Raw genomic sequence first — 57671 nt, forward strand, 5'->3', positions numbered from 1 at the left:
TGCTCCAGCGTGATCATGAAGCGCGTCATGCGCTCATCGGTGATGGGAAATTTTTTCCCGCTCTCCGCCAGCGCCATGAAATGAGGAATCACCGAACCGCGCGACCCCATGACGTTACCGTAACGCACCACCGCAAAGCGGGTCTCGTTGCCGCCCGAATACGAATTGCCGGCCACGAAGAGCTTGTCCGAGGCCAGCTTGGTGGCACCATAGAGATTGGCGGGACTGCTGGCCTTGTCGGTAGAAAGCGCCACCACGCGCTTGACGCCGTGATCGATGCAGGCGTCGATGAGATTCATGGCGCCGATGACATTGGTCTTGACGCATTCGAAGGGATTGTATTCCGCCGTCGGCACGATCTTGGTGGCGGCGGCGTGGACAACGTAATCGATGCCGGAGAGGGCGCGTCCCAGACGATCCTTGTCGCGCACATCACCGATGAAGAAGCGCACGCGGCTATCGTCGGCATACAGCTTGGCCATTTCCCACTGCTTCATTTCATCGCGAGAGAAGATCACGAGTCGGCGCGGGTTGTATTTGGCCAGGGTCATCGGAACAAAGGTATGGCCGAATGACCCGGTACCACCGGTAACGAGAATGGACTGGTTGGTAAGCATGATGTGCCGTTGCGGTAAGTGAGATGACTGCGATGCCGGGCGCGTGGATCAGGGATCCGTCTTCAGTCCAGTTTGACCGGGACGACGCTGTCCTCCCCGCGGAACTGTCGGACATACAGCAAGGCGGAAGAATCGTTGACCACGATGAACTTCGTGAAGTTGTACAAGGCCGGTTCATAGCCGACCGGGAAATCGTTCATGTCGAAGAAATCACGGTAGCCGGTCCCCATCGCATAGAAATTGTTCTTGAACCCTTCGTTGAAATACGCGTCATCGGCCGGGTGGAACTTGATGACCAGCGCACCCCCGACGTTTTTCACCAGGGCCGCCTGCATGCGCACCATCATCAGCAGGCCATACAGGAACTTGTCCAGCAGGGGCTTGTTCTTCTCGTGCTCGGCAACGAAGTTGATCAGGCACGGCAGCAGACACAGCCAGACGGTCTCATTGGCCGGAATGATCTCGCGCGTGCTCATCGGCAGCACCGTGACCTCGGAGAGCGTTGGGAAGGCCTTGTCCGAGACGCAGAAGGCGCCTGCAAAACCGGGCAGGCGCGGATTGAAGAACCAGGAATCCATCGCATTGAGACCGGCCAGACGCTGGCGGTCGATCTGGAGCACATCCAGGATGCCTCGGCGCTCGAGCTCATCGGTGAGCAGACCGACATCGATCTCCGGGCTGGTCCAGGGCGTGAGAACGTTGGAGGGATCGTAGGCGGCCGTCCCTTCCTCGATGTAGTGCACCTTGCGCACCACCCCGGCCATGCTGAAGAGCTTGCCCACCAGAAAACCACTGTGCGGCACGTAGAGGTTCAGGCCGATCGCGGCATAGCCCTTCAGGACTGCGCAGATCTTTTCCAGATAATCGCAGGTGCGCGAGATCGACCACACACCATCGTTTTCCACGCTGATGAAGGGCCCGTCCCATTGCGTGTTGCGCCCGCAGACCACGAGCAGCTCGTTTTCCAGATAGCCATTCTCGACAAGATGACGCCCGATCGAATAGGTGATCGGACTGTGCATGTAGAGCAGATCAAAAGTTTTTTCAGTTGCCATGGAGTCGCCTGGGCGCCAAAGGTGGGCGCAACCGTAAGAAGGAAACATTGAAGACGCAATGCCTCACGGGTAGACGCATCAACATTGTTTTTAGTCATTTAATCATGGTCGTCTGCAACTACATCAGGAGATTAATATGACTTTTGAGGTTTATTCCTGATTTATGAAATTGCCACCAATGCAACATCCAGACCGGGATACCGGGCGCTCAATCCCCTGGGGAATGGATGGTGCGCATGGTAGACTCCGCGCTCCAGTTTCGGTCCTTTTTTCTTTTGCCTCCTTGGCTTCACACTGCCATGAACATCGTCATTCTCGCCGCCGGCATGGGCAAACGCATGCAATCCTCCCTGCCCAAGGTCCTGCATCCGCTGGCCGGCAAGCCCCTGCTGGGCCATGTCATCGATACCGCGCGCCAGCTTGCGCCCACGCAGCTGTGCGTGATCTACGGCCATGGTGGCGATGCCGTACCGCAGGCTTTCGCCGGCCAGGGCCTGGCCTTTGCCCTGCAGCAACCGCAGCTGGGTACCGGGCATGCAGTCATGCAGGCCGCGCCGCATCTTGACGATGACGTACCTACCCTGGTGCTGTATGGCGATGTGCCGCTGACCACCGCGGCTTCCCTGCGGCGCCTGCTGGAGGCCGCCGGCCACGACAAGCTGGGCGTGCTGACCGTGACCCTGGACGACCCCACCGGCTATGGCCGCATCGTGCGCGAGGACGGCCGGATCAAGCGCATCGTCGAGCAGAAGGATGCCAGCGCGGCCGAGCGCGCCATCCGCGAAGTCAATACCGGCATCATCGTTGCGCCCACGGCGCGGCTGCGCCAGTGGCTCGCCAATCTCTCCAACAACAATGCCCAGGGCGAGTACTACCTGACCGACGTGATCGCGGCCGCCGTGGCCGATGGCGTGGAAGTGGTCTCGGCCCAACCCGACGACGTAACCGAGACCCTGGGCGTGAACAGCAAGGTGCAACTGGCCGAGCTGGAGCGCGTCCACCAGCGCAACATCGCCCATGGCCTGCTGGAAACCGGCGTGACCCTGGCCGACCCGGCCCGCATCGATGTGCGCGGCGTGCTGGAATGTGCGCGCGATGTGAGCATCGACGTCAACTGCGTCTTCGAAGGCCAGGTCAGCATCGGCGAAGGCAGCAGCATCGGTGCCCACTGCGTGATCCGCAATGCGCGCATCGGTGCGGGCGTGACCATCAAGCCCTTCACCCATATCGAAGATGCGGTGGTCGGCGCCGGCGCACAGATCGGCCCCTACGCGCGCCTGCGCCCCGGCACCGAACTGGCGCAGGACGTGCACATCGGCAACTTCGTCGAAGTCAAGAACAGCATCGTGGGCGTGGGCAGCAAAGCCAATCACCTGGCCTACGTGGGCGATGCAGACGTGGGCAGCGGCGTCAATGTCGGCGCCGGGGTGATTACCTGCAACTACGACGGCGCCAACAAATTCCGCACCATCATCGAAGACGACGCCTTCATCGGCAGCGACAGCCAGTTGGTTGCTCCGGTGCGCGTGGGCAGGGGTGCCACCATCGGCGCGGGCACCACGCTGACCAAGGACGCCCCGGCCGGGCAACTGACCTTGTCGCGCGCCAAACAGCTGTCGCTGGCGGGCTGGCAACGACCGGTCAAGATCAAGAAATAGGCGCGGCGAAAGTGAGCCTGCCCTGTGGATAACGCCAACTGAGGGGTGGTTTTAGGGCGATATGAAGGAAAAATCCCGGAAATACGCTGCTTCCTGACTTGTCCACAAGCCCGTACGGCCGATACCTGAAGGTATCGGCCGTTTTTCATGGGGCGGCGCCGAGCTCGAGGGGGATGGCGGTCTCGAACTTGCTGCGGTGGATGGAGAAGTAGCTGCGCACGTTGCGCACATTGCGCTGCGAAGCGAAGAGCCGATGCGCCAGGGCGTGATAGGCGGGCATGTCGCGCACCAGCACCACCAGCACGAAATCCGGCCCCGGCGACACCCGGTAACACTGCTGCACCGCCGCCTCCCCGGCCACCAGCGCTTCGAAGGCCTGCTGTTCTTCCTCGCCCTGACGGTCCAGCGTGATTTCCACCAGCGCCGTGAGCGTGGCAGAAACCTGGGCCGGATCCAGCAAGGCCACCTGGCGCGCGATCACCCCCGCCTCCACCAAGCGCTTGACCCGGCGCAGGCAGGTCGGCGGCGAGGCATGCACCTGCGCGGCCAACTCCTGGTTGGTCTGGCTGGCATCGCTCTGCAAGGCTTGCAGAATACGGCGGTCGAGATCGTCCAGATCGAGGGGTGCTTTCATGGGCGCAAAGGAAAACTTGTGAATTTGCCTGGCATTGCCTGACTACAAGCCAGCACACATGACATATAAATTCAACAAACTTACATGAATTTAATAATATTTCATCACCAAGCAATGAAGCAATAATAATTCAAAACTCTGATTTTTTAGAAATCTTATTTCACATCGCCTCGCCTAATATGCAGGCACATCTTTTCCAGCGAGGTATTCCATGTGCGGCATCGTCGGCGCGGTAGCGCAGCAAAACGTCACTCCCATTCTGCTCGAGGGCCTCAAGCGCCTTGAATATCGGGGTTATGACTCCTGCGGCGTGGCGCTGCACGTGGATGGCAAGCTGCAGCGTTCGCGCAGCACGTCGCGGGTAGCCGAGTTGCAGCAGCAGGTGGCGCAGAGCGGGCTGTCCGGCTTCACCGGCATCGCTCATACCCGCTGGGCCACCCATGGTGCTCCGGCCACGCACAATGCGCACCCGCACTTCTCGCGCGACCGCATTGCGCTGGTGCACAACGGCATCATCGAGAACCATGACGAGCTGCGTGCCGAACTGCAGGCTGCCGGTTACGTCTTCGAGAGCCAGACCGATACCGAGGTGATCGCCCATCTGGTCGACCACATGTATGACGGCGATCTTTTCCAGACCGTGCAGCAGGCCGTGCGTCGCCTGACCGGTGCTTACGCCATTGCGGTTTTCTGCGCGGATGAGCCGCATCGTGTGGTAGCGGCGCGCCAGGGTTCGCCGCTGATCGTGGGCGTGGGTGAAGGACAGAACTTCGTGGCCTCGGACGCGATGGCGCTGGCCGGCACGACCGACCAGATCATCTATCTTGAGGAAGGCGACGTAGTGGACCTGCAGTTGCAGAGGGTGTGGATCGTCGATGCGGCTGGCCGTTCGGCCGAGCGTGAGGTGCGCACCGTACAGGCCTACACCAGCGCGGTCGAACTGGGACCGTATCAGCACTACATGCAGAAGGAAATCTTCGAGCAGCCGCGCGCCATCGCCGACACGCTGGAGGGGGTGGTGGGCATCATGCCTGAGCTGTTTGGCGACAAGGCCTACAAGGTCTTCAAGGAAGTGGATTCGATCCTGATTCTGGCCTGTGGCACCAGCTATTACGCCGGGCTGACCGCCAAGTACTGGCTGGAATCGATCGCGAAGATCCCGGTCAACGTCGAGATTGCCAGCGAATATCGTTACCGGGACAGCGTACCCAATCCGAAGTCGCTGGTGGTGACCATCTCGCAGAGCGGCGAGACGGCCGACACGCTGGCGGCCTTGAAGCATGCGCGCGGCCTGGGCATGCAGCATACGCTGACCATTTGCAATGTGGCCACCAGTGCCATGGTGCGCGAATGCGAACTGGCCTACATCACCCGTGCCGGTGTGGAAGTGGGCGTGGCCTCGACCAAGGCGTTCACCACGCAGCTGGCGGCGCTGTTCCTGCTGACGCTGGCGCTGGCGCAGACGCGCGGCCTGCTCAGTGAAGCGCAGGAGGCCGAGCACCTCAAGGCCATGCGCCACCTTCCGGCGGCGCTGCAGAGCGTCCTGGCGCTGGAGCCCTCCATCGTCGCCTGGGCCGAAGCCTTTGCGCGCCGCGAGAATGCGTTGTTCCTGGGACGTGGCCTGCATTACCCGATCGCCCTGGAAGGTGCGCTCAAGCTCAAGGAGATCACTTACATCCACGCTGAAGCTTATGCCGCGGGCGAACTCAAGCATGGTCCGCTGGCGCTGGTGACGGACCAGATGCCGGTGGTGACCATTGCCCCCAATGATGCGCTGGTGGAGAAGCTCAAGTCCAACATGCAGGAAGTACGGGCGCGTGGCGGTCAGCTGTATGTGTTTGCCGATGGCGATTCGCGCATCACCTCGGCAGAAGGTCTGCACGTGATCCGCATGCCGGAGCACTATGGCGTGCTCTCGCCGATTCTGCACGTGGTGCCGTTGCAGTTGCTGTCGTATCACACGGCACTGGCCAGGGGGACGGATGTGGACAAGCCGCGCAATTTGGCTAAGTCGGTGACGGTGGAGTGAGGGTGTTTTGCGATTCCTGACTACAATGAATAAAGTTGGTCGGGATTTAATGCCGCTGCGCCCCAAAATTAAAAGCCACCTAATACAGGTGGCTTTTCTTTTTCCCACCGCCACAACGGAGATCTCAGAAAGTTTGCCGTCTCCTAAAGAGTTGAAAGAAGTCCTCCCTGAGTATTGAATGGACTTGTACAACGGCGAGATCGTGTCGTATCAGTCAAGCCGTTCACCTCAGTTCCAGACGGTCGACAGCATGCTCAGGAAGGCCATCTCGACCTTGAAGGGGACTGCGCCCCATGCTGCACTCGGATCAGGGATGGCAATATCAGATGCACACTTACCGCCGCACCTTGGCCGACAACGGCATTACGCAGAGCATGTCGCGTAGAGGAAACTGCCTGGATAATGCGGCCATGTAACGCTTCGTCGGCACGCTTAAGTCAGAGTGTTTTTACCTGGTTCGCTTCTCCAGCATCGAGCAGTTACAGATCGAGTCACCGTACATCGCTCACTCATCATGGAACGAATTTGCGGATTTGCATTGAAAACTGACTCATTGAGAGTGCCATCGGAGCGATCACCGCGAAGAATAGTGCGGTGAAACGTTATCAGCAGAGCTGGGATGAGGACTAAAAGACTGCAAGGAACCCGCGAGATTGCGCAATTCGTCCAGCAAGCGGGTCGCTGGTGTGGGCAGTATCCCTTGGCGGCGTCGAAATGCCATCAAGGTCCGAGCGGCTTTCAGTCCCTCCACCGGCAACGCATCAATCAGGCCGGCCTTGCGTTCCGTATCGAACATGGGGCCGGACATCCAGCCCACGAATCCGCAGCGTGCTACCAGGCTCTTGAGTACCGTGACGGAACGCGATTCCACTGCGATCTCAGGCATCGGCAATCCAGCCTTCGCAAACGTTTCCTTCAAATGCAGATAAGGTCCTGTGCCAGCAGGAGTCAATGCCCATCGCAGCTCAAGGGTTTCGGCCAGGGTGATCTTGTCTTTGCCCCGCAAGGGATGATCGTTTCCTGCCACCACGTAGCTCAGGTCTGTCCAGCAGCAGTCCGCGATCGCTGCCACGCCATCGGTTTCCATGCCCGACGTGCCTAGTGCCAGGTCGATCTCGTGGGTCAGCAAGCCCTCTGCCAGACGATCCCAAACGCCTTCGATGATTTCCACGCGCAGGTTGGGCCATTTTTCCAGTACACCGGCCACAGCCAGTGGCAGTACCAGACTGGCAATGCTCCCCACCGCGCCGACCTTGATGACGCCCTTGCTCAAACCACGCAGGGCATCCAGTTCGTCGCGCGCCTGCTTGGCTTCCCGTTGCAAGGAAAGTGCGTGCGGCAGCAGCGCCTGTCCAAGCTGTGTCAGGTGCATGCCGGTGGTGTGACGTTCAAACAGGATGCCGCCAACGGATTCCTCGAGACGCTTGATGGCGCGACTCAAGGCCGGTTGGGTCAGGCCAAGCACGTGCGCCGCTCGCCCCAGGCTACCGGCACCGACGATGGCACAGAACATTTCCAGTTGCTGCAGATTGAAGCTCAATGATTTCTCCCGATGATGGTGCTGGCTGAGCATTTCGGCGCTTGCGTGAGATGAGTCAGCACATTACCAAAGGTTATGACTTTTATCCAATTTGGCAATTTTCAAAGAGATGATTGCGTCACATACTCCACCCGAATCACTTTCCACCCAAGTCACAAGATCTTCCATAGGACTTCACATGCAGGCGCCCCAATCACCTGGAATCACAGTTCGCGACGCCGTCCTCGATCTGATGCGTCGCCTGGACATGACCTCCGTCTTTGCCAATCCGGGCTCAACTGAACTGCCCATGTTCCGGGACTTCCCGGCCGATTTCCGATACGTGCTGGGCTTGCAGGAAGCAGTGGTGGTCGGCATGGCCGATGGGTATGCCCAAGCCAGCGGCAAGGCCGCTCTGGTCAATTTGCATTCGGCGGCGGGCGTCGGCAATGCGATGGGCAACATCTTCACCGCCTTCCGCAATCGCACACCGCTGATCATCACTGCCGGCCAGCAGGCGCGCTCCATCCTGCCATTCGATCCGTTCCTGGCAGCCTCGCACGCCACCGAACTTCCCAAGCCCTACGTCAAGTGGAGTATCGAGCCCGCGCGCGCCGCCGACGTTCCGCGTGCACTTGCCCGGGCCTACCACATTGCCATGCAGGAACCGCGTGGTCCGGTGTTCGTTTCCATCCCCGTGGATGACTGGGATCAGCCTGGGGAGTTGCTCGAGGCCACCGAAGTCACCACGCGCAGCCGCCCGGAGCCTGAGGCCATCGCTGCCCTCGCCACCGCCCTGCACCGCAGTGAGCGTCCGGCCATCGTCGTCGGTTCGGAGCTGGACCGTGCCGGGGCTTGGGATGAGGTGCTTCGTCTGGCCGAGACCTCCAACGCACGCGTGTTTGTTGCGCCCATGTCCTCGCGTTGCAGCTTCCCTGAAGACCACCACCTGTTCGCTGGATTCCTGCCGGCCATGCGCGAGAAGATCGTGCAATTGCTCAACGGCCATGACCTGATTTTCGTAGCCGGCGCTCCGGCCTTCACCTATCACGTCGAAGGCAGTGGGCCGCATCTGCCACCCGGTGCGCAGCTGTACCAATTGATTGATGATCCGGTGACGGCTTCCTGGACGCCGTCCGGGACCGCCATCGTCGGCAATATCCAGCTGGGATTGCAAGACCTGTTGGCGCAGCTGCTGAAGCATCCGCCCGCCGCTCGTCCGCTGCCACCTGCGCGTGCTGCGCGTCCCCGCGCCGAGCCGGAGACACCGATGTCAGCGGCCTTTGCAATGCAGACCCTCGCTGACGTGCGCGCAGCAGAGGATATCGTCGTGGAGGAAGCGCCAGGATCTCGTCCGACCATGCAGGCCTATCTGCCCTTTACACGCCCGGGAACCTTCTACACCATGGCCAGCGGCGGTCTTGGCTATGGTATGCCGGCGGCGGTGGGGGTTGCCCTGGCCAGGCCGCAGCAACGCGTCATCGGGCTGATCGGGGATGGTTCTGCCATGTACTCGCCGCAAGCCATCTACAGCGCAGTGCAGCTGCGTCTTCCCCTCACCTTCGTGATCATCAACAACAGGCGCTACGCCGCCCTGCAGGACTTCGCGCCGGTTTTCGGCTTCGGTGCCGATGACGTGGTCCAAGGGACTGATCTTCCCGGCCTCGACTTCGTTGCACTGGCGCAGTCGATGGGATGCAAAGGGGTGCGTGTGAGTGAGCCCGGCGAGCTGGCCGCTGCAATGCAGATGGCGATATCTTCGAATGAACCCCGTCTGGTGGAAGTCGTGGTGCGCTGATTGTTTTCGTTGGGATTCTGCTTGGTTGCAAATCGATACTAATACCCTGGCAGCAAGATGGAAGCTAGAAACAACAGGAGGAGACTATGAAAGAAGTTGACATGCTGATCAACGGCCAGCGCCGTCCAGCCACTGGCGGTGCTTGCTTTGAGCGTCGCAACCCGCTCGATGAGAGCGTTGCCTCGCGAGCACCGGCGGCGACCGTCGCGGATGCACAATCGGCCGTTCGCGCTGCTGCTGAGGCTTTCCCTGCCTGGGCTGCGATGGGCCCCGGAGAACGCCGCGGCCTGCTCGCCCGTGCAGCTGACGCGCTGCAAGCCCGAGCAGATGCGTTTGCGGAGGCCATGGCCTCCGAGACCGGTGCGTCTCATCACTGGGCGGCTTTCAACGTGCATCTGGCCGCCGACGGCCTGCGCGAAGCCGCAGCGATGACGACCCAGATCGCGGGGCAGCTCATTCCCTCCGATGTCCCTGGCAACCTCGCCATGGGTGTTCGCCAGGCGGCCGGCGTCGTATTGGGTATCGCCCCCTGGAATGCCCCCGTCATCCTGGGCGTGCGTGCGGTCGCACTTCCGCTGGCCTGCGGCAATACCGTGATCTTCAAGGGATCTGAAATCTGCCCGGCCACGCATGGCCTCATCATTGACGCATTCCAGGATGCCGGATTGCCGCCTGGCGTGGTGAACTTCATCACCAACGCGCCCGAAGATGCCGGAAAAATTGTTGAAGCCATCATTGCCGATCCGGCAGTGCGACGTGTCAATTTTACGGGCTCCACGCGCGTGGGCCGCATCATCGCCGGCCAATGCGCCAAGTACCTCAAGCCATCCGTGCTGGAGCTGGGGGGCAAGGCACCTTTCATCGTGCTGCACGATGCGGACATCGAGGCTGCGGTGCAGGCAGCGGCCTTCGGTGCCTTCGCCAATTCCGGACAGATCTGCATGTCCACCGAGCGCATCATCGTCGACGAACGTGTGGCCGATGACTTTGTCGCCCGCCTGGTAGCCAAGGCGCGCAGCCTTCCGCTGGGTGATCCCCGCCAAGGGCCGGTCGTGCTGGGTTCGGTCGTCGACCTGGCAACCGTGCAGCGCTGCAACGCGCTGATCGATGATGCCCTTGCCAAGGGGGCACGCCTGGTGTGCGGCGGCAAGGCCGAGAGCACGCTCATGCCGGCCACGCTGCTGGACCATGTCACAGCGCAGATGGACATCTATCACGAGGAGTCCTTCGGTCCGGTCAAGCCCATCGTGCGGGTCAAGGATGACGATGCCGCCATTGCATGTGCCAACGACAATGAATATGGCCTCTCGGCCGCACTGTTCAGCCGTGATATCGCCCGCGCACTGAACCTGGTACGCCGTATCGAGTCCGGGATCTGCCACATCAACGGAGCGACCGTGCATGACGAGGCGCATATGCCCTTCGGCGGCGTGAAGTCCAGTGGCTTCGGTCATTTTGGCGGTAGCGCCGGGGTGGCCGAATTCACTGATCTGCGTTGGATCACGGTTCAAACCTCGCAGCGCCAGTACCCGTTCTGAGAGAGTTCGCTGCACGCGGGGCGGTACGCCGTCCGGCGTTGCCTTGCCAATCATTATAAAAACAATCGCCAATGCGGGCCGACAATGACCGGACCCGTGCGATACAACCAAGGAGACAGCCATGAAAATGACATCCTGGCACCAGCATCACAGGCACGATCCAATCCGCATCAATGCGTTCGCCGCGGTCACCATCGAAGACACTATCCGGGAGCGCACATGAGCACCTACGGGATCGATCAAGCAAAGGTCGTCGACATCGGGCGCGTGCTGGATGAAGGGACGTTTACCGGCTTCCAGAAGATGGTGGTCATCCTGGCCGCGCTGTCGATCGTCATGGACGGATTCGACGGGCAGCTGATTGGCTTCGCCATTCCCAGCCTGATCAAGGAGTGGGGCGTCACGCGCAATGCGTTTGCTCCGGCTGTGGCCGCGGGCCTGGTCGGCATGGGCTTGGGAAGCGCCTTTGCCGGCTTGTTCGCTGATCGCTTCGGTCGCCGCCTGGCCATCATTGGCAGTGTCTTCGTGTTCGGGATCGCTACCAGCCTGATCTCGCTTTCTCCGGATATCACCACGATTGCAATCCTGCGCTTTTTCGCCGGCCTCGGAATCGGCGGTGCCCTGCCTGTCTCCACCACGATTACGGCAGAATTCAGCCCGGCCCGGATACGTACCTTTGCCGTCACCGCGACCATCGTCTGCGTTCCCCTGGGAGGAATGTTGGCCGGGCTCTTCGCCAACCTGGTGCTGCCCCACTATGGCTGGCGTGGTCTCTTCTTGCTGGGTGGCATGCTGCCGTTGGCATTTTCTGTACTGCTATGGTTCAGCATTCCGGAGTCGCCACGATATCTGGCACGCCAGCCCGACCGTTGGGATGAGCTGCGGTCCCTGCTCACGCGTATGTCCCGCACGATCGCTGCGGGGATGCGCTTCACCGATGCGCGTGAACAGAATTCTCAGCCAAAAGCAGGATTCCGTGCGCTATTCACTGATGGAAGGGCACGCGACACCATTGCAATCTGGGTCGCCTTCTTCATGAACCTGCTGGCCGTCTATAGTGCATTCAGTTGGCTCCCCACGATGCTGGCAGGAGAAGGCCTTAGCCCATCGTTAGCCGCCAACGGCCTCACGGCCTACAACATCGGCGGCGTCTTTGGCGCACTGTTGTGCGCGGTAGTGATCGGCCGCTTCGGCTCACGTGTTCCCATGCTGCTCTGCTGCCTGGCCGCCGCAGGGACTGCATTTGCGTTGCGCAGCCTGGACGTGAGCAGCCAGACGACCTTGTTGGTCGCGGGGATCGGCTTGCACGGACTGTTCGTCAACGCCGTCCAATGCACCATGTACGCGCTTTGCGCTTATATCTATCCGACCCAGGTACGCGCGACTGGTACGGCGGGCGCGCTGGCATTCGGTCGCCTGGGGGCAATCCTCAGTGCATTTGCGGGTGCCATCGTGATCACCCAAGGTGGTGCTTCCGGCTATCTCGCCATGCTGGGAGGGGCGATGCTGTTCGTCTTCGTGACCCTGCTGATGGTGAGCAAGCATATTCCCCGCGCAGCGGCGACCGTCAAACATCAAGAGAAGGAGCAGCAAGCATGAACATTGCCATTGTTGGCGCTGGTGCCATGGGCGGACTATTTGGTGCGCGTCTTGCGTTGAACGGACATAAGGTCAGTTTCATCGAAGTCGCGCCCGCTACGATAGCGGCGATCAGCGATAACGGCCTGGCCTTTTCCGATGACAGTGGCACCCATACGGTAAGAGTCCCGGTAGGCAGGGCTGACTCCTTTGCCGAGCCGTTTGACCTCATCGTTTTCTTTACCAAGAGCCTGCATACCCAAAGCGCAGTACGTAGCATCTCCCATCTTGTGGGCCAGGATACCTGGGCCTTATCCGTGCAGAATGGATTGGGTAATGCGGAAATCATTTCCGAGGTCGTTCCGAGCGAGCGCATCATTGTCGGGATGACCAATCTCCCTGCAGATCTCAAGTCTGCGGGGGTGGTGCATAGTCATGGGGAGGGTTATGTCAGGATCTGGACGATGTCGGGCAAGGAGCGGCCGGAAGTCAGCCGAGTGGCGGAAATCTTCAGTGCAGCCGGACTCAATTGCAGTGCTGATCCTCAGGTACGAGCTGCCATCTGGGAAAAGGTCGCTTTCAATGCGGCACTCAACTCGGTGTGCGCGGTTATCGGCTGTACAGTCGGTACAGCTGGATCGACCGAGCAAGGGCGAGCATTGGCGATGCGCATTGCCGCTGAAACGGTGTCGGTAGCTCAGGCGCTCCAGATTCCCGCCCGCATGGCGAAGGTGGAGGAGGCCCTCCTGGATGCCTTCAGGATGCACGTCAACCACAAGCCGTCGATGCTGCAGGATATCGAGGCAGGCCGACAGACGGAAATCGATTTCATCAATGGCGCCGTCGCCGAACAGGCGTGCGGCTGTGGGGTTTCCGTTCCTACCGTCACGGCGCTTTACGAGCTGGTCAAGATGAAGCAGGAGGCTGTGCTCAATCGGAAGTAAGCACATCAGGTGGGGAGCAGGAAGAGAAAAGGGGGGAAGCTCAATCTTCCCCCCTTTCTTCATGTGCGCGAAGCTATTGCGGGATTGCTGGCAATGATCACTTCAAGCTTCGCGCTCTCTCGGTGTGCTCTCATCGTCTGTGCTCTTCAGAGACGGCAGGGCTTCCATAGCCTCTTGCACTGACGTGCCTGTCGCAGAAAAAAATTCGACAGGGCGGTGGCGCTTGGAATTGAGCAACAGCCGGGTCACGTCCGGACGCGCATAGTGACCTGCCGGATCGGCTGCGCTCTTTGCGATGCTGATGACGCCAAGATCAAGCTCGGCAAAGAGCAATCCCTCTTCCGTCTCCGGAATTTTCGGGGTCAAGGAGCTTCCGTCAGGCCCGTAAATGACGGAGTGTCCGCCGCCTGCATGGATCAGGTCTTTCTTGTCGGCGGTATTGCAGAGTTCATCAACCGCTTCCTGGCTAATCACGCAACTGGGTGCCAGCACGAAGCAGGATCCTTCAACAGCATACACGGCTTACCGCATTGTTGACCTCCCATCCGAGGGCGGGAGCAAACGGCTCATACAGCGAGAAGCAGGGCCGGGCTGCCAGAGTACATGTTTTGTTAGCGTCAAATGAAAGCACTACTTTCTTAGCCTGAAAACTTGGATTTTTGAGGACGCCCAACTCCCCCAGAAACCCAGTGCACAGCTGATAACTGCATCAATCATTTGCAGCTGATCTTCAGGCTTCACGCATGACCGGAATTACGTCATCGCTATAAGGCAGCAGTTGCCCTTTGTCTGGAAGCAAGTCATGGCCAAGCTTGTGGCCATGAGTAAAAAGATGCACGGCAACGCTACGCCGACCGACCTTGCATACCCTCCTTCACCGTGCGCAAGGGTGCTCCTAACGGTCTCAGTCAGCTCATCAATGAATTGCCAAATTTCATCTGCGCGCATCGAAACGAATGTCTCCTGATCGACCCGCATCGCTCTCCGCCAATGAAGAGCTTCCTATCCCGGCAGGAAGTTTCCTTACTAATTCCACGGAGTTAACTTAGGTAAAGACAGGAGAAACTCCCTTACTCCTGACTTAAGCCAAAGAGACAAGCAACTAAAATCGTAATTCTTTGTAACACGGACAATTACGGAAATTTGACATGGGATTTGATGGGGAAGAGGTTTCTCGCTTGAAAAGGGTCAAGCGGAAATCGCGCAAGGAGTTATCTCTGAAGCGGTTTGCGGGGTTGCTTGTCTTGCTGGTATTGCAGCTGGTGCTGGGAACAAATGCGGCATACGCGGCATTGTCCGCGTCATGTACAGCCGTCAATGCGCTCAGCGGAAGCTCCTACAGTGCCTCATACGCTGCAGGATCATTCAACAGCGATGAATCGGTCTCCGTTTCGTACAGCGATAACGGCAATGATCCTGCCAGCATTAATGCGCTAGCCACTGACCATGTGCTTCTCCAAGATGCGGCACAAACCAACGCATACGGCTATAACTATTACAGTAGCAGCCATGTCTCCGGGTCTCACTCCTATCAGGTCACGTCATCCCAACTCTCAGCCACTGGCCTGAATCTGGTCGTCAATGTCGGGACCTACATCACCGGCCTCACTGTGACTTGCTCAGCTTCTTCAGTGTCGGCGCCGACTGTTGCCGCGACGTCGACCACCGTCGCCGCCAATAGCAGCAACAACACAGTCACCCTGTCGATCACCGGTACGGCGACCTCCGTCGCGGTGGCTTCAGCACCAAGCCACGGTACGGCAACGGCATCCGGCACCAGCATCACCTATACCCCCGTGGCAGGTTATTCCGGCGCCGACAGCTTCACCTATACTGCCACCAACAGCGGCGGGACCTCAACTGCCGCGACGGCCAACATTACGGTCACTGCGACCGCGGTTGCACTGTCCCCCACCGCTGGCGCACTAGCCTCGGCAACAGTAAATGCCGCTTATAGCCAGACGTTCAGCGCCAGTGGTGGCACCAGTCCCTACACTTATGCCCTGTCGGGAACGTTGCCGACCGGGCTCACCCTTAACACAACGACCGGTCTCCTGTCTGGCACGCCAACCACATCGGGCAGCTATTCTTTTACTGTGACAGTGACGGATGCCGCCTCTGCCACAGCCTCAAATGCCTATACATTGACTGTCGCAGCTGCCGGATCCACAAGTGCGCCGGTCGCAGTGAATCAGACCGCAACCGTGATGGCCGGCCAGACCATTACTGTCAATCTGACCAACGGCGCTACCGGTAGCCCATATACGGGAGCTACCCTGCTAAACACGCCAAGTGCGTCGCAAGGTACGGCGACCATCACCAATACCTACTACCTGACGTTCGCGGCCGCAGCGCAGGCTAGCGGAACCCTGGCACTGCAGTATTCGCTGACCAACTCCACCGGCACATCCAATACGGCAACCGTGACGGTGCAGATCACCAAGCGCTCAGATCCCAGCAAGGATCAGCAGGTAACCGGGCTGGTGAACGCGCAGGCCCAGAGCGCGGTGCAGTTCGCCAGCGCTCAGCTCAGCAACTTCAGCAACCGCCTGGAGCATCTGCACAAGGAATCCGAGCGCCGCAGCGGCCTGTTCAATATCACTGTCGCGGTCCCGCGTAACACTCGCAACCACGACGGACTGGCAAGCTCTACAGCGTCCAAAGATGCGAGCGGTCTGGCCACCGGCGAAGATCCGGCCAAAGCCAAGGCAGGCGGCCAGTCCTGGGTGACCGACCCCAATTTGGCGCTGTGGACCGGCGGCTACGTGAACTTCGGCACGACGAACAAGGATAGCCTGCGCCTCGATCACACCACGGTCGGCATCAGCGCCGGTGCCGATTACCGATTTGGGCCGGACTTCGTTGCCGGCCTGGGACTTGGCTTCGGTCGTGATGTCAGCGATATTGCTTCGTCGGGCACCCAGAGCAAGGGCAATGCCGCCAGCGCGGCGCTCTACGCCAGTTATCATCCTGGACAGCTCTTTGTAGACACGCTGCTGGGCTATAGTTACCTGAACTTCGACAGCCATCGATACATTACCGACTCCGGTGGATCGGCCAATGGTAGTCGCAACGGCCAGCAATTCTTCGGAGCCCTCAGCAGCGGCTATGAATTCCAATGGCAAAACCTGATGCTGTCGCCCTACGGCCGTCTGCAGTTCTCGACCACCCTGCTGCGCCACTACACCGAGACCGGCGGCGGCGACTACAACCTCTCCTACGCAAACCAGCGAATCAACACGCTGGCACTTGTCGGCGGCTTGCGTAGCCAGTACGGCGTCCCGACGTCATGGGGTGCCCTCAGACTGACCGGCAGACTGGAATACAGTCAGTCCCTGAAGGGCGATAGCGTGGCCACGATGGGCTATGCCGACGTTGGCAATGACACCTATGCGGTAACGGTGCTGGGCCTGGATCAGAACACCCTATCGGCCTCCGCCGGCATCGAGTTTCTCCTGCGCCGTGGATGGACCCTGGGCCTGAGCTACCAGGGCAGCACCAGCATGGATAGCAGCACGCACGAAAACACACTGATAGTGCGCGGAGTCTACAAGTACTGACACGGAACGAGGGGCCAAGCCCCTCGTTTTTTTTAAACATCAATTCCATATTCGATATGCCAGATACACGGAAAACTCTTCAGAACTTCAACACGAAGCCACGGAAGGTCCGCGTTCAATGCAAATCAACACCCATCCCACGCTCATCACTCCACCTGCGCACTATCCGCTGAAAGAACAGACTGTTCGGCAACTGCAGGATCGTCTTCTCTTCCTGCCCCTCCTCCAGCAAGGTGGTATAGACCAGGTTGATATCCAGCACCCGCCCCTTTACGCCAGGCTTGTCACCGCCTTCCAGCACCTCGATCATGTCCCCCACGCGGAACGGCCCTGTAGTAAAGATCAGGATGGCGCAAAACAGATTGGACAACACACTCCACACCGCAAAGAACGCCACCGCACCCACGGCGGCGAATCCGGTAAACGCAGACCATAGCACCGTACCGGACACTCCCATCCGCTCCAGCGCCCACAGTACGGCACCGCCATAGATGAAAAATCCCAGCACCCGCTGCGTGAGCATGATGGCCGTAGCCGGCAAACCGTAATCGCGTTCGACCCTCGCGATGAGGCGCCTGGCCACCCGCATGATCGCCAGCGCCAGCAGAAAAATCAGCACCACCTCCGTCGCGGGCACCAGCACGTCGAACCAGTCAGCCACCCATTGCGGCAAATTATCGTGGATGGATTGCAAAACTCTGTTCATTCAATTCCTCTTGAAAATCATTTGCACAGGCCTTTCCTGCTCGCCAGCGACACCGCGCACACAGAAAAAGTGCCGCAAAATCCTGACGTACGATAACACCACAGAAACAGCGTCACGCACTCGCGCAAGGGCAGGCAGAACTTCCGAATGACACTGGCTTATAGCATGATCAGTCAAGCTTATCGAGTCATCAGCCGAGCTTATTACTGGAATATGGATAGTCTATTTGCATTGCCTTGACGCTTCTCTCTAGGATCCGATCCTGAAGTAGCTCACGGCGGACCGGCTGCTCTTCAAACCAACGCCGCACACCGTCTGCCAGCAGAGTTTTCCGCAAGGGACAACCATCCACGAAAGAGGCACGATGAATACGAAGGCAATCCGCTATCACCAATACGGCCCCCCGGAAGTCATGGTTCTGGAAACCATCGAGGCGCCCGCCCTGACCTCGGGCCAGGTCCGTGTCCGCCTGTGCGCGGCGGGAGTCGCTCCTCTGGATACCAAACTCAGGGCCGGTCTGCTTGAACGCCACGTACCACTCAGACTACCCAAGGTCCCCGGCCGCGACGGTGCGGGCGTGATCGTCGAATCCAGCGCCGAGGGTCTCCATGTCGGCGACGCCGTCTGCGTGATCGCCGACATGTTCGGCCAGGGTACCTACGCCGACAGTATCGTCCTGCCGGCAGCGCGCGTGGTCGCGCAGCCCGCTTCGCTGTCGAACCGACAGGCAGCGGCGCTGTTGCAGCCCGGCGCAAGTGCCTGGATTCCCATGGTCAGAACAGCACAGGTATCCAGCGGCATGAAGATACTGGTACACGCCGGTTCCGGCGCAGTAGGCAGTCTGATGATCCGGCTGGCGGTGCACCTGGGCGCCGAGGTCTGGGCAACCTGCAGCAGTGCCAACCGGGATGCCGTGCTGGCATTGGGTGCGACCGGGGTCGTCGCCCATGACAAGGAGGATTTCTCGACATTGCGCGGGTTCGATGTCGTCTTCGACCTGGTGGGCGCAGACACCCACGACCGTTCCTATCCCGTCCTCAAACCCGGGGGCCAGCTGGTCTGGCTGGTCGCTGCCCCGATCCGGGAACGCGGGGACGAATTCAAGGTACGTGTGATCCGCTCGATCATCGATGACGATCCGGAGTGCCTGCGACAGGTCGCGCTGCTAGCGCAACAACAAGTGCTGGTACCCGCGGTCGGTCAGTGCTTCCCCCTCGCAGAGGCTGCCTTCGCGCACGCGCTGCTGGAGTCCGGCAAGGCGCCGCGCGGAAGGATCGTGCTCGATATCGCGTAAGCCTGGCCGGCGGCATGCCACTGCCAGACACACACCCGACATTCACTCCGCTGCGCTGCCGGCAGGTTCATCAAAGGGCAGCGGTGCTTGTCCATGGCGCACATGGAAGACGTTCAGCGTCATGGCCACCAGAGAATAGTAGCCCAGCAGTCCCACAAGATTGACCAGCACCTCGATACCGAAGCGTTCTTGCGCCTCCCGATACAAGGGCTCGGAAATACGTCTGTTCTCGTAAAGTTCTTCCACGAATTCCCAGATCATCTGTTCGTCGCGCGCCTCAAAGGCAGGGGGCCTGCCCAGTCGAATCCGCTCGACATTGTCCGCGTCCAGCCCGGCCTCGATGGCAATGGGATAGTGAATCTGCCACTCCGCCTGAGCTTGCCATTTCGCGGCCGTGCAGAGAATGGCCAGCTCCGACAGTCGCAACGGCAGCTGCGTGTGATAACGGCAGAATGCGCCCAGCTTCTGGGCAGGCTGCGCCAGTTCGGGACTGTGGATCCAGGACAGGAAGGGACCGGCCAGGTTGCCACGCGGGCCCTTCAGGATATCGTCCAGGACTTCCTTTTGTGCGGGGGTGGCGGTGGTGATGTCGACCACCGGCAGGCGCGGCTTGCTCTCGTGTTGCTGCATGGGATTCCTTGTCAGAGTCAGAGGCGGGCATGTGAAGACCGTGCGTGATATTGCCCGATCCAGACGCCCCAACGCAACCTTGCCCGAAGACAAAGATGAATGCGCTCCTCGCCGCAGGCTTCGGGCACCGACAGGTGACAGCCATCATCACATCTGCGACGCCCGCGTTCTGCTGTTGCAGACAGCCCGAACGAAAAGAGCCGCCTGCAAATGCGGGCGGCTCTCATGTACTCCATCACGCTTGCATCAGGCTCAGCGCACCGCTTCCTTCAGGGCACCCGTACCTGCCGCGCGCGACTTGCGCGACAACACCAGCAGGATGGCCACGCTCACCACCGACAGACCTACCATCGGCAGCAAGGCCATGGCATAACTGCCGGTGGCAGATTTGACCCAGCCGTAGACGTTGACCATCACGCCGCCACCGATCAGATTGGACACCGCATTGATACCCGCCAGGCCAGCTGCGGCCGAGCCCGTGGCCAACCAGCTGGACGCCATGGCCCAGAACGGTCCCTTGAACGAGTAGGCGCCAATGAGCACCATGGTCAGCAACAGCACCACTGGCACCAACGTATGGGCCAGCGTAGCCAGTGCCAGACCACTGCCGATCAGGATCAGCGGAACGGCGGTATGCCAGCGACGTTCGCCAGTACGGTCGGAATGACGACCCCACCACACCATCAGCACCGAAGCGATCAGGTAGGGAATCGAATTGACCAGCCCGGTCTGCATCACTGTCAGGCCGAAGGACCTGAGCAACTGCGGCTGCCATACGTTCAAGACCGAACCGGCCGCCGAGGCGCAGGCGCACACCAGCGCCATGCCCCATACATGCGGCTGGCTGAACAGCTTCCACAAGGGGATATGCTGCTTGGCGGCACGGCTGGCGGCCTCACGGTTCATGGTCGCGACCAGCCACTGGCGCTGTTGCTCATTGAGCCAGTGAGCCTGGTCGGGACGATCCGTCAGGAAGGACAGACACACCAGTCCCAGCAACACCGTCGGCAGGCCCTCCAGCACGAACAGCCAGTGCCAGCCCCGCAATCCGCCGATACCATCCATCTGCAGCAGCAGCGCCGAGACCGGCGAGGCCACGAAGCTGGCCGCCGGAATGGCCACCATGAACAGCGCCACGATACGGGCACGATAGGCCGAAGGCACCCAGTAAGTCAGGTACAGCACCACACCGGGGAAGAATCCGGCCTCCGCTGCCCCCAGGATGAAGCGCACGAAATACAACGACGTCGGCCCCTGCACCAGCGCCGTACTGGCCGAGATCAGGCCCCAGCTGATCATGATGCGGGCCAGCCACTTGCGTGCGCCGAACTTCTGCAGTGCCAGGTTGCTGGGCACTTCAAAGATGAAGTAGGCGATGAAGAAAAGGCTGCTGGCAAAGCCGAACATCTTGGGTGACAGACCGATATCCTGGTTCATCTGCAAGGCCGCCATACCGATGTTGCCACGGTCGATGAAGGCAAACAGGTAACACAGCATCAGGAAGGGCAACAGGCGCCAGGTCACCTTGCGTACGGTCTCGCTCTCGAGCCGCTTTTCGTCTTGGATTGTCTCCATGTCTCTCTCTCGGAAGTCGGGTGCCGTCTGTGTCGGCGGCTGGCCCAGGGTCATTATGGATCAGGCGGCAACCGCCTGAGCGTTCAGGATGGCCAGCACGTTACTGGCCGCACCGGTGCCCATGGCGATATAGGCATCTGCGGTCACGCCGCCGATGTGCGGACTGAGGATGGCATTGCCGACGTTTTGCAGGGGATGCGGTGCAGTGAATGGTTCTTTTTCGAAACTATCCAGTCCGGCAGCGCGCAGCCTGCCCGAAGCCAGTGCGGCAATGAGCGCCTGTTCATCGATCAGCCCGCCACGGGCCGTATTGACGAGGATGCTGCCATCCTTCATGCAGGCCAGCGACTGCGCGTTGATCATGTGCTTGTTCTCGGGCGTGAGCGGGCAATGCAGCGAGACCACGTCAGACTGCGCAAGGAGCGTATCGAGATCGACCAGCTGTACGCCTTGCGGGGCCTGAGCGGCATACGGATCATGGGCCAGCACCGGCATTTCCAGCGCAGCTGCAACGGCTGCCACGCGACGACCGATCGCGCCCAGGCCCACCAGTCCAAGGGTGCGCCCGCGCAGCTCCACACTCTTGTGGGTGGATTTGTCCCAGTGCCCTTCCCGCATGCGCTGGTCCAGCCCCACCACGTTCTTGGCGCAGGCCATGATGAGTGCCCAGGTGTGCTCGGCCACGGCCGGGGCATTGGCGCCCGCCGCTGCCTTGACGGCAATGCCGCGTTGCTGCGCCGCCTGGCTGTCGATGGAATCGATGCCCGTGCCATGCTTGGAAATGACACGCAAACCTGGAGCCGCATCCATCACGCGGGCGCTCACGCCGCCATAACGCACGATGATGGCCACCGGCTGGTGTTGTCGGGCCAGCGCGATCAGATCATCCTCGGTCGGCTTGGCACCGGCATAGACCAGCTGATAGTCCCGCAGCAGCTCGACCGCCTCCGCTGCCAGGTCGACACCGGTGACGATCACCACCTCCTTGTTTGCCGCGCTCACAGCGTTTCTCCTTCTGCCAATACGCCACCCTTGCGCAGTGCGCCCTCCAGCCAGGTCGGACGCAACGGACCACCGCCACGGATCTCGGAGAGGCGCTTGGTTTCATCGGCCACCTTCTTGGCCGCAGCAGCCAGCAGAGATGCCGCTTTCTCGCGCTCGACCACTACCACGCCATCGGCATCGCCCACGATCAGGTCTCCCGGTTGCACCGCCGTGCCACCCACCGAGATCGGCCAGTTCACACGGCCTGCAATGTTCTTGGTCGGGCCATTCGGATTGGCGCCCACGGCATAGACCGGAAAACCGATCTCGCGCAGGGCTTCAGTGTCACGCACCGAGCCATAGATGATGATGCCGGCCAGGCCGCTGGCCTTGCACTGCGAGACCATGATCTCGCCCATCAGCGCACAGGTCTCATCGCCCTTGCCATCGATGACCAGCACGTCGCCCGGCTTGGCGATGGCCATGGCGGCGTGGATCATGAGGTTGTCACCCGGACGGACTTCCACGGTCAGTGCCGGTCCGGCCACGCGCATGGTGGGCGACAGCGGCGCCACTCGGCTGCACAGGGTGCCGCGACGACCGGCCACATCGGCCAGGATGGAAGCAGCAAATTCCGAAGCCTGGGCCACGACGGCGGCATCGACGCGTTCGAAGTCGCGGATGAAATCAGGTTGGGAGCTCATGGTGATCCTTTGATGAAAATGAAAACGAAGACGAAGAGGAAGCCCACGCTCAAGCGTGGGAGTACATGGGCAGGCCGGCTACCGGCACGTCGGCGCGCAGGATGGATCCGGTCTGGGATTCGGTGATGAAGAGGCTCTTGCCATCCGGTCCGCCAAAGGCCAGGTTGGTAGTCGAAATACCGGCTGTGGAACGGATGCGCAGCAGCGGTTCGGCAAACTTCGACAGGCGCCAGATGGAGCCGAAGCCGGTATGGGCGATATAGAGACAACTCTGCGCATCCAGCGCCAGACCATCGGGCCCGGCCATACCGCCGTGCAGGTTGGCGAACACGCCGACCTTGCCGACCACACCGTTGTGATGCAGCGGGATGCGCCAGATCTGCTGCGCCCGCGTCACCGCCACCAGCAGGTGATTGAGGACCGGGTCATGGACGATGCCATTGGGACTGGGAATGGTGTTGATGAGACAGCTCAGCTGACCATCGGGCGCGAGACGGTAGACGCGACCGGTGGCGTCCTGCAATCCGGTCTGACCCTGGTCAGTGAAATAGATCTCGCCACCGGGTCCGAACACCAGATCATTGACACCCTTGAAGCCTTCCGAACCGACCGTCTCCAGCAGTGGCGTGACGCTGCCGCTGTCGGGATCGAGCTGTACCAGTCCGCGCTTGTAGTCGGTGATGACGATACGACCGGTCTTGTCGATCTTCAGGCCATTGGGCCAGCCGTCGTATTCGGTGACCAGTTCCCACTGACCATCCATGGAGATGCGGAAGATCCGGCCATAGGGAATGTCGGTGACGTACAGCCGGCCCTGGCGGTCGAAGGAAGGACCTTCGAGGAAGGAATCGATGGGCAGGCCGCCCCGGTTGGCATCACCCCAGGCGTTCTTGCGGGGCTTGCGAAAATGCTCGGGCAGGCGCGTGAAGACACCGGCCTCGATCACGGGAGGCGGGGCAAAGAAGCTCATGCTGTTTCCTTGGAAGCGGGAGGAACGCGGGACGGATCACCCAGTGCCAGGGTGATGACGGCACCCAGCAGCAAGGCACCGGCCACGAAGATCAACGGATACGTAAAGCCCTGCGTGGCCTGGCGGATGAAGCCGATCACGGACGGCCCGACGAAGCCGCCCAGGTTGCCGATGGAAACGATCAGCGCCAGGCCGCCAGCCGCCGCACGTCCGGTCAGGAAGCCCGAGGGGATGGCCCAGAAGGTCGCCTGGAAGGAGAGGATGGACGCCACCGCGATGGTAATGGCCAGCATCTTCAGCGGCGGCGTATGCAGGAAGGCCGAGATCGCCAGCGACACGGCCGCCAGCACGATGGCCCCGGCCACGAAGAACAGGCGTCGCTCGCTGCGATTGGCCAGACGCGCCCAGAGGATCATCGCCACCGCACCGACCAGGTAAGGAACGGCCGCGACCAGGCCAACCTGATGCGATGGCAGGCCGAACTCGCGGATGATCTGCGGCAGCCACAAGCCGATGCCGAGGGAACCGATGATGCCGCAGAAGTTGGCAGCGGCCAGCGCGAACACACGCCAGTTGGTAAAGGCATCCTTGAGCTTGTTGCCATGACGGGCGGCCAGGACGTTCTGTTCGGTGGACAGGGCATTGTCCAGCCACTGCTTTTCGTCGGGGGTGAGCCAGGCAGCCTTGGACGGGCGATCCGGCAACAGGAACAGGCACAGCACGCCCAGCAGCACAGCCGGCAAGGCTTCCAGCAAGAGCAGCACCTGCCAGCCCTGATAGCCCCACATGCCGTGCAATTCCATCAGAGCGCCCGACAGCGGCGAGCCGATGATGTTGGCGATCGGAATGCCGATCAGGAAAAAGGCCGTGGCCTTGCCGCGCCAGGCACCGGGGAACCACTGGGTGAAGTACAGGTAGATGCCCGGCGTGAATCCGGCCTCGGCCATGCCCAGCAGGAAGCGCGCCAGAGCAAAGCTCTTGGGACCGACCACGAAGGCGGTGGCCATCGAGATCAGGCCCCAGGAAATCATGATGCGCGAGATCCACATGCGGGCGCCGAAGCGATGCAGCGCCAGGTTGCTGGGAATCTCGAAGAGAAAATAGCCGATGAAGAACAGCCCCGCCCCCAGACCGAACTGCGACGGTGTCAGGCCCAGATCCTTGTTCATGGTCAGCGCGGCGAAACCGACGTTGATGCGATCGAGGTAGCTGACCACGTAGCACAACAGAATGAAGGGAATGAGACGGCGCAACACCTTCTTCATGATGGCCTCTTCACTGACGACGGGTGTAGCCACAGCCGCTGCTGCGGGAGAGATGGAAACCTGCGACATGGGCGACTCCGTCAGAATTGGTAAAGGCGAGTGGGGTTGTCGACCAGCACGGTACGCACCATCGCGTCCGAACCCAGCCAGGCCGTCATGACATCGAGCAGGCGTGCATCGTCGGGCTTGTGTTGCTCGGTCGGATGCGGCCAGTCGCTGCCCCACACCAGCTGGGACGGCGCCACTTGCAGCAGGGCGCGCGCCAATGGTGCGACGTCCTCGTAATCGGGGGCGCCACGCTTGCTGTGGAGATAGGCGCCGGAGAGCTTGACGCTGGCGCGCTGCTCGCGCATCAAGCCGGTGACGAAATCGAATACCGGATGGGTCGGGCCGGCCTGCAGGGGAATGCGGGCGAAGTGGTCGAACACCAGAGGCACCGGGAGCTTCGATAGCAGCGCACGGTTGTTCAGCAGGACCTCATTGGGCATGTTGACCTGAAGATGCCAGCCCAGCGGCGCCACACGGCGTGCCAGCGGCTCCATCATCGCAACGCTGGTGACCGACCCCAGCGCCAGGTTGAAGCGCAGTCCGCGCACTCCGGCGTGATGCAGGCGCTGCAGTTCGGCGTCGCTGACCTGGTCATTGACCACGGCCACGCCACGGGCGACATTGCCCAGTTGTGCCAGCGCGTCGAGCATACAGCTGTTGTCCACGCCATAAGCCGAAGGGGTCACCACGACGTTGCGCGTCGTACCCAGTCGCTGTTGCAGATGACGATACATGGCCACGGTGGCCGGCGCATGCAGCAGTTTGGCGCCGGGCGCCCATGCGAAGCGCGGGTCGTAGATGTGCATGTGACAGTCGCAGGCATCGGCCGGCAGACGGCTGGCGGCGTGTTCGCTGCCGGAGGAATGGGCATAGGTTTCGGATTGCGCCAGCGCCAGCGGCAGGTATGTCGCGGCCCCGAGGCCAAGCGCGAGGTGCGCGCTGCGCCGCAGGAAATGGCGCCGGGAAGGAAAGTCTTGCATCGTACTGGTCTCCATGTTGTCGTCACCGCCGAGGGCGAGTGTTCTTGTTTGGAGGGCAGTCTACGTGCGGGAATATTTAATGTATATTTGCTTTTATTTTTGAATTCATAACTTTCAGGAATGAATCATGGACTTCCGTGATCTCAAGTATTTTGCCGTCATCGCCGAGGAAGGGCATGTGGGACGGGCTGCCGAACGGCTCTACAAGACACAGCCGGCGCTGACCAAATGTATTGATCGCCTGGAAGAACAACTGGGTGCACCGCTGTTCGAACGCGTGGGGCGCGGCATCCGCCTGACCGCGGTGGGTGAGGCCCTGCTCAACCGCGCGCGGCGCATCAGCCTGATGATGGACGAGACCGCCCGCGAGATCGGCGACTATGCCCACGGGCGCGAGGGCAACATCCGCCTGGGCTGTATCCCCACCCTGGCCGAGCACATCCTGCCGGGCATCTGCCAGCAGTTGCTGGCAGAGGCGGAGAAGGTCACGATCGATCTGAAGGTCTCCATGAACGATGCCCTGCTGGAGGGATTGAAGGCGGGAGAACTGGATGTGGTGCTGGGGCCGATGATCCAGGATGACGAAGTCTTCCATACCGAAGAGATCATGCGCGACGAGATGGTCGTCATGGCCAGTCCGAATCATCCGGTCTTCGACAGGAAGATCAAGCTGCGCCACCTGCTGGACTATCAATGGGTGCTGCCCGCGCAATCGGTCCTGAGCCGCCAGTGGCTGGACAACGTGTTCGACCGCCATCACCTCCCCCGCCCCACGGTCCAGATCACCCCGACCGTGCTGAACATGATCATGCCGCTCATCGAGCGCAGCAACCTGCTGGGCTTTGCCTCCAAGCTGAACCTGCTGGCCGGGCGCGGCCATCTGCGCGAAGTGGTGCTGAAGGAGACCACCATGCTGCGCCGGATGGGACTGACCTACCGGCGCGATACCTATCTCTCGCCGGCGGCACTGAGGCTCATCAAGATCATTCGCGGCACTTCGCTGGACTGACATTTCCAGCCCTTCCGAAAATTCAGGTTCTGGCACATTTCCTGCTTGCCGAGAAGTGTTGCAGCGGCGCCGCGCCGTCTCATCCGACTCTCGCCGCACTGCAACAAATCCATTACCATGCGCCCCAGCGGCGGCTGTCGACGATTGAAGGCAGCTGCACACCGTTGGCTGCACCGGCTTACCCGCCGACCTGGCCAGCGACGTGACGCGTTCGTTATCCACGATTGATGATTGGTATTGCCATGACGACTTCCACTGCGGATTCCTCGCCCTCCTCGCCCATTGCCGCTGCGCCCGCCGCACGTGCCAGTACCGCGGCCCTACCTGCCGTGCGCCACAGCTGGATCGACAACCTGCAAGGCCAGCTCTTCGGTGTGGTGATGATCGCCTTCGGCATGTCCATGCTGCACAGCCTGGGCCTGATCATCGGTCAGATCGCCGGTGTGGCCTTCCTGGTGACCTATGCCACCGGCATCAGCTTCGGCATGGCCTTTACCCTCATCAACCTGCCCTTCTACCTGCTGGCCGCCCTGCGCATGGGCGCCGCCTTCACCTGGCGCACCCTGGCCGCCGTCACGGCAGTCTCGGTACTGACCAACGTAGCCGGCAACTACATCAGCTACAGCCACCTCGATCCCGCCGTCGGGGCAGTGCTGGCCGGACTGTGCGTGGGCATCGGCCTGATCGGGCTGTTCCGCCACCAGGCCAGCTGCGGCGGCATGAGCATCCTGGCCACCTACGTGCAGGAACGCACCGGCTTCAAGGCCGGCTGGCTTCTGATGGGCTTTGACCTGGCGCTGTTTGCGACGGCGGCCCTGTTCCTGCCGATGGATCGCGTGTTCTATTCGCTCATCGGCGCCATCACGATGAACCTGTTCGTGGCGTGGAATCATCGCTACGAGTGGTATATCGCCCGCTAGGGAGCGGATGCCGGGCAAGTCGATTCCATTACAATCCGGGGATGCAGCGCCATTGCATGAAACTTGCTGGCGCTGAGGGTCTCCCTGATTCTTCGTCCTGCCGTCCATGAGCCAAGTCCTGAACTACCTGATCACCGCCCGCCGCTGCGAAGTGGAGGAACTGCAACGCCTGGCTCGCACCTGCCAGCTGGTACTCACCGTGGGCAAGCTGATTCATTGCCTGCAGCAGGAACGCGGGGTCTCCAACATCTATCTCGGCTCGCGCGGCGAGCGGGATGCGCAGGAGTGCCAGGAGCGCGTAGCGGCGAGCCAGGCGGCACGGTGTGAATTCGATACCTGGCTGGAATCCACCGAGCACGACAACGCTCTCTCCAATGGCGCGCGTCTCTACACCCGCATCGCCTTCGCCCTGCATGCACTGGACGGGCTGCCCAAGCTGCGCGCCGATGTGGTGGCCCTCACCTGTACCCCGAGCGCCAGCTACGAGCGTTTCAAGACGGTGGTGGGCGCCCTGCTGGCGCTGGTGTTTGAAGCGGCCGACGTGGCCGTGGACCCCGAGATATCGCGTCTGCTGGTGGCGCTGTTCAACCTGATGCAGGGCAAGGAATTTGCCGGACGCGAACGGGCCGCCGGTGCTGCCGCGTTTGCCATGGGCAAGATCACGCGCGAACAGGAACAGACCATCGAAACCCAGATCGAGATGCAGGAACAGGCCCTGCGTCGTTTCGAATCCTTCGCCGAAGGTTTCCGCAACGAGTGGAGCGCCATGCAGGCCACCCTGCCGCTGGCCGATCTGGAAAGGCTGCGTCGCAAGCTGCTCACCGCGCATGGCCGTCCGCTCGATCCCGAACTGGCCGATGCCTGGTACCAGTGCTGCTCCACCCGCATGGATGGCCTGCACCGGGTCGAGATCCATCTGGCCAACTACCTGCAGTCGCAATGCAGGGACAAGATCGCCGAATTGCAGAAGGAACTGGACCACCAGGGCCAGCTCTTCAGCCAGGATGATGCACTCGATCCATTGGCCCCGCTGGTCGCCTTCCCCTCCAGCCTGGAAGACCAGGCGCTGCCGGAGCAATCGCTGCGTACCGGGGTGGGGCCGCACCTGACCCACTCCATCGTCGACATCCTGCGCACCCAGTCCGAGCGCCTGCAGAACCTGACCCAGGAACTGGCCACCGTGCGCGAGAGCCTGGAAGAACGCAAGCTCATCGAGCGGGCCAAGGGTGTGCTGATGATGAAGCAGGGCCTCAACGAAGAAGCCGCCTATCGCCTGCTGCGCAAACACGCCATGAACCAGAACCGGCGCATCGCCGAAGTGGCGCAGGCCATTCTCTCGCTGACCGAAATCCTGCCGGACGCCTGACCAGGCGTCCGCCCTCCCCGGTTACTCACGCCGCCAGCAGGCGGTTTTCGATCTGCCGCTGTCCGACCAGTGGCCGTCCATGTGCGCGCTGCAAGGCATCGGCCACGCCCAGCAGTGCCTGGTCGGTGAAGGCCGGGCCGAATACCGTGATGCCCCAGGGCAGTCCGTTCTTCATGAAGTTCATCGGGGTGGCGACGGCCGCGTAGTCCAGCATGTTCATGAAATTGGTGTACCAGCCCAGATCCGAATTGCGCTGCACCGGCTGCTCGTGCAATTCCTCCAGGGTCACCGGACGCGGATAGGCAGGCGTGACCACGCAATCGACAGTGCTGAGGATGCGGTCGCATTGCACCTTCAGTTGCTGCAGGCGATATTGTGCGCGGAAGGTATCGACGGCGCTGTACTGCGGTGCCTTGCGCAGCACGTCGCGAATCACCGGCAGGATCTCCTCAGGCCGTTCCTGCAACAGCGCTTCGATGGTGCTGTAGCGCTCGGCCACCCACGGACCTTCGTAGAGCAGGCGCGCTGCCTCCAGAAAGGGGCTGAAATCGATGGACACGGGTACGCCGCCGATGGCCTCCAGTTGTCCCAGCGCTTCCACGAACAGGACCGGACTCTCGCTGCAGCCGAGGAATTCCAGCTGACGCGGTACTCCCACGCGCAAGCCCTCGCGTGGCGCCTGGAAGGCCGCTGCATCATTGTGCGGCAGGTTGGCCCGGCTGTATTCGTCGCGCTCGTCGGGCTCTCCTGATTGCGTGCACAGCGCCAGCAGTTGACTGGCTTCGGCTGCCGTGGCGGTGAAGAAGGTCACGCAATCCAGCGTACGGCAGGCGGGAACTACCCCGGCGGTGGAGAGCAGTCCCTTGGTCGCCTTCAGTCCGACCAGATTGTTCAGGGCGGCAGGGACGCGGCCACTGCCGGCCGTGTCAGTGCCCAATGCAAAGCTGCTCAAACCCAATGCCACCGCCAGCGATGAACCGGAGGACGAACCGCCGGAAGGATAATCCGGATGCACGCTGTTGCGGCAGGCGCCATAGGGCGAACGGGTGCCGTTGAGACCGGTGGCGAACTGATCCAGATTGCATTTGCCCATCGGCACCGCACCGAGCGCGATCAGTTGCGCTACCAGGGTGGCACTCTCGCGTGGTACGTAGCTGAAGGCCGGACAGGCCGCCGTGGTCGCAATACCCGCCAGGTCGATGTTGTCCTTGATCGAGAAGGGCACACCATACAGCGGCAGGCTGTGCGGGGATTGCCGTTCCAGCGCCTGCAGGTAGGGCTCGATCTCTTCCTCGCTCAACAGGTGGAGGTAGAGCCGGTATTGCGCATTGAGTGCGATGGCACGCTCACGCAGGCGGCCGATCACGGTGCGCGGGGACAGGCTGCCATCACGATAGGCCGCCGTGAGCGCATCGATGCGCAAGTCGAAAGGATGGATCATGCGGCCTCCTGTTCAATCTCTTCCATGACCAGCACGCACTGTCCCGCACGTACCGGACTGCCCGGCTGCACCCGTACTTCGGCGACGATGCCGGCTTCGGGGGCGGCGATGTTGATTTCCATCTTCATCGATTCCAGAATCATCAGCAGTTCACCCTGCGCCACCCGCTGGCCGGGACTGACCTTGACCTGCCACAGGTTGCCGGCAATGGGCGCATCCACGGCCAGTTGTCCCGCCTGCAGGGGTTGGTCTTCCTGCATGAGAGCACTGCCTTCCTCGCTCTCGTAGTCGGCCTGGCCGTTGGCGATCCAGCGCTGGCGCTCGGCATCGAAGGCTGCTTGCTGATGCTGGCGGAAGGCAGCGATACCCTCGGCTTCGCGTTGCAGAAAATCCTGGTAGTGCGCCAGATCCAGTCGCGTCTCCTCGATGCCGACCTCGAAGCGGCCCAGCGGGAAGTCGCGGCGGATGGTCTGCAATTCTTCGGCCGTGACCGGATAGAAACGGATCTGGTCGAAGAAGCGCAACAGCCAGGGCTTGCCCCGGAAGGCCGCGACTTCGCGATAGCGGTTCCACATCTGCAGGGTGCGGCCCACGAACTGGTAACCGCCCGGTCCTTCCATGCCATAGATGCACATATAGGCACCGCCGATACCTACCGAGTTCTCGGCAGTCCAGGTGCGCGCCGGGTTGTACTTGGTCGTGACCAGGCGATGACGCGGGTCCAGCGGCGTAGCCACCGGCGCGCCCAGATAGACATCGCCCAGTCCCATGACCAGATAGCTGGCATCGAACACGGTCTGGCGCACCGCGCCGATATCCTTGAGGTCGTTGATGCGGCGGATGAATTCAAGATTGCTGGGGCACCACGGTGCATCCTTGCGCACGGTGGTCATGTATTTCTCGATGGCGAGCTGACAGGCCGGGTCGTCCCAGGACAAAGGCAGGTGCACGATACGCGAGGCCACCGTCAGGTTCTGGCGGGCGCAGACGGCATCCCACAATCCGGCGATGGTCTCCAGCAAGGTCGACAAGGGCAAGGCTTCCGGCTGGTAGTGCACCTGCAGCGAGCGGATGCCGGGCGTGAGATCGATCACCCCGGGAAGATGCTGTTCTTCCAAGGCCGCGATCAGGGCATGCACGCGGAAGCGCAGCACCAGGTCCAGTTGCGGGCTGCCCACTTCCAGCAGCAGATTGGCATCGCCCGACAGACGCGCCACCAGACGGTGTTCATCCTGTCCCAGGTCCAGCACGACGGGCGAGGCCAGCGGTGCCGGCGACCAGTCCACCGGCTGCGGCTGCAGGCTGGTGATAGCGGCTTGTGCGGCCAGGGCGATGCGGCGTGCAGTGCTCACCTCCACCGGAACGAAGCGTAGCTTGTCACCGGCCTTGAGCTGGCCAATCTGCCAGAGATCGGCCTCGATCACCGTGACCGGGCAGACGAAGCCGCCCAGGCTGGGGCCATCCGGTCCGAGGATGACCGGCATGTCGCCCGTGAAATCGACGGCACCGACGGCATAGGGATTGTCATGAATGTTGGAGGGATGCAGGCCGGCTTCGCCACCGCTGTCGCGCACCCATTCCGGCTTGGGACCGATCAGGCGCACGCCGGTGCGGCTGGAATTGAAATGGACTTCCCAGTCGGTGGCGAAGAAGGTCGCCATGTAGGCCGGCGTGAAATATTCCGGCGCGCCATGCGGACCATAGATCACGCGGACCTGACGTACCGCATCGAGGGCGGGATACAGGTCGGCCGGCAAGACCTGGCCGACCTCGGGCATGTCATCCTCGGACAATGGCAGCAGATGCAGGATGTCGCCACTGGACAGCGCACGACCCGCATGACCACCAAACTGGCCCAGCGTGAAGGTGCTGCGGCTGCCCAGATAGGCCGGCACCTGCACGCCACCGCGCACGGCCAGATAGCTGCGCGCACCGGCGCCGCTGATGGTGCCAAGCTTCAGGGTGCTGCCGGCGGCGATGTGCAACACGGTGGCCATGGGCTGGGCTACGCCATCGAGCAAGACCGGGATCACGGCACCGGTGACCACCACGCTGGCGGCGGTATTGAAACGCAGTACCGGCCCCATCATGGTCACTTCCAGTCCCGCCGCATTCTCGGCATTGCCCAGCAGGCGATTGCCCAGCCGTAGGGCGCGCTCATCCATGGGCCCTGAGGGCGGCACGCCGACGGCCCAATAACCGATGCGGCCAGGATGATCCTGCACCGTGGTCTGGGTACCGGGTGACAGGACCTCCACCGTATCGGCGTGATAGACCAGTTGTTCCAGACAACGCGTCCATGGCTGGCCGTCGGCAAAGGGGGCATCGGCCAGGATCTGGCGCAGGTAATGCTGATTGGTTTCCACGCCATACAGCAGGGTCTCGCGCAGCGCCGCATCCAGCGCCACACGGGCAGCTTCACGGGTGGGCTGCCAGCTGATCAGCTTGGCGATCATGGGATCGAAATACGGCGGGATCTCACAACCGGCCTCGACCCAGGTATCGATGCGCAAGGTCTGTCCATCGGCCGGCGGGAAATCGACGGCGGTCAGCAAGCCCGGGCAGGGCTGGAACTGGCGCCCCGGATCTTCCGCATACAGACGCGCCTGGATTGCATGGCCACGCGGCTGCAAACGGGACGCCAGTTGCGACAGCGGTGGCAGGTCGCCGGCTGCCAGTTCGATCATCCAGCGCACCAGATCCACGCCCCAGACCTGTTCGGTCACGCCGTGTTCCACCTGCAGGCGCGTGTTGACTTCGAGGAAGTAGAACTGCCCGGCCAGACTGTCATAGACGAACTCCACCGTACCTGCACTGCGATAGTTCACCGCGCGCGCCAGCTGGATGGCTGCCGCGCACAGGGCCTCGGCCATGCCCTCGGGAAGATGGGGCGCGGGCGTTTCTTCCAGCACTTTCTGGTTGCGTCGTTGCACCGAGCAGTCCCGTACGCCCAGGGCGATCACCTCGCCCTGCCCGTCACCGAAGACCTGCACTTCCAGATGGCGGGCACGTTCGATGTATTTCTCGATGAAGACGCCGGCGTCGCTGAAATTGTTCTGGCCCAGTCGACGCACCGAATCAAAGGCGTCCGTCAATTCCGCATCGCTGCGGCAGACGCGCATGCCGATGCCGCCACCGCCCGCCGTACTCTTGAGCATCACCGGATAACCCACGCGCGACGCAGCCGAGAGCGCATCGTCGAGGCTCTCCAGCAGATCGGTGCCTTCCAGCATCGGCACGCCCTGCTCACGCGCCAGTGCGCGCGCGGTGTGCTTGAGTCCGAAGATGCGCAGCTGCGCGGGCGTGGGGCCGACGAAGGCGATGCCGGCGGCTTCGCAGGCTTCGGCAAAGGCGGCATTCTCGGAGAGAAAACCATAACCGGGATGGATGGCCTGCGCGCCACTGTCGCGGGCGGCGGCCAATATCTTGTCCACAGCCAGATAGGTCTGGGCCGCCGCACCTTCTCCCAACGAGATGGCGCGGTCGGCCTGCAGGACGTGCAGGCTGCCGAGGTCGGCTTCGGAATAGACGCACACGCCGGTCACGTCCAGCGTGCGCAGGGTGCGCAGGATGCGGCAGGCAATGGCGCCGCGATTGGCGATGAGCAGATGGTCAAACATGGAATGGGCCTGGAAATCCGGGTCGTCCCGTGATTCGAAAAACCGGCTCGCGGTCGTCCGCGAGGGGCGCAGGGCTGCGTACGTTCAAGGTCTCGGGATCAGTCCCACACCAGTACTTCGGCGGCGGTCGGGTTCCAGCCGTTGCAGGGATTGTTCAGCTGCGGACAGTTGGAAATAAGCACGATCAGGTCCTGCTCGGCGCGCAGCTCCACGTACTTGCCGGCAGCGGAAATACCATCCTCGAAGGTGAGACCGCCTTCCGGGGTGACCGGCACGTTCATGAAGAAATTGATGTTGGCACCGATGTCGCGCTTGTTGAGCCGTCCATCATGCAGGCAGGCGCACAGAAAATTGTCGCGGCAGCTGTGCATGTAGCGTTTCTCCAGCGCATAGCGCACGGTATTGCTCTCCTGCGCGCACGCGCCACCCAGCGTGTCATGACGACCGCAGGTGTCGGCCACGATGGTGGCCAGGGCGCGCCCCAGGTTGGAATACAGCACGCTGCCCGCACCCAGGTAGGCCCGGTTCTGGCGACGCAGCGTGCGCTGCGGATCGTAACGTTCACGCGGATTGGCGGCGCTGTAGAACAGCGTATCGATGGCCTGGTTGCCTTCCAGGTCCAGCAAGCGCACGGTCTGTCCGGCACTGAGGTTGAAGAGATAAGGTTCGCCCGCCGGAATCACATGACGGAACACGGCTTGTTCGGGGGTGCGCTGGCTTTCGATGATGTGCATGAGATTCTCCCTCTTCAGAGATGGAAGCGTTCGGTGTTGTGGAAGGCGCGCTCATTCTCGGGGCGCGAATGGCGGCAGGCGTGCGTGGTGTCATCGCTGTGCGTATGCAGCCATTCCAGCCGGACCGGCAGCGGCGCGTACTGTGGATGCGGGTCCATGGGATGCTGCAGGGCGGTCAGGATGATGAGCGTGTCCATCGGTGCGGCCAGCTCGATGTAGTCACCGGCCCTGGAATTGCCGGGCACGAAGTGGAACACCCCTTCGGCATCCACGTTCACGCGCGAGAACAGGTTCACCACCATCAGCAGGTCCTGCAGGTCGAGGTTCCACTTGCCCATTTCCACCAGCAGGTTGTCCACGCCGTTGCGATGGAAACCGTTGCGCAATTCCTGATAGCGGCCCTGGCCGTATTTCTCGCGCACTTCCTCGGCATTGAGGACGCCGCCGAAGCTGTCATGCCAGCCACAGGTGTCTTCGGTGATGGCGGCCAGTACGCGGCCCATGTCGGAGTACAGGCAATGGCCGGCCTGCAGGCGCGCGGTGTGCTGGCCCTTCAGGGTATCGGGCAGGTTCAGCCGCTCGCTGGGTTGCCGGGCATTTAACATCATCATGCTGACGTTGGCGCCGCCTTCGATGTCGGTGATGCGCAGCGACTGGCCGCGCTTGAGGATGAAGGAGGTATGGCCGCCGCCGGGCAGCAGTTCTTCATAGAGTCTGGCCTGCAGGGCCAGGGGATCCTTGCTCATGTCAGCTTTCCTTTGCAGTGAGGAGGGAGGCCAGCTTGCCGGCCTGTTCGCGGGCACGCGCCTCGTTGAGGGCAATGTCGTAAGTGATGTGGGCGCCATAGGCCTGCGGGTATTGCGGATCGACGCGCACCTTGTCGAAGACCAGCAAGCGGGTGCCCAGGGTGAAGCCTTCGGAGAGATCGTGGGTCACCATGAAGACGGTCAGGCCGCTGTCCTTCCACAGATCCAGCAGCAGGGTGTGCATCTCCTTGCGGATGCCCGGATCGAGCGCACCGAAAGGTTCATCCAGCAACAGCACGCGCGGGCGCACGATGAGCGCCTGGGCGATGGCCAGCCGCTGCTGCATGCCGCCCGAGAGACTGCCGGGATACAGATCCAGCGCGTGTCCCAGCCCCACGCGGTGCAGCAGCTGCGCCGCCTCCTCGCGTGCGCGCCGTTTGGCGCCACCGAACAGGCGTCCCAGGAGCGGGGATTGCGGCAGCTCGAGACCGATGGCCACGTTGTCCAGCACGTTCAGGTGCGGGAACACGGAATAACGCTGGAACACCACGCCACGCGTGGCATCGGGCTCGGCCGGGAAAGGCTGACCCTGCAGCAGGAGCTGCCCCTTGCTCGGTCGCTCCTGCCCCAGCAGCAGGCGCAGGAAGGTCGACTTGCCACAGCCGGAAGCGCCGACCAGGGTGCAGAACTGGCCTTCGTCCACGCGCAGGTTCAGGCGCTCCAGCACCACGTTCTGGCCGTATTGCTGCCACACGTTGCCAATCTCGATATAGCTCATGCGCGGCCTCCTTCAGCCCAGGGGAAGAAGCGACGATGGATGGCGCGCAGCAGCCAGTCCATCATCCACGCCAACAGCGTGATCCAGACCACGTAGGGCAGGATGATGTCCATGGCCAGGTAGCGGCGCACGAGGAAGATGCGATAGCCGAGACCGGCCGTGGCCGAAATCGCTTCTGCGGAAATGAGGAACAGCCACGCTGCCCCCAGCGACAAGCGCAGCGACACCAGCAGGCGCGCCAGCATCTGCGGCAGGGCTACCCGCAGCACCAGCGTCCAGCTGTTGGCGCCCAGCGTCTGCGCCTTGATCAACAGTTCGGCCGGGAGGGCGCGCCCCGTGTGTTCCAGATCGCGCGCCAGCAGAGGGGTGACACCGATGACGATGAGCATCACCTTGGACAATTCATCCAGCCCCATGACGATGAAGAGAATCGGCAGGATCGCCAGCGGCGGCACCATCGACATCACCGTCAGCAGCGGCGAGAAGCCGGCACGCAGAACAGGAAAGAGGCCATTGGCAATGCCCAGCACCAGCCCGGCCGCGGCGGCGATGCCCAGACCCAGCAGCACCCGCTGCAGGCTGGCCAGGGTATCGGTCCAGAACAGGTAGTCGCCGGTGCGCGGATCTTCCATGAAGGCCATGTGGCGGATCGCATCGACCATCTGCGTGAGACTGGGCAGGAGCTTGTCGTTGGGATTGTCGGCCAGACGGGTAGCCGAGCCGAAGGCATACAACAGCACCAGGATGAGGAAGGGCAGAAGCGTGAGCAGCCACTGCCCGGAGCGACCGGGGTGGCGGTTCAGGAAACGCATGGCGCGCCTCCCTGCGACTGGGACGCAAGCAGTACGGCAGCTGCGGGGCGGGACTTGGGAAGACGGACAGCGATCACGAGAAACTCCGGTCGGGGTTGAACAAAAGCAGGAGCAGCGCGGCACCTGTGGTGCAACTCTCTCCCGGGCTTTTGTCCCGCCGTGTAACCTCGACCGAGGTCGCCGGCTCTCGGACCAGTCATCTGCCTGCGGCAGACCGGAACCCTAGCCAGCTATTGGAACATCTTCTACAGCCGTTGGATGATCAGCTCATCGATGCGGGCTGCTCTGCATGTACGTTGATTTCAGCAAATTCCATACCATTAGCGCGCCCGTCGCAGCCAGCGCACGGCATGCGTGAGCGCTTCGATGAGGACGAGCGAGCTGCGCATGCGACCACACAGCGGCAGTGCCTGTGCGGCGTCATCAGAAAAGGCGATGGAAAAAACGGGGGTGTCACTTGATCGGGTCATGGGCATGGTCTACTCCTGCGAACATGGCCTGGCCGTCCAGGATGGTTATCGAGGCCAACGTCTGCGCTATGCGCCTGGTCTGCTTCGATCCAAGTCGTCTTGGCTCGCCCACTGCGAGAACGACAATCTTGCATGCAAGATCCAGACCAGCCCCTTCCGCACAGAGACAGCTGTCGCAAACCCGCTCCTGCAAAGGATTGCAGCCCATCGCGGGTTTCTTCGCAAACAGCCAGAGCGCAAGCATGGTGCACATCGGCACCGATTTGGCGCGTGGAAAATGCGCCAGCATCGATCATGTCTGGTGCGCCGCAGCTGGCTTTTCAGCGGCCGCTATTAATAGCGAAAAACGGCCTCATGCAGCCTCGACGCAATCTCACGGGATTGGCATGAACCTTGCTGAAAAGCGAGCGGGAGCCGGCGAGTCCGGTCTTGAGTCAGCACAATTTGCAATGGACAGCTAGGGTTCCGGTTCGCTGGTGCGGATGTCTGGTCCGAGAGCAGTCGACCTCGCAAGGGGTTACACGGCGGGAGAAAAGCCCGGGAGATGACGCGATCGCAAGAGCGCGCCGCTCCCGGGCTTTTTTCCAATAAACCCTTCGAGGACCCTACGCCGTGTACAACATTTCCCGAATCCTTGGTGGCGCTGCCATCGCCCTGGCCGCCTTCGCAGGCGCGCTCTCATCCGCCCACGCTGCACCCCGCACCGATTTCAAGGTCTGCACCTCCATCTACGCCGGCTGGATGCCCTGGGGCGAAGCCCAGGCACAAGGCATCCTGGCCAAGTGGGGCAAGAAGTACGGCATCACCATCAGCGCCGTGCAGTTGAACGACTACGTGGAGTCGATCAACCAGTACACCGCCGGCAAGTTCGACGGCTGCACCATGACCAACATGGATGCGCTCACCATTCCCGCAGCCGGTGGCGTGGACTCCACGGCCCTGATCGTGGGCGACTATTCCAACGGCAACGATGGCATCGTGTTGAAGGGAAAGAACAAGAAGCTGGCCGACATCAAGGGCCAGTCGGTGCAACTGGTGGAATTCTCGGTCTCGCACTACCTGCTGGCGCGCGCGCTGGAATCGGTGGGCCTGCGCGAACGTGACGTCAAGGTGGTCAACACCAGCGATGCCGACATCACCGCCGCCTTCGCCACCCCGGCCGTGACCAGCACGGTGACCTGGAACCCGATGCTGTCCTCGCTGGCGGCATCGCCCGATGTTTCGCTGGTCTACACCTCCAGGCAGCTGCCCGGCGAAATCATGGATCTGATGGTGGTCAACACCAAGACCCTGCAGGAGAACCCGGCCTTCGGCAAGGCGCTCACCGGTGCCTGGTACGAGATGATGTCCATCATGACCGCCAAGGACGACCGCGCCACCCGTGCGCTGACCGCCATGGGCAAGGCTTCCGGCACCGACCTGGCAGGCTTCCGGTCGCAACTGGCGGCCACGGCCATGTTCTACCAGCCCAAGGCGGCGCTGGAGTTCGCGACCAAGAAGGAACTGCCGGCCATCATGGGGCGCATCGCCAAGTTCAGCTTTGATCACGGCATCCTTGGCCCCAACGTCAAGAGTGCCGATGGCATCGGCATCGCCTTCGACGGCAACGTGATCATCGGCGACAAGAAGAACGTCAAGCTGCGTTTCGATCCGACCTACATGAAGATGGCGGCTGACGGAAAACTCTAAGTTCCTCGCGCGCATGCGCCTGTAGTTCCAACAGTACCGGCATCACCAACGACTTGCGCGGGTCCGGCAACGGACCCGCCAGGGTCTGCTCGTCCCTTGCTTCCACAACGATACAGTTCAACCCAACGGAGAGAACCTTGACTACCACCACCGCTTCCCTGTCGCGCCTGCACGCCCGCTATGCGCTGGGCACCTGCACCGCTGCCCTCGCCTCCCTGCTGGTCTGCGCACCGGCGCTGGCCGACGATGCCGCTGCGGCTGCCACCGCCGAACCGGCCGGTCCCTGGACCATCACCAAGCATATCGACCTGGCCTCGCGCTACGTGCTGCGCGGTGCCACCACCACCTATGGCAACGGCCAGGCGCTGGGCAATGCCGGTGCGGATGCGCCCGAATCGGATCAGGCAGCGCTGCAATGGGGCATCGATTTCGTGCACAGCAGCGGCTGGAGCTTCGGTTACTGGGCTTCCACCATCAACTATTCATACAAGCAACTGGGCAAGTCCTACAGTGATCGCAGCATCACCGAGTTCCAGAAACCGCGCTCGGTGGAAAACGATCTCTACTTCGCCTACGCCGGCAACATCAGCGGCGACCTCGGCTACACCCTGGGCATGACCGGCTACTACTACGCCAACGGCAGCCACGCCAATGCACTGGAAACCAAGGCCGGCCTGACCTGGGGCGCGCTGTCCTTCAATGCGCAGACGCTGCTCAACGATGTCATCTGGGGCAACAAGGGCGACACCTACTGGACCCTGGTCTACACCAGGCCCCTGCCCTACGACATCACCTTCACCAGTACGCTGGGCGCCTACACCTACAAGCGTGAAGGCAAGTACCTCGGCACCCGCGACACCGCCACCGGCACCGCCTGCGGCGCCGGTCAGGCCTTCGTCGTCAATGGCTGCTACGCCGGCAACGGCCCCAGCAGCGGCGGCCTGCGTCACCTGACGCTGGGCCTGTCGGCCCCCTTCCCCAATTCGCCCATCACCTGGTCGCTGCAGGCCATCCTCGGTGGCTACAACCGCTTTGACATCAAGCAGGGCAACCAGCTGGTCGGCATGTTGAGCTGGGGCTTCTGAAGTCGCGCTGACGCATCACAGGGCTTGAACCCGTGCAGGGCGCTAGGGCCTGCAGCGTATGCGTCAGACATTTCCCACACCAAAACCGCAGGATGGCTGATCCCCCTGCGGCATCATCGCGCGCATCATGGCTGGGCCGTGAGCAAGGCAAGACCTTGCTCACGCTCCGGATTTCCCTCAAGGAAACGCGCCATGAAAAAAATAAGCATCTCTCCCGATCGCCGCCGTTTCCTGCGCGGCGCTCTCACCGCCGCACCTGCTGCCGCACTGGCCGTGACGACCGGCAGCCTGGCCGTCAGCGCCCAGGGGCAAGCGGCCGACTCTCCGTACAAACCGGTCTTCTTCAACCAGGAGGAATTCGCGCTGCTCAGCGCGCTGGCCGATACCCTCATTCCCGCCGACGAGAGTGGTCCCGGTGCCTTGGAAGCCGGGGTCCCGGCCTTCATCGATGCGCAGATGAACACCCCCTACGGCCAGGGCCAGCTGTGGTACATGCAGGGACCCTTCACCCCGGACGCACCACCCGAATTCGGCTACCAGCTGCCCTATCCGCCGCGCGAACTGTACAAGAAGGGCCTGGCCGAATTCGATGCGGCCATCCGTGAGCAATACAGGCACGGCTATGTGGAGCTCAATGCCCAGCAACGCGAAAAAATGATGGGCGAGCTGGAGAAGGGCCGGCAGGGCAGCCTGAAGATGGCCACCATCCCGCCCGCCGCGCTGTTCAACCTGTTGCTGCAAAACGTCCACGAAGGCTATTTCTGCGATCCGGCCGACGGCGGCAACAAGGGCATGGGCGCGTGGAAGATGATCGGCTTCCCCGGTGCCCGCGCCGACTACTACGACTGGGTCGACCAGTACGGTCGCACCTATCCCCTGCCCCCGATCTCGCGCGGCTGATGGCCGCCCCACTTCGCATCGTCTGACCCCGAAAGCCCAAGCACATGGCCAACAAGAACATGAAAGCAGTCGACGTCGTCATCGTCGGCTTCGGCTGGACCGGCGCCATCATGGCCAAGGAAATGACCGAGGCCGGACAAAGCGTGGTGGCGCTGGAACGTGGCGTCTATCGCGACACCTATCCCGACGGCGCCTATCCCAAGACCATCGATGAACTGGAATACCAGCAGCGTTTCAAGTTATTCCAGAATCTGAACAAATCCTCGTTCACCTTCCGCCGCAAGAGCGGCGACAGCGCCATCCCCTATCGCCAGATCGCCATGTTCAAGCCCGGCGAAGGCGTGGGCGGGGCCGGGCTGCACTGGTCGGGCTGCCACTGGCGCGTGCTGCCGGAGGAGCTGCGCATGCGCAGCCATTACGAGGAACGTTACGGCAAGGGCTTCATCCCCAAGGACATGACCCTGCAGGACTGGGGCGTGACCTACGAAGAACTGGAACCGTATTTCGATTTCGCCGAAAAGATGATGGGCACATCCGGCACTGCTTACCGGGTGCAGGGCAAGGTAGTCGACGACAGCGGCAATCCCTTCGAGGCCAACCGCTCGGACAACTTTCCGTTGCCGGCGCAGAAGGAGCAATACCAGGCGGCGCTGTTTCGCAAGGCCGCGCAGCAGGTGGGCTTTCATCCCTTCACGCTGCCTTCGGCCAATGCCTCGGCCCCTTACGTGAACCAGTACGGTTGCCAGATGGGCCCCTGTACCTTCTGCGGCTATTGCTCCGGCTATGCCTGCTACAACTATTCCAAGGCCTCGCCCAACGTCAACATCATGCCGGCCCTGCGCAAGAGCGCGCTGTTCGAATTGCGCAGCAGCTGCAACGTGCTGCGCATCGAACTGGACAGCTCGCGCAAGAAAGCCACTGGTGTCACCTACGTGGATGTCAATGGCGATACCGTCTTCCAGCCCGCCAACATCGTCATCGCCAGTACCTTTGCCTACAACAATGCGCGGCTGTTCCTGCTCTCGGGCATCGGCAAGCCCTATGACCCGGTCAGCAACACCGGAGCGGTCGGACGCAATATCGCCTTCCAGATGATGGCCTCCATCAATGCCTTCTTCGATCCGGGCAAGAACATCAACGGCTTCATCGGTGCTGGTGGCAATGGCGTGGCCGTGGATGACTTCAATGGCGATCATATGGACCACGGCCCGCTGGGCTTCGTCGGTGGTTCGCCGATCTGGTGCAATCCGGCCGGGGCCAAGCCGATCTCGGGCATCCCCCTGCCCAGTGGCACGCCCAAGTGGGGACGCGACTGGAAGCGTGCAGTCAAGGCCAGCTATCTCAACACCATGTCCTTCGACGTGCATGGTGCCAACATGGTCTATCGCGACGTGTATGTGGATCTCGATCCCAATTACAAGGATGCCTTCGGCCAGCCGCTGCTGCGCTTTACCTTCGACTGGAAGGACAACGACATCCGCATGAGCCGCTATGTCACCGACCAGGCCGTCAAGATCGCGCATGAGCTGAGGGCGCGCGAGATCAAGGTGACCGTCAAGGACTTCGGTGCAGCGCCGGACTTGCGTACCTACCAGACCACGCACTGGGCCGGTGGCGTGGCCATGGGCACGGACCCGTCCACCAGCGTGGTGAACCGCTATCTGCAGAGCTGGGATGTGCACAACGTCTTCGCGGTCGGATCGGGCGTGTTTGCCCAGGGTATCGGCTACAACCCGACTGGTACGGCCGTGGCGCTGGCTTACTGGTCGGCGCGCGCCATCCGTGAGCAGTACCTGAAGGATCCGCGCCCGCTGGTCAGCGCGTGAAGACGGGAGCGATGATGAAACGAATGATCCTGATCGCCACCCTGGCCCTGGGTGCCGCCGCGCTGGCGGCCACTGCCGCCTGCAACCTGGCGCATGCCGATGATTCGCTGACGGTACCGGCCCCGCCCAAACCACCCGTGGGCGCGCGCCTGCTCAACCGGGAAATCACGGCGCAACGTCCCATGAGCATCCCGCCAGCCGATGCGGCACTGGCGGCACGTATCGCCAAGCAAGGCGGCGCCGGTGCCGATGACCGGCAACTGCTGCGCGGTGCCTACCTGGCGCGGGCCGGCGATTGCGTGGCCTGCCACACCAGCAGGGGCGGTACGCCCTTCGCCGGGGGACTGGCGCTGGCCTCGCCGATCGGTGCGATCTACTCCACCAACATCACGCCCGACAGGGAACACGGCATCGGTGACTGGAGCTATGAGGACTTCGCGCGCCTCATGCGTACCGGCGTCACCAAGGCCGGCTATACGGTCTATCCGGCCATGCCCTATCCCTCCTACTCGCGCCTGACCGACGAGGACATGCAGGCGCTGTATGCGTACTTCACCAAGGCCGTGCCGCCCTCGGCACAGGCCAATCGCGCCAATGACATCCCCTGGCCCTTGTCGATGCGCTGGCCGCTGGCGATCTGGCGCAAGCTGTTCGCGCCTACCCCGGCGCCCTATGCGGCACCGGCAGGTACCGATGCGCAGCTGGCGCGCGGGGCCTATCTGGTCGAAGGACTGGGTCACTGCGGCAGCTGCCACACGCCGCGCTCGACCACCCTGCAGGAGAAATCGCTGCGGGATGACAGCAGCCGTCTGTATCTCTCCGGCGGCCAGGTAGTCGATGGCTGGAGCGTACCGTCCTTGCGCAACGAACATGGTGGCGGCATTGCCGGCTGGAGTCAGGCCGATCTGGTCGAATTCCTGCGCACCGGTCGCAACCAATACACGGCCTCCTTCGGCGCCATGAACGATGTCATCGAGCATTCCATGCAGTACATGACCGAAGCTGATCTCAACGCCATGTCGCGCTACCTGTTGAGCCTGGCACCGCGCAATGGGGCCGAGCCTTACCGCTATGACGAAGTGACGGCCACCGCTGCCTACGAAGGACGTCCGCAAACGCCGGGGGCGGCCCTCTATCTGGACCGCTGCGCCGCCTGCCATCGCAGCAATGGCACCGGCTACGGCAAGGCCTTCCCGGCCCTGGCGGGCAACCCGGTACTGCAAACCCAGGATGCGACCTCGGCCATCCGCATCATCCTGCAAGGGGGACGCCAGCCTTCCACCGACTCGGCCACGGCCGGGCTGGTGATGGCACCGTATGCGCAATTGCTCAACGACCGGCAGGTCGCCGAAGTGACGTCCTACATCCAGACCGCCTGGGGCAATCGTGGTGCGACGGTCAGCGCGGCTGATGTGGCCAAGATTCGCAAGACGGCCAGGCCGGTGGAGGAGCGGGTGCCCTGATCGCAGGCACACTCAGGCCGACTGGCAACGCCTCAGTTCATCGCGCAAATCGGCAGCAAAGGTTTCAGCCAGCGCCAGCCGCTTCCCGGGATAAGGAAAGATGATGGCGCAACGCGTATCGAGTTCCTCCACCACCGGCCGGATCACCACACCGGCACTGATGAACGGCTCGGCCGTGATGCGCGAGACCAGCGTGATCCCCGCCCCTTCGGCCACCAGCGCACAGGCCACCAGCGAATTGGGCGTTTCCATGGCCACCTGCACCGATACCCGCAGCTTGGAGAGCGCATCATCGATCTGGTAGCGCATGTAGCTGTGCTGCGACAACAGAATCATGCGCTCCCCATCCAGCTCCTTGAGCGACACCCTCTTGCGGCGCGCCAGCCGGTGCCCGGCTGGCAGCACCAGCGCGCGCTCCAGCGGCTCCAGCGGTTCGATCGAAATCGAAGGCTGCGACAAGGGCAGCTCGACAATTCCAATATCGAACTGCTTGGTCGCGACCATCTCGGCAATCTGGCGCGACGGCAAGGTCTGCACGAACACCGACACCTGCGGACGCGCCGCTGCGAAGCGCGCCACCGTGCGCGGCACCAGGCTTTGCGAGAGCGCCGGCAATGTCGCAATGCGCAATGCGCCGGCACGCTGGTGACCGATATCGTGGGCCACCTGGGCGATGCGATCCAGGTTGCCGTAGATCGGCTCAAGCTCCGCATACAAGGCTTGCGCCTCGGGGGTGGCGACCAGCTTGCGGCCGCGCCGCTCGAACAGGTCGTAACCGATACGGATCTCCAGATGGGCAATGGCACGGCTGACCGCCGGCTGGGTCACGCTCATCATCTGGGCGGCACCGACCACGGTGCCCGTGCGCATGACCGAATAGAAAGCTTCGATCTGGCGCAAATTCACGCTATTTCTCATATAACCAACTCGCTATCATCACTCGGAAAATATGCCTCAATGAGGTGCAGTATCGCATCTTTCCAGTGCCTTTTACCTCGTAAAAACCCCTATTTGCACTGCAACAATACACATAACAAATAGGCATAAGCAACCTCCGAAAATTTAATATTTGCGGTGCGTCCTAGTGCCTACACTAGGGCCTGTTCACATTCTCCTGCTGGCCATTCAACTGCAATCCCTACTTGGAGGACTACCTGATGCGAAACATTCTTGGCGTAACGATGACGGCCGCCTTGCTGGCCACGGCGACTTCCCATGCAGCCGAAACGATGTACGTAGGCGGCTATGGCGGTTCCACCGAACAGGCTTTCAAGGAAAAGATCATTCCGCCCTTCGAGGCCAGCACCGGCAGCAAGGTCGTCTACGTCTCGGGCAACTCCACCGACATCCTGGCCAAGCTGCAAGCCCAGAAGGGCCGCCAGGAAATGTCGCTGGCCATGATCGATGACGGCCCGATGTACCAGGCGGTCGGACAGGGCCTGTGCGCCAAGATGGAAGAAGGCAGCAGCTCGCGCGAGGTCTATCCCAATGCCCGCATGATCGGGGACAAGTCCATCGGCATCGGCTTCATCGCCACCGGCCTGGCCTACAACAAGGAGGTCTTTGCCAGGAACGGCTGGAAAGCGCCCGACTCCTGGCAGGACCTGACCAATCCCAAGTACAAGCAGAAAGTGGTGATTCCCCCCATCACCAACGGCTACGGCCTGCTCACGCTGGTGATGATGGCTCGCCTCAACGGCGGTAGCGAAGAGAAGATCGCGCCGGGCTTCGACGCCATGATCAAGAAGGTGGCGCCCAACGTACTGGCCTGGGAACCCTCGCCGGGCAAGATGGCCGAGATGCTGCAAACCGGTGAAGCCGCGCTGGCGGTGTGGGGCAATGGCCGCGTGCAGGCCGTGATCGACCAGGGCGCCCCGGTGGAATTCGTCTACCCCAAGGAAGGTGCAGTAGCGCTCATGTCGGCCGCCTGCGTCGTGGAAGGCGCACCGCAAGCCAAGCTGGCGCAGCAGTTCCTGCAATACGTGCTGTCGGCCGACGTGCAGGCCATCCTCGCCAATGCCCAGGGCTGGGGGCCGGTCAACAAGACCACCAAGCTTTCTCCGGAGGTCATCAAGCGCGTGGTCTATGGTCCCGAGAAGGTGGGGCAGATGATTGCGCCCAACTACGGCGTCATCAATGCCCAGCGTGCCGAGTGGACCAACCGCTGGAATCGTGCCGTCGAGCGCTAAACGCCCGCGCACCCTTACCAGATCAGACCAGGGGACCCCTCCATGAGCTTTCTTCAATTGAATGGCCTGTCCAAGCACTATGGCGACGTGGTAGCGGTCCGACAGTGCGATCTGTCGGTGGACAAGGGCGAATTCATCAGCCTGCTGGGACCGTCAGGTTGCGGCAAGACCACCACGCTGCAGATGATCGCCGGCTTCGTGCAACCCAGCAGCGGACGCATCCTGCTGGATGGCCGCGACATCACCGAGGTCAAGCCGAGTCGGCGCGGACTGGGCATCGTGTTTCAGAACTACGCCTTGTTCCCGCACATGACGGTGGCGCAGAACGTCTCCTTCGGGATGGAAATGCAGGGACTGCCCGGCGGCGAGCGCAACCGACGGGTTTCGGAAACGCTGGAGCTGGTTCACCTGGGCGCGATGGCGCAACGCTATCCCAAGGAGCTCTCCGGCGGCCAGCGCCAGCGTGTTGCACTGGCACGCGCCCTGGCCGTCCAGCCACCGGTGTTGCTGCTGGATGAACCGATGGGAGCACTGGACGCCAAGCTGCGCGAGGAAATGCAGATCGAACTGCGCGCCCTGCAGCATCGGGTGGGCGTGACCACCATCATGGTCACGCATGACCAGGCAGAAGCCATGACCCTCTCCGACCGCGTGGTCTTGATGAACAAGGGTGGCATCGAACAGATCGGCCGTCCTTACGACATGTACGAACAACCGAACGGACGTTTTTCCTCAACCTTCCTCGGCAAGGCCAACGTGTTCGCCGCTACCCGCGTGCAGGGCCACCATTACGTGGAACTGGAGGGCTATCGTCTGCCGGCAGCAGACCTGGCCACCTGCGGCGAGGTCGAATACATCGTCCGTCCCGAGAAACTCGAATTCACCACGCCCGAGACGGCGCTGCTGGCCGGTCGCGTGCAGGCCCGCGTATTCCTGGGCAATCATTGGCTTTACCAGGTGCAGACACCGCTGGGCCTGGTCCAGATCAGCCAGGCCAACAAGGGCGCTCCCGACTGGGACGAAGGCGATCCGGTCAGCCTGCGCTGGGCACCGGAGCATGCGCGCGTGGTCCCCCGTAGCGGAGCGGCACAATGAGCTCCCGTCCCGGCGCACTGCCTTACTGGATGGGCACGCCCGCAGCCCTGCTCACGCTGGCCTTCGTGGTGTTGCCCCTGGTGATTACCTTGTCGTTGAGTTTCTTCCCCTTCGTGGCCGGTGGCGGCACGGGCGACCATCTCACGCTGTCGCACTATCTCGATATCGCCACCGACGACTACTTCCAGACCATCTTCCTGCGCACCTTCGGGCTGGCCCTGGTGGTCACCCTGATCTGCATCGTCATCGGCGTACCGGAAGCTTACGTGCTCTCGCGCCTGTCGGAACGATGGCGCGCCGTCTCCCTGGTCATCGTGCTGGGACCGCTGCTGATCTCGGTGGTCGTGCGCACCCTGGGCTGGGCCATTCTGCTGGGCAATGAAGGCGTAATCAACAAGGCGCTCATGGCGGTTGGCCTCATCGATACGCCGGTCAAGATCATGTTCACCTTTACCGGTGTGGTGATCGCGCTGGTGCACGTGCTGGTGCCGATGATGGTATTGGCGGTGTGGGCATCCCTGCAAAAGCTCGATCCCGCCACCGAACAGGCCGCCGAATCGCTGGGCGCGGGGCTGGGTACGATCATGCTGCGCATCGTTTTCCCGCAGGTCATCCCGGGGGTGCTCTCGGGTGGCCTGATCGTGTTCTCGCTGGCTGCCAGCGCCTTCGCCACGCCGGCCATCATCGGCGGACGGCGGCTCAAGGTGGTGCCCACGACGATCTACGATGAATTCCTGGGCAATCTCAACTGGCCTCTGGGCGCGGCCCTGTCGGTGGTGTTGCTGGTGATCGTGCTGGCCGTCTCGCTGGGCGTCAACCGCCTGGTGGAGCGACGTTACAAGCAGGTGTTCCAATGAAGACGCGCGTGCCCCTGCCCCTGATGCTGTTCCATCTCGCCTTTGCGACCTTCATGCTGGCGCCGCTGGTGATGGTGGTGTGCGTCTCCTTCACCGACAAGGGATATATCTCGCTGCCCTTCGACGGCGCCTCGCTGCGCTGGTATGGCGCCATCCTGAGCGACGACAGCTTCATGACGGCCTTCTATCGCAGCCTGTGGCTGGGTGTCACGGCGGCGACCCTGGCGACTCTGCTGGCGGTACCGGCCGGCATGGCCATCGCCTGGTATCGCTTCCCCGGCCGGGAGGCACTGCTGGGGCTGCTGTTGTCGCCCCTGATGGTGCCCAACATCGTGCTGGGCATTGCGCTGCTGCGCTTGCTCACCTTGCTGGGTTCGCCCGGTACCGCCTGGGGCCTGACAGTCGCACACACGGTCATCGTGCTGCCCTACGTGCTGCGCCTGGTGGTGGCTGCTGCTACCGGCTTTGACCGCACCATTGCGCAGGCCGCCCAGTCGCTGGGGGCCTCGGCCTGGACCGTGTTCCGGCGGGTGGAGCTGCCACTGCTCATTCCCGGTGTGGCCGGGGGCTGGATCATTGCCTTCATCAACAGCTTCGATGAACTCACCATGTCCATCTTCGTCGCCTCGGCCGGCACCGAGACGCTGCCGGTGAAGATGTACAACCACATCGCCAACACCATTGATCCGCTGCTGGCCTCGGTCTCCACCGTGCTCATCGTGCTCACGCTGGTGCTCATGGCACTGCTGGAACGCTTCTACGGACTGGACCGGATTCTCTCTGGAAAGACATCATGATTTCAACGGATATCGATACCCTCATCATCGGCGGCGGCGTGGTAGGCATGTCCATCGCCTACGGCCTGAGCAAGGCCGGTGAAAGGGTGCTGGTACTGGACGAAGGCGATGATGCCTTCCGCGCCGCACGCGGCAATTTCGGTCTGGTATGGGTACAGGGCAAGGGAGAGGAACGACCCGACTATGCGCGCTGGAGCATGGCCTCGGTGTTGCGCTGGTCGTCCTTTGCACAGGAGCTGACGGCCGGCAACGGCATCGACCTGGAACTGCAACAGATCGGCGGACTGCAATTCTTCCTCAACGACGACGAGCTGCGTGCCTACGTGCAGAAACTGGAACGCCTGCGCGAGGCCGTCGGTGACTATCCCTTCGAGGTACTCGATCCGGTGGCCCTGAAAGAACTCTCACCGTACATCGGACCGGAAGTGGTCGGTGCCGTCTATGGTCCGCGTGATGGTCACGTCAGTCCGTTACGCCTGCTGCGCTCGCTGGTGCAGTCCTTTCATGCACGCGGCGGGGTCCTGCGCAACGGCGTGCACTGTGAGCAGATCGTCCATCGTGCCGGGCAGTTCGAGGTCCGCGCCGGTGGCCAGCAATACGTGGCCGGCAAGCTGGTGCTGGCCGCCGGGCTGGGCAACCGCACGCTGGCTCCGCTGGTCGGACTGGACGCGCCGGTCGCCCCCAATCGCGGCCAGGTGCTGGTGACCGAACGCATGCAGCCGTTTCTGCGCCACCCCTCGGGCCATGTGCGGCAGACAGGCGAAGGCGTGGTCCAGATCGGTGACTCGAAGGAGGACGTCGGTTTTGATGACCGCACCTCGATCGACCAGTTGGCCCATATCGCCAACCGCGCACGTAAATATTTTCCGCTGCTCGATGGCGCCAATGTCGTTCGCACCTGGGGGGCATTGCGGGTGATGACACCGGATGGCTTCCCCATCTACGAGCAGTCGCGTCAATGTCCCGGGGCTTTCCTGGTGACCTGCCACAGCGGCATCACGCTGGCGGCCATGCACGCCGGTCCCCTCTCGGACTGGATCCGGGGTGCTGCCGAGCCAGCCGCCATTTCCACCTTCAAAGCGGAGCGATTCCATGTTCAAGTCGATGCTGACGGCCGATGAAGACCGTCGCCCCGAGGTTGCCATTCTGGTGGACGGCCAGTCCATCAGCGCCAGGGAAGGCGAAAGCCTGGCCACTGCCCTGCTCAATGCGGGAATCAGCCCCTTGCGGCATACCCCGGTATCAGCAAGCCCGCGTGCGCCCTTCTGTCTGATGGGCGTGTGTTTCGATTGCCTGGTCGAAGTCGATGGCCGCCAGAACGTGCAGTCCTGCATGGTCCCGGTGCATGCCGGCATGCAGGTGCGGCTGCCGCACGGCGCGCGTCGCGTGGGAGACCCCGCATGATGGCACCGACCCACGATCTCATCATCATCGGCGCCGGCCCGGCCGGCATGTCGGCGGCCATCAGTGCCGCAGCATTGGGACTGAAGACCTTGCTGCTGGACGAGCAGCCACATCCGGGCGGGCAGATCTATCGCCATGTCACGCAGGTGCCACCCAGGGTGGCCGCCGTGCTGGGTCCGGATTACCTGCATGGACGCGGCCTGGCCGAGCGCCTGCAGCAGTGCGGTGTGGACTATCGCAGCGGCGCCCTGGTATGGGAAATCACCCAGGATCTGGTGCTCACGGTACAACAGGACGAACGTTCCTATCGCTTGCGCGCCCGCCAGATCATCGCCGCCACTGGTGCCATGGAACGCCCTTCGCCACTGCCTGGCTGGACCTTGCCCGGCGTGCTCAATGCGGGCGCCGCGCAGATCGCAATGAAGACCTCGGCCTCGGTACCGCAGGGCCCCGTGGTACTGGCCGGTGCCGGCCCCTTGCTGTTGCTGGTGGCCTGCCAACTGCTGGAGGCCGGTGCCGAGGTGACGGCGGTGGTGCAGACCTCGCCACCCGAGAACCTCAGGCGCGCCCTGCCTCATCTGGCGGCCGCACTGGGGGCAGCGCAGTACCTGATGAAGGGCCTGAAGATGCTGTGGCGTTTGCGCCGGGCCGGCGTACCGCTGTACCAGGGCGCCAGCGCGCTGCGCATCGAGGGCAAGGGTCAGGCCGAACGGGTACGGTTCAGCGTCGGTGCCCGCGACCACACCCTGGCGGCCAAGGTGGTGCTGCTGCACCATGGCGTGGTCCCCAATACGCAGCTGAGTCGCCAGCTGCGCCTGGATCACCGCTGGGATGCCCTCAATCTGTGCTGGACACCCGTCGTGGACGAAGGCGGCCAGACCTCGCTGGAAGGCTTGCGCATCGCTGGCGACGGTGCCGGCATTGCGGGTGCGCGGGCGGCGGAATCGGCAGGGATCATCGCTGCGGCCCATGCCGCCCTGGCCATCGGCAAGTCCGACGCCGCGGCATGCGCCGCCCTGATCGCGCAGGCAGGGGCAGAACGCGCCCGGCATCTGAAGATCCGTCCCTTTCTGGATACGCTCTATCGCCCGCCGCAGTGGCTTGCCAGCCCACCCGATGAGGCCATCGTGTGCCGTTGCGAAGAGGTCAGCGCCGGACAGATCCGCGAGATGGCGCGCCTGGGCTGCCAGGGGCCCAACCAGACCAAATTCTTCAGTCGTTGCGGCATGGGTCCCTGCCAGGGACGCATGTGCGGCCTGAGCGTGACGCAGATCCTGGCGCAGGAGCTGGGCAAGCCACCCGAGGAAGTCGGTGCCTATCACATCCGCACGCCCCTCAAACCGATCGCGCTGGCCTCGCTGGCCGCGCTGGCCGATACCGAACCCCTTGCCTCGGAATGATCCGGCGCAAGGCCATGGCAGTGACATGATCCATCGTTGACAGGAGAATCGCTTGAGCACCACCGACCACAGCATCGAAAGAAAGCACACTAATGCGCGCATGAGCAAGATCGTCAAGTATGGCGGCCTGGTGTACCTGTGCGGACAGACCGCAAGCGGCGGCCCCCATGCGCAGGCCGACATCGCCACCCAGACCACGGAAGTGCTGGCCCGCATCGATGCCCTGCTCAGCGAAGCGGGATCGCACCGCGAGCGTATCCTCTCGACCACCATCTACCTGCGCGACATCAGCGACTTTGCCGCCATGAATGCCGTCTGGGACGCCTGGGTGCCCGCCGGCACCGCCCCGGCCCGGACCACGCTCGAGGCCAGGCTGGGCGCCTCCAGTCTGCTGGTGGAAATGACGGTGGTCGCTGCTCAGTAAGTAGGCCTGCCACAAGGAAGGCGGGCCGCCACGGCGGTGGCAGGCCTGTCCCGCATTTTTGCTCAATACTTCATATTGGCCGAGACATACATCGCCCGTCCGTCCCCGGGGGCATGCCGGGTCTGGTCATTGATCCAGACATATTCATAGTAGCGATTGGCCAGGTTCTTGAGCTGCAGTTCCAGGCTCAGCCTGGGCGTGACCTGATAGGTGGCACTGGCGTTGAAGAGCGTGTAGCCGCCGAACTTGCCACCGGTATTGGCGGTGGTCAGGTAATAGCTGCCCTGGCCGTTGACCGAGGCCGACAGCTTCAGGTCCGCCGTGGCCTGGTAGTCGATGCCACCGGAATACACCTGGCGCGGCACGTGGTCGATTTCCTTGCCGAGGGTGTTGGGTGCGGTCGGGTCCGGCGTGATGATTTCCGATCGCTGGCGCGAATAGGCCAGCCACAGCGTGGTGCGCTTGCCGGCGCGCAGGTTGATCTGCAGGTCGACACCATTGCGCTTGGTCCGTCCCACGTTTTCCGAGTCCCCGGTGGGATCGTTCAGACGACGCTTGACCTCGTCCGAGGCCCGCTGCTCCCACACCGCCACGCGGCCATCAAGCCAGTCCACGGGCGTGAACTTGACGCCGGTTTCCCAGCCCTCATTGATGGAAGGACGCAAGTCGTTGTTGTTGGACTTGTAGGCTGCCGCGCCGGCACCGACCTGGAAGGTACGCCCCCAGTTGGCATAGATGCTGGCCTGGCGGATCGGTGCATACACCACGCTGAGCTTGGGCTGGCGGATATAGCCGTAATCCTGGATGCCATAGCTCACCCCGCGCGAAGGGTCGTTGAAACGTCCACCCACATGGTCCACCCGATAACCGGGAATGATGCGCAGCGCCTCCACGGGCTTGATCACGGCCTGCACATAGGCCCCCACCGTATCGAAGACGAAATGATGATCGCGCGTCTGCGACACACGTACCTGGTTGACCGTGTTGTAGCGCGGGCTCTGGTCCTCCTGGCGCTCCATGCTGAAGCCGCCTTCCAGCGCCAGGTCGCTCATGCCTTCGAACGCCTTCCAGCGCGGGCGGTAGGTAGCATTGGTCAACAGCCCGTAGTGGGTCTCGTCGATGAGGCGCTCCTGCTGCGACGTGGTGGACGAGTAACGCAGCCAGCGCTGGTCACGCACGCGGTTGAGATAAAGCTTGGCAGCGACCGAGAGCTGGTCATCGATGTCGCCATCGAAGTGCAGGCTGACCTGGTCCATCTGGCGGTTGCCGCCATCGGACTGAGCATAGGCATACGAGGAGGTCGGATTGCTGCGCGCATCCTGAGCCGTCAGGTAGCCCGGTTCCTGCGCATGGGCATTGGCGTGGCGGATGCTCAGGCCGGTGCGGTAGCGGCCATCATCACTGGTATAGAACCACTTGCCGGAGAAGGCGATGTTCTCGGCCCGGGCATGATCACGATAACCGTCCGACTTTTCGTAACCGAGGAAATAGTTCTGCGACCAGTTGCCGTTCTCCACGCCCTTGACCACCTGCACCTGGCGCGTATTGAAGCTGCCATAGGTCAGACGCGCTTCATCGTAGTTGCCGCCTTGCCGGGTGACGATGTTGACGTTGCCGGCGATGTTGTGCAGGCCATAGCGCGCATCGTTGGTGCCGCGCACGACCTCGATGCGGGCGATATCGAGCGGGAACAGCGTCCCCAGGAAGGGCATGCCGCCAGCATTGTCGTTGCTGGGGATGCCGTCGATGAGGAGCTTGACCGCATTGACCTCGCCCTCGCCGTTGAAGCCGCGAAAGGACAGCTTGCCGGACTCGTTGCCCTGGCGGAACTGAGTCAGCATCACACCCGGCGACTGCGCGAACAGTTCCCAGTTGTATTGCACCTGCTGTTGCTGGATACGATCCGCGCCGATCAGGTCGACCGAAGTCAGCACGTTATTGAGCTGCAGCGGACCGCTGCGGCGCGCGCTTACTTCCACGGTGCCCAGCGTCAGCGAGGAATCCTCGTCGGCGCCGGCTGACTGCGCCGTGGCCAGGGGCGCAGCCCCCAGGGCCAGCAGGCCGGACAAGGCCGTGAGTTTGAAAATGGGTCGGGCGCGATGCAGCGGCCTGGGCCGGCGGGCAGAGTGGAGCGTCATTGGTCTTGTAGTAGGCAGAACATGCGGCCTCCCCCGGCAGCCACGCCGCCGTCCCCTGGATGCCGCATGGGAAATCAGGAGCGGCAAGGATAAGCTGGTATGACCACTTGTTGAATGTGGCAATTTGTCGCAGGGGCTTGCTACCATGCGTCATTTCTCCCTGCTGATTCTGCGCGCATGAAAAAACCGGACCTCCGCACGCTCGACCTGAACCTGCTCAAGGCATTGGCCGCCCTGCTCGACGAACGCAACGTCACGCGCGCGGCGGCACGACTGGGCGTAAGCCAGCCTGCCATGAGCGGCATCCTCACGCGGCTGCGCGAGAATTTCGATGACCCTCTGTTTGCCCGCAGCCAGCGTGGCATCGTGCCCACGCCACGGGCGCTGGAACTGGCGCAACCGGTGCAGCGCGTGCTGCGTGATATCGATGGCTTGCTGCATCCGCCGGTGTTCGATCCGGCCACGGCCCATCTGGATTTCACCATCGCCGCAACCGACTATGCCTTGCGCGCGGTCGCCCTGCCCTTCCTGACGGCGCTCAAGCAGCATGCCCCGTTCATCCGCGTGGCACTGGCGTCAATGGAAGATGCACCGCTGCAGGAGCGGCTGGAACGCGGCGAGATCGACCTGGCGCTGACTACGCCCCAGGATACACCGCCGGGACTGCATGCGCGGCGGCTGTTCGAGGAACACTACGTCTGCGCGATGCGTGAGGATCATCCGGTGGTGCGGGGACAACGGCTATCGCTCAAGCAGTTCTGCGCGCTGGATCATGCGCTGGTGTCGTATGCGGGCGATCCCTTCCACGGCGTCACCGACGAAGCGCTGGCGCAGCGCGGCCTGCAGCGGCGCGTGAGCCTGTCGGTGAAACGTTTCCTGGTGTTGCCGGAGATCTTGCGCAGCACCGACCTGGTGGCCGTGGTGCCGTCCAGGCTGGTGGCCGGGGTAGAGGGCCTGAAGCTGTTGTCGCCGCCGCTGGAGATCACCGGCTTCACCAAGACGGCGGCATGGCACGAGCGCACGCACCGCGATCCGGCGCAGCGCTGGCTGCGGCAACTGCTCTTCGCCACCGCCGGGCTGGTGCCGCTGCGATGATCCTCAACGCAGCGCGGCGGCCTCTGCGGCGGCGCGCGCCAGGCCGGTGATCCATTCCTGGTGGGCATTGAGCATGGGATTGGGCAAGGTGGCTGCCAGCTCGCGCGCGGGCTGGCCGTTCTGGGTCTCCTGCGTGAGGATGCGCACGCGGCCGCCCTCCAGGTCTTCGAACAGCCATGCGTGGTGGACATCCAGACGCTGCGCGGCATCGCCCTCGACCCAGCCGTGCCAGGCGATGCGCGCAGCCTGGCCGGGTTGGGGCGGCAGGTATTCGGTCACTTCCGCCTCGACCGCAAAACCGAAGGTCGTAAAGCGAAAGCGCGCGCCCGCCGACAGCAGCGGGCCGCTGTCATCGTGGAAGCGAATCTCGCTGGCATTGCCGTAATAGCCGGGCCAGGCACGCGTGTCGTTGAGCAGCGGCCACACCTGGGCGGCCGAGAGACCGGCGATGATCACTTCATTGGAGACATAGTTGTCGGTGGTACCGGGCAGATAGCCGGCCGGCCAGATGATGGCGGCCTGGGTGGTGATGGCAGACATGATTTTCCTTGGCGGATGGTTGGACAGGTCTGCATGATGCGGTTCGTCCAGTTATTACGCCAATCCTGAAAACCGATGATCGATATCGGTAAAAATGATATCTGCCGTAAGCGAAGTCGCGGTGGAACAAGGCAATGTTGCCTCAGGGTGCGTAAAAGGTAATGTCTCCGCTGCGTGGCGTATAGCCCTGGGATAGAGCCGGTCTCCGAAGCGCATTATCTCGGCGGGGAAGTCGTCAAGGCGTGAGCCGTCATCGGTCACTTCGCTCTGCCTTCAAAAAACGGGCGGGCACCTCGTGGGTGCCCGCCCGTTTGCGTTCGACGCGGTATGGCGTCAGCAGCAGTTCATCAGTTCATCAGTTCATCAGGCCGCCATGCTGGCATTGTCGATCACGAAGCGATACTTGATGTCGCCCTTGAGCATGCGCTCGTAGGCGGTGTTGATTTCCTCGGCGCGGATCAGCTCGATGTCGGCCACGATGTTGTGCCTGGCGCAGAAGTCCAGCATTTCCTGGGTTTCGGGGATGCCACCGATCAACGAACCGGCCAGCGAACGACGCTTCATGATGAGATTGAAGACATTCGGCGACGGGTGCGGCGTGGCCGGCGCACCGACCAGGGTCATGGTGCCGTCGCGCTTCAACAGACCCAGCAAGGCATCCAGGTCATGCGGTGCGGCCACGGTGTTGAGGATGAAGTCGAAGCTGTTGGCATGTGCGGCCATCTCTTCGGCGTTGCGCGAGATCACGACTTCGTCGGCACCCAGGGCCTTGGCATCGGCACGCTTG

49 protein-coding genes, 1 pseudogene and 2 riboswitches (2 of these 52 running past the window's edge) are annotated in these 57671 nt (G+C 62.4%); of the genes and pseudogenes, 26 read left to right on the forward strand and 24 right to left on the reverse strand.

What is annotated here, in order from left to right; genetic code table 11:
* Positions 1-617, reverse strand: partial view of a UDP-N-acetylglucosamine 4,6-dehydratase (inverting) gene (gene pseB, locus HWE01_RS06135; RefSeq protein WP_008333091.1) — the 5' portion only. 385 nt of this gene lie to the left of the window's left edge; the window shows 617 of its 1002 coding nt (coding positions 1-617); the start codon lies at positions 615-617; its stop codon lies off the left edge, out of view.
* Between the two features lie 62 nt (positions 618-679).
* Positions 680-1672: a hypothetical protein gene (locus HWE01_RS06140; protein WP_008333092.1), complete on the reverse strand. Its 993-nt coding sequence runs from the start codon at positions 1670-1672 to the stop codon at positions 680-682.
* A gap of 299 nt (positions 1673-1971) precedes the next feature.
* Between HWE01_RS06140 and glmU the strand changes: the two genes are divergently transcribed.
* Positions 1972-3330, forward strand: coding sequence for a bifunctional UDP-N-acetylglucosamine diphosphorylase/glucosamine-1-phosphate N-acetyltransferase GlmU (gene glmU, locus HWE01_RS06145; RefSeq protein ID WP_241821318.1), 1359 nt, complete (start codon positions 1972-1974; stop codon positions 3328-3330).
* A gap of 145 nt (positions 3331-3475) precedes the next feature.
* Here the strand turns inward: glmU and HWE01_RS06150 are convergent, their stop codons facing one another.
* Entirely contained in the window at positions 3476-3964 is a 489-nt protein-coding gene (locus HWE01_RS06150) for an Lrp/AsnC family transcriptional regulator (RefSeq protein ID WP_008333095.1), read from the reverse strand.
* 211 nt (positions 3965-4175) lie between these two features.
* Between HWE01_RS06150 and glmS the strand changes: the two genes are divergently transcribed.
* Together glmS and HWE01_RS06160 are read left to right on the forward strand one after the other, a co-directional pair.
* Positions 4176-5993 carry a glutamine--fructose-6-phosphate transaminase (isomerizing) gene (gene glmS, locus HWE01_RS06155; RefSeq protein WP_008333096.1) on the forward strand — a complete coding sequence of 606 codons (1818 nt, stop codon included), beginning with the start codon at positions 4176-4178 and terminating at the stop codon, positions 5991-5993.
* A gap of 178 nt (positions 5994-6171) precedes the next feature.
* Positions 6172-6478 (forward strand): annotated as a pseudogene (locus HWE01_RS06160) (transposase); the annotation flags it as partial.
* Between the two features lie 89 nt (positions 6479-6567).
* Here the strand turns inward: HWE01_RS06160 and HWE01_RS06165 are convergent.
* Entirely contained in the window at positions 6568-7533 is a 966-nt protein-coding gene (locus HWE01_RS06165) for a LysR family transcriptional regulator (RefSeq protein WP_241821319.1), read from the reverse strand.
* Positions 7534-7711: 178 nt separating this feature from the next.
* On the opposite strand from HWE01_RS06165, the gene mdlC reads away from it, so the two are divergent.
* The 4 genes from mdlC to HWE01_RS06185 all read left to right on the forward strand — a co-directional run bounded on the left by mdlC (position 7712) and on the right by HWE01_RS06185 (position 13370).
* On the forward strand, positions 7712-9310 hold the full coding sequence (gene mdlC, locus HWE01_RS06170; RefSeq protein WP_241821320.1) for a benzoylformate decarboxylase: 1599 nt from the start codon (positions 7712-7714) through the stop codon (positions 9308-9310).
* A gap of 86 nt (positions 9311-9396) precedes the next feature.
* On the forward strand, positions 9397-10848 hold the full coding sequence (locus tag HWE01_RS06175; protein ID WP_034351416.1) for an aldehyde dehydrogenase: 1452 nt from the start codon (positions 9397-9399) through the stop codon (positions 10846-10848).
* 219 nt (positions 10849-11067) lie between these two features.
* A complete protein-coding gene (locus HWE01_RS06180) occupies positions 11068-12447 on the forward strand; it encodes an MFS transporter (protein WP_008333105.1) in 1380 nt (459 codons plus the stop codon).
* Positions 12444-13370, forward strand: coding sequence for a ketopantoate reductase family protein (locus HWE01_RS06185; RefSeq protein ID WP_241821321.1), 927 nt, complete (start codon positions 12444-12446; stop codon positions 13368-13370). The genes HWE01_RS06180 and HWE01_RS06185 overlap by 4 nt, the downstream gene beginning before the upstream one ends.
* 102 nt (positions 13371-13472) lie before the next feature.
* Here HWE01_RS06185 and HWE01_RS06190 read toward each other — a convergent pair whose 3' ends face one another.
* Positions 13473-13862: a carbon-nitrogen hydrolase family protein gene (locus HWE01_RS06190; protein WP_241821322.1), complete on the reverse strand. Its 390-nt coding sequence runs from the start codon at positions 13860-13862 to the stop codon at positions 13473-13475.
* Positions 13863-14518: 656 nt separating this feature from the next.
* Here HWE01_RS06190 and HWE01_RS06195 point away from each other — a divergent pair.
* Entirely contained in the window at positions 14519-16930 is a 2412-nt protein-coding gene (locus tag HWE01_RS06195; protein ID WP_241821323.1) for an autotransporter domain-containing protein, read from the forward strand.
* Between the two features lie 115 nt (positions 16931-17045).
* Here the strand turns inward: HWE01_RS06195 and HWE01_RS06200 are convergent, their stop codons facing one another.
* Positions 17046-17636: a mechanosensitive ion channel family protein gene (locus HWE01_RS06200; RefSeq protein WP_241821324.1), complete on the reverse strand. Its 591-nt coding sequence runs from the start codon at positions 17634-17636 to the stop codon at positions 17046-17048.
* A gap of 364 nt (positions 17637-18000) precedes the next feature.
* Here HWE01_RS06200 and HWE01_RS06205 point away from each other — a divergent pair, with 364 nt between their 5' ends.
* The gene (locus HWE01_RS06205; RefSeq protein ID WP_241821325.1) at positions 18001-18930 is read left to right on the forward strand and encodes an NADP-dependent oxidoreductase; all 930 of its coding nucleotides are present in this window, start codon (positions 18001-18003) and stop codon (positions 18928-18930) included.
* Between the two features lie 42 nt (positions 18931-18972).
* Here the strand turns inward: HWE01_RS06205 and HWE01_RS06210 are convergent, their stop codons facing one another.
* From HWE01_RS06210 to HWE01_RS06240, 7 genes are all read right to left on the reverse strand, one after another.
* The gene (locus HWE01_RS06210) at positions 18973-19560 is read right to left on the reverse strand and encodes a carboxymuconolactone decarboxylase family protein (protein ID WP_241821326.1); all 588 of its coding nucleotides are present in this window, start codon (positions 19558-19560) and stop codon (positions 18973-18975) included.
* A gap of 252 nt (positions 19561-19812) precedes the next feature.
* On the reverse strand, positions 19813-21135 hold the full coding sequence (locus tag HWE01_RS06215) for an MFS transporter (RefSeq protein ID WP_241821327.1): 1323 nt from the start codon (positions 21133-21135) through the stop codon (positions 19813-19815).
* A 60-nt stretch (positions 21136-21195) separates the two neighbouring features.
* The gene (locus HWE01_RS06220; RefSeq protein ID WP_241821328.1) at positions 21196-22137 is read right to left on the reverse strand and encodes a hydroxyacid dehydrogenase; all 942 of its coding nucleotides are present in this window, start codon (positions 22135-22137) and stop codon (positions 21196-21198) included.
* The gene (locus tag HWE01_RS06225) at positions 22134-22823 is read right to left on the reverse strand and encodes an RraA family protein (RefSeq protein WP_008333147.1); all 690 of its coding nucleotides are present in this window, start codon (positions 22821-22823) and stop codon (positions 22134-22136) included. The genes HWE01_RS06220 and HWE01_RS06225 overlap by 4 nt, the downstream gene beginning before the upstream one ends.
* Before the next feature lie 49 nt (positions 22824-22872).
* Entirely contained in the window at positions 22873-23793 is a 921-nt protein-coding gene (locus tag HWE01_RS06230; protein WP_008333148.1) for an SMP-30/gluconolactonase/LRE family protein, read from the reverse strand.
* Positions 23790-25127 (reverse strand): MFS transporter, encoded by a 1338-nt coding sequence (locus HWE01_RS06235; protein WP_008333150.1) that lies wholly within the window; start codon positions 25125-25127, stop codon positions 23790-23792. The genes HWE01_RS06230 and HWE01_RS06235 overlap by 4 nt, the downstream gene beginning before the upstream one ends.
* A gap of 11 nt (positions 25128-25138) precedes the next feature.
* Complete coding sequence (locus HWE01_RS06240; RefSeq protein ID WP_241821329.1) at positions 25139-26086, reverse strand: amidohydrolase family protein; 948 nt, start codon at positions 26084-26086, stop codon at positions 25139-25141.
* 127 nt (positions 26087-26213) lie between these two features.
* Here HWE01_RS06240 and HWE01_RS06245 point away from each other — a divergent pair, with 127 nt between their 5' ends.
* From HWE01_RS06245 to HWE01_RS06255, 3 genes are all read left to right on the forward strand, one after another.
* Positions 26214-27095: a LysR family transcriptional regulator gene (locus HWE01_RS06245; RefSeq protein ID WP_175343919.1), complete on the forward strand. Its 882-nt coding sequence runs from the start codon at positions 26214-26216 to the stop codon at positions 27093-27095.
* Positions 27096-27337: 242 nt separating this feature from the next.
* Complete coding sequence (locus HWE01_RS06250) at positions 27338-28015, forward strand: YitT family protein (protein WP_237713604.1); 678 nt, start codon at positions 27338-27340, stop codon at positions 28013-28015.
* Between the two features lie 106 nt (positions 28016-28121).
* Entirely contained in the window at positions 28122-29381 is a 1260-nt protein-coding gene (locus HWE01_RS06255) for a nitrate regulatory protein (protein ID WP_008333179.1), read from the forward strand.
* A 25-nt stretch (positions 29382-29406) separates the two neighbouring features.
* On the opposite strand, the gene atzF is transcribed toward HWE01_RS06255, so the two are convergent.
* The 7 genes from atzF to HWE01_RS06290 form a co-directional block, all read right to left on the reverse strand.
* Positions 29407-30822, reverse strand: coding sequence for an allophanate hydrolase (gene atzF, locus HWE01_RS06260; RefSeq protein ID WP_008333181.1), 1416 nt, complete (start codon positions 30820-30822; stop codon positions 29407-29409).
* Positions 30819-34442 carry an urea carboxylase gene (gene uca, locus HWE01_RS06265; RefSeq protein WP_241821330.1) on the reverse strand — a complete coding sequence of 1208 codons (3624 nt, stop codon included), beginning with the start codon at positions 34440-34442 and terminating at the stop codon, positions 30819-30821. Before uca ends, atzF begins: the two co-directional genes overlap by 4 nt.
* Positions 34443-34540: 98 nt before the next feature.
* Positions 34541-35176, reverse strand: a complete 636-nt coding sequence (locus HWE01_RS06270; protein WP_008333183.1) for an urea amidolyase associated protein UAAP2 — start codon at positions 35174-35176, stop codon at positions 34541-34543.
* 14 nt (positions 35177-35190) lie between these two features.
* On the reverse strand, positions 35191-35922 hold the full coding sequence (locus HWE01_RS06275) for an urea amidolyase associated protein UAAP1 (RefSeq protein WP_008333184.1): 732 nt from the start codon (positions 35920-35922) through the stop codon (positions 35191-35193).
* Between the two features lies 1 nt (position 35923).
* A complete protein-coding gene (locus tag HWE01_RS06280; RefSeq protein ID WP_008333185.1) occupies positions 35924-36700 on the reverse strand; it encodes an ABC transporter ATP-binding protein in 777 nt (258 codons plus the stop codon).
* Complete coding sequence (locus HWE01_RS06285; RefSeq protein WP_008333188.1) at positions 36697-37512, reverse strand: ABC transporter permease; 816 nt, start codon at positions 37510-37512, stop codon at positions 36697-36699. Before HWE01_RS06285 ends, HWE01_RS06280 begins: the two co-directional genes overlap by 4 nt.
* 136 nt (positions 37513-37648) lie before the next feature.
* Positions 37649-37749: riboswitch (guanidine-I (ykkC/yxkD leader) on the reverse strand.
* 83 nt (positions 37750-37832) lie between these two features.
* Positions 37833-37988: a hypothetical protein gene (locus HWE01_RS06290; RefSeq protein ID WP_175343912.1), complete on the reverse strand. Its 156-nt coding sequence runs from the start codon at positions 37986-37988 to the stop codon at positions 37833-37835.
* A 440-nt stretch (positions 37989-38428) separates the two neighbouring features.
* Positions 38429-38528: riboswitch (guanidine-I (ykkC/yxkD leader) on the forward strand.
* Positions 38529-38594: 66 nt separating this feature from the next.
* Here HWE01_RS06290 and HWE01_RS06295 point away from each other — a divergent pair.
* From HWE01_RS06295 to HWE01_RS06315, 5 genes are all read left to right on the forward strand, one after another.
* Positions 38595-39671 (forward strand): putative urea ABC transporter substrate-binding protein, encoded by a 1077-nt coding sequence (locus HWE01_RS06295; RefSeq protein ID WP_241821331.1) that lies wholly within the window; start codon positions 38595-38597, stop codon positions 39669-39671.
* A gap of 137 nt (positions 39672-39808) precedes the next feature.
* A complete protein-coding gene (locus HWE01_RS06300) occupies positions 39809-40756 on the forward strand; it encodes a TorF family putative porin (protein ID WP_008333201.1) in 948 nt (315 codons plus the stop codon).
* A gap of 192 nt (positions 40757-40948) precedes the next feature.
* The gene (locus tag HWE01_RS06305) at positions 40949-41656 is read left to right on the forward strand and encodes a gluconate 2-dehydrogenase subunit 3 family protein (RefSeq protein WP_008333202.1); all 708 of its coding nucleotides are present in this window, start codon (positions 40949-40951) and stop codon (positions 41654-41656) included.
* A gap of 44 nt (positions 41657-41700) precedes the next feature.
* Positions 41701-43482 (forward strand): GMC family oxidoreductase, encoded by a 1782-nt coding sequence (locus HWE01_RS06310; protein ID WP_241821332.1) that lies wholly within the window; start codon positions 41701-41703, stop codon positions 43480-43482.
* Positions 43483-43493: 11 nt separating this feature from the next.
* Positions 43494-44945, forward strand: coding sequence for a cytochrome c (locus HWE01_RS06315; RefSeq protein WP_502798421.1), 1452 nt, complete (start codon positions 43494-43496; stop codon positions 44943-44945).
* Positions 44946-44957: 12 nt separating this feature from the next.
* On the opposite strand, the gene HWE01_RS06320 is transcribed toward HWE01_RS06315, so the two are convergent.
* Complete coding sequence (locus tag HWE01_RS06320) at positions 44958-45851, reverse strand: LysR family transcriptional regulator (protein ID WP_008333205.1); 894 nt, start codon at positions 45849-45851, stop codon at positions 44958-44960.
* A 251-nt stretch (positions 45852-46102) separates the two neighbouring features.
* Between HWE01_RS06320 and HWE01_RS06325 the strand changes: the two genes are divergently transcribed.
* The 8 genes from HWE01_RS06325 to HWE01_RS06360 are packed head-to-tail and all read left to right on the forward strand — an operon-like array spanning position 46103 to position 53111.
* Entirely contained in the window at positions 46103-47134 is a 1032-nt protein-coding gene (locus HWE01_RS06325) for an ABC transporter substrate-binding protein (RefSeq protein WP_008333207.1), read from the forward strand.
* Positions 47135-47176: 42 nt separating this feature from the next.
* Positions 47177-48229 carry an ABC transporter ATP-binding protein gene (locus tag HWE01_RS06330; RefSeq protein ID WP_241821334.1) on the forward strand — a complete coding sequence of 351 codons (1053 nt, stop codon included), beginning with the start codon at positions 47177-47179 and terminating at the stop codon, positions 48227-48229.
* Entirely contained in the window at positions 48226-49086 is an 861-nt protein-coding gene (locus tag HWE01_RS06335) for an ABC transporter permease (protein ID WP_008333214.1), read from the forward strand. Before HWE01_RS06330 ends, HWE01_RS06335 begins: the two co-directional genes overlap by 4 nt.
* A 23-nt stretch (positions 49087-49109) precedes the next feature.
* Positions 49110-49883 (forward strand): ABC transporter permease, encoded by a 774-nt coding sequence (locus HWE01_RS06340; protein WP_081486118.1) that lies wholly within the window; start codon positions 49110-49112, stop codon positions 49881-49883.
* On the forward strand, positions 49880-51004 hold the full coding sequence (locus tag HWE01_RS06345) for an NAD(P)/FAD-dependent oxidoreductase (protein ID WP_241821335.1): 1125 nt from the start codon (positions 49880-49882) through the stop codon (positions 51002-51004). Before HWE01_RS06340 ends, HWE01_RS06345 begins: the two co-directional genes overlap by 4 nt.
* Positions 50976-51287: a (2Fe-2S)-binding protein gene (locus HWE01_RS06350; RefSeq protein WP_175345130.1), complete on the forward strand. Its 312-nt coding sequence runs from the start codon at positions 50976-50978 to the stop codon at positions 51285-51287. The genes HWE01_RS06345 and HWE01_RS06350 overlap by 29 nt, the downstream gene beginning before the upstream one ends.
* Positions 51284-52687, forward strand: a complete 1404-nt coding sequence (locus HWE01_RS06355; protein ID WP_008333221.1) for an NAD(P)/FAD-dependent oxidoreductase — start codon at positions 51284-51286, stop codon at positions 52685-52687. The genes HWE01_RS06350 and HWE01_RS06355 overlap by 4 nt, the downstream gene beginning before the upstream one ends.
* 52 nt (positions 52688-52739) lie before the next feature.
* Positions 52740-53111, forward strand: a complete 372-nt coding sequence (locus tag HWE01_RS06360; RefSeq protein ID WP_008333223.1) for a RidA family protein — start codon at positions 52740-52742, stop codon at positions 53109-53111.
* A 62-nt stretch (positions 53112-53173) separates the two neighbouring features.
* On the opposite strand, the gene HWE01_RS06365 is transcribed toward HWE01_RS06360, so the two are convergent.
* Complete coding sequence (locus HWE01_RS06365; protein ID WP_241821336.1) at positions 53174-55249, reverse strand: TonB-dependent receptor; 2076 nt, start codon at positions 55247-55249, stop codon at positions 53174-53176.
* A 177-nt stretch (positions 55250-55426) separates the two neighbouring features.
* Here HWE01_RS06365 and HWE01_RS06370 point away from each other — a divergent pair, with 177 nt between their 5' ends.
* Positions 55427-56344, forward strand: a complete 918-nt coding sequence (locus HWE01_RS06370; protein WP_241821337.1) for a LysR family transcriptional regulator — start codon at positions 55427-55429, stop codon at positions 56342-56344.
* A gap of 3 nt (positions 56345-56347) precedes the next feature.
* On the opposite strand, the gene HWE01_RS06375 is transcribed toward HWE01_RS06370, so the two are convergent.
* Positions 56348-56884, reverse strand: a complete 537-nt coding sequence (locus tag HWE01_RS06375) for an SRPBCC domain-containing protein (protein WP_241821338.1) — start codon at positions 56882-56884, stop codon at positions 56348-56350.
* Between the two features lie 363 nt (positions 56885-57247).
* Positions 57248-57671 carry the final stretch of an NAD(P)-dependent alcohol dehydrogenase gene (locus tag HWE01_RS06380; RefSeq protein WP_008333226.1) on the reverse strand. 626 nt of this gene lie beyond the right edge of the window, so only the last 424 of its 1050 coding nucleotides appear in the window; the start codon falls outside the window, past its right edge; its stop codon occupies positions 57248-57250.

Source organism: Herbaspirillum sp. C7C8 (genome assembly GCF_022627875.1).
GTDB lineage: Bacteria > Pseudomonadota > Gammaproteobacteria > Burkholderiales > Burkholderiaceae_D > Herbaspirillum.

Bases quoted from the DNA above. Each gene is read 5' to 3' on its own strand.
- HWE01_RS06195 (WP_241821323.1), top strand. From the start codon at position 14,519: ATGGGATTTGATGGGGAAGAGGTTTCTCGCTTGAAAAGGGTCAAGCGG.
- HWE01_RS06365 (WP_241821336.1), bottom strand. From the start codon at position 55,249: ATGACGCTCCACTCTGCCCGCCGGCCCAGGCCGCTGCATCGCGCCCGA.
- HWE01_RS06150 (WP_008333095.1), bottom strand. From the start codon at position 3,964: ATGAAAGCACCCCTCGATCTGGACGATCTCGACCGCCGTATTCTGCAA.
- HWE01_RS06180 (WP_008333105.1), top strand. From the start codon at position 11,068: ATGAGCACCTACGGGATCGATCAAGCAAAGGTCGTCGACATCGGGCGC.
- HWE01_RS06215 (WP_241821327.1), bottom strand. From the start codon at position 21,135: ATGGAGACAATCCAAGACGAAAAGCGGCTCGAGAGCGAGACCGTACGC.
- HWE01_RS06205 (WP_241821325.1), top strand. From the start codon at position 18,001: ATGAATACGAAGGCAATCCGCTATCACCAATACGGCCCCCCGGAAGTC.
- HWE01_RS06185 (WP_241821321.1), top strand. From the start codon at position 12,444: ATGAACATTGCCATTGTTGGCGCTGGTGCCATGGGCGGACTATTTGGT.
- HWE01_RS06280 (WP_008333185.1), bottom strand. From the start codon at position 36,700: ATGAGCTATATCGAGATTGGCAACGTGTGGCAGCAATACGGCCAGAAC.
- HWE01_RS06225 (WP_008333147.1), bottom strand. From the start codon at position 22,823: ATGAGCTCCCAACCTGATTTCATCCGCGACTTCGAACGCGTCGATGCC.
- HWE01_RS06230 (WP_008333148.1), bottom strand. From the start codon at position 23,793: ATGAGCTTCTTTGCCCCGCCTCCCGTGATCGAGGCCGGTGTCTTCACG.
- glmU (WP_241821318.1), top strand. From the start codon at position 1,972: ATGAACATCGTCATTCTCGCCGCCGGCATGGGCAAACGCATGCAATCC.
- HWE01_RS06350 (WP_175345130.1), top strand. From the start codon at position 50,976: ATGTTCAAGTCGATGCTGACGGCCGATGAAGACCGTCGCCCCGAGGTT.
- HWE01_RS06345 (WP_241821335.1), top strand. From the start codon at position 49,880: ATGATTTCAACGGATATCGATACCCTCATCATCGGCGGCGGCGTGGTA.
- HWE01_RS06335 (WP_008333214.1), top strand. From the start codon at position 48,226: ATGAGCTCCCGTCCCGGCGCACTGCCTTACTGGATGGGCACGCCCGCA.
- HWE01_RS06355 (WP_008333221.1), top strand. From the start codon at position 51,284: ATGATGGCACCGACCCACGATCTCATCATCATCGGCGCCGGCCCGGCC.
- HWE01_RS06330 (WP_241821334.1), top strand. From the start codon at position 47,177: ATGAGCTTTCTTCAATTGAATGGCCTGTCCAAGCACTATGGCGACGTG.
- HWE01_RS06250 (WP_237713604.1), top strand. From the start codon at position 27,338: ATGACGACTTCCACTGCGGATTCCTCGCCCTCCTCGCCCATTGCCGCT.
- HWE01_RS06340 (WP_081486118.1), top strand. From the start codon at position 49,110: ATGCTGTTCCATCTCGCCTTTGCGACCTTCATGCTGGCGCCGCTGGTG.
- HWE01_RS06245 (WP_175343919.1), top strand. From the start codon at position 26,214: ATGGACTTCCGTGATCTCAAGTATTTTGCCGTCATCGCCGAGGAAGGG.
- HWE01_RS06240 (WP_241821329.1), bottom strand. From the start codon at position 26,086: ATGCAAGACTTTCCTTCCCGGCGCCATTTCCTGCGGCGCAGCGCGCAC.
- atzF (WP_008333181.1), bottom strand. From the start codon at position 30,822: ATGATCCATCCTTTCGACTTGCGCATCGATGCGCTCACGGCGGCCTAT.
- HWE01_RS06210 (WP_241821326.1), bottom strand. From the start codon at position 19,560: ATGCAGCAACACGAGAGCAAGCCGCGCCTGCCGGTGGTCGACATCACC.
- HWE01_RS06370 (WP_241821337.1), top strand. From the start codon at position 55,427: ATGAAAAAACCGGACCTCCGCACGCTCGACCTGAACCTGCTCAAGGCA.
- HWE01_RS06285 (WP_008333188.1), bottom strand. From the start codon at position 37,512: ATGCGTTTCCTGAACCGCCACCCCGGTCGCTCCGGGCAGTGGCTGCTC.
- HWE01_RS06290 (WP_175343912.1), bottom strand. From the start codon at position 37,988: ATGCCCATGACCCGATCAAGTGACACCCCCGTTTTTTCCATCGCCTTT.
- HWE01_RS06325 (WP_008333207.1), top strand. From the start codon at position 46,103: ATGCGAAACATTCTTGGCGTAACGATGACGGCCGCCTTGCTGGCCACG.
- HWE01_RS06270 (WP_008333183.1), bottom strand. From the start codon at position 35,176: ATGCACATCATCGAAAGCCAGCGCACCCCCGAACAAGCCGTGTTCCGT.
- HWE01_RS06315 (WP_502798421.1), top strand. From the start codon at position 43,494: ATGATGAAACGAATGATCCTGATCGCCACCCTGGCCCTGGGTGCCGCC.
- HWE01_RS06235 (WP_008333150.1), bottom strand. From the start codon at position 25,127: ATGTCGCAGGTTTCCATCTCTCCCGCAGCAGCGGCTGTGGCTACACCC.
- HWE01_RS06310 (WP_241821332.1), top strand. From the start codon at position 41,701: ATGGCCAACAAGAACATGAAAGCAGTCGACGTCGTCATCGTCGGCTTC.
- mdlC (WP_241821320.1), top strand. From the start codon at position 7,712: ATGCAGGCGCCCCAATCACCTGGAATCACAGTTCGCGACGCCGTCCTC.
- HWE01_RS06175 (WP_034351416.1), top strand. From the start codon at position 9,397: ATGAAAGAAGTTGACATGCTGATCAACGGCCAGCGCCGTCCAGCCACT.
- HWE01_RS06375 (WP_241821338.1), bottom strand. From the start codon at position 56,884: ATGTCTGCCATCACCACCCAGGCCGCCATCATCTGGCCGGCCGGCTAT.
- HWE01_RS06275 (WP_008333184.1), bottom strand. From the start codon at position 35,922: ATGAGCAAGGATCCCCTGGCCCTGCAGGCCAGACTCTATGAAGAACTG.
- uca (WP_241821330.1), bottom strand. From the start codon at position 34,442: ATGTTTGACCATCTGCTCATCGCCAATCGCGGCGCCATTGCCTGCCGC.
- HWE01_RS06140 (WP_008333092.1), bottom strand. From the start codon at position 1,672: ATGGCAACTGAAAAAACTTTTGATCTGCTCTACATGCACAGTCCGATC.
- HWE01_RS06305 (WP_008333202.1), top strand. From the start codon at position 40,949: ATGAAAAAAATAAGCATCTCTCCCGATCGCCGCCGTTTCCTGCGCGGC.
- HWE01_RS06200 (WP_241821324.1), bottom strand. From the start codon at position 17,636: ATGAACAGAGTTTTGCAATCCATCCACGATAATTTGCCGCAATGGGTG.
- HWE01_RS06255 (WP_008333179.1), top strand. From the start codon at position 28,122: ATGAGCCAAGTCCTGAACTACCTGATCACCGCCCGCCGCTGCGAAGTG.
- glmS (WP_008333096.1), top strand. From the start codon at position 4,176: ATGTGCGGCATCGTCGGCGCGGTAGCGCAGCAAAACGTCACTCCCATT.